At 64.1% G+C, this 55,141-nt stretch carries 57 protein-coding genes and 1 riboswitch (1 of these 58 cut by a window edge); of the genes, 24 read left to right on the top strand and 33 right to left on the bottom strand.

All coding sequences use genetic code 11. The annotated features are described in order from the left end of the window. Together Q0799_RS05700 and Q0799_RS05695 are read left to right on the top strand one after the other, a co-directional pair. Positions 1-177, top strand: partial view of a Ni/Fe hydrogenase subunit alpha gene (locus Q0799_RS05700; protein WP_298395541.1) — the 3' end only. It extends 1,287 nt beyond the left edge of the window; the window shows 177 of its 1,464 coding nt (coding positions 1,288-1,464); its start codon lies off the left edge, out of view; its stop codon occupies positions 175-177. After that, positions 174-665, top strand: coding sequence for a hydrogenase maturation protease (locus Q0799_RS05695; protein ID WP_298395538.1), 492 nt, complete (start codon positions 174-176; stop codon positions 663-665). The genes Q0799_RS05700 and Q0799_RS05695 overlap by 4 nt, the downstream gene beginning before the upstream one ends. On the opposite strand, the gene Q0799_RS05690 is transcribed toward Q0799_RS05695, so the two are convergent. Beyond that, positions 666-2,825, bottom strand: coding sequence for an ATP-binding protein (locus tag Q0799_RS05690; protein ID WP_298395535.1), 2,160 nt, complete (start codon positions 2,823-2,825; stop codon positions 666-668). A 57-nt stretch (positions 2,826-2,882) separates the two neighbouring features. Then, positions 2,883-3,326, bottom strand: coding sequence for a universal stress protein (locus Q0799_RS05685; RefSeq protein ID WP_028994703.1), 444 nt, complete (start codon positions 3,324-3,326; stop codon positions 2,883-2,885). A gap of 83 nt (positions 3,327-3,409) precedes the next feature. Here Q0799_RS05685 and Q0799_RS05680 point away from each other — a divergent pair, with 83 nt between their 5' ends. The 8 genes from Q0799_RS05680 (at position 3,410) to Q0799_RS05645 (ending at position 10,363) form a co-directional block, all read left to right on the top strand. Continuing rightward, the gene (locus tag Q0799_RS05680) at positions 3,410-4,822 is read left to right on the top strand and encodes an MBL fold metallo-hydrolase (RefSeq protein WP_298395529.1); all 1,413 of its coding nucleotides are present in this window, start codon (positions 3,410-3,412) and stop codon (positions 4,820-4,822) included. Between the two features lie 35 nt (positions 4,823-4,857). Then, positions 4,858-6,606 (top strand): alpha/beta fold hydrolase, encoded by a 1,749-nt coding sequence (locus Q0799_RS05675; protein ID WP_298395526.1) that lies wholly within the window; start codon positions 4,858-4,860, stop codon positions 6,604-6,606. Further along, on the top strand, positions 6,603-7,178 hold the full coding sequence (locus tag Q0799_RS05670; RefSeq protein WP_298395523.1) for a chemotaxis protein: 576 nt from the start codon (positions 6,603-6,605) through the stop codon (positions 7,176-7,178). Before Q0799_RS05675 ends, Q0799_RS05670 begins: the two co-directional genes overlap by 4 nt. A gap of 19 nt (positions 7,179-7,197) precedes the next feature. Then, positions 7,198-7,938, top strand: a complete 741-nt coding sequence (locus Q0799_RS05665; protein ID WP_298395520.1) for an MBL fold metallo-hydrolase — start codon at positions 7,198-7,200, stop codon at positions 7,936-7,938. 87 nt (positions 7,939-8,025) lie between these two features. Next, positions 8,026-8,469: a hemerythrin domain-containing protein gene (locus Q0799_RS05660; RefSeq protein WP_298395518.1), complete on the top strand. Its 444-nt coding sequence runs from the start codon at positions 8,026-8,028 to the stop codon at positions 8,467-8,469. Beyond that, complete coding sequence (locus Q0799_RS05655; protein WP_298395515.1) at positions 8,469-8,693, top strand: DUF2249 domain-containing protein; 225 nt, start codon at positions 8,469-8,471, stop codon at positions 8,691-8,693. The genes Q0799_RS05660 and Q0799_RS05655 overlap by 1 nt, the downstream gene beginning before the upstream one ends. 6 nt (positions 8,694-8,699) lie before the next feature. Then, positions 8,700-9,986 (top strand): hypothetical protein, encoded by a 1,287-nt coding sequence (locus Q0799_RS05650; RefSeq protein WP_298395512.1) that lies wholly within the window; start codon positions 8,700-8,702, stop codon positions 9,984-9,986. Continuing rightward, positions 9,983-10,363: a SirB2 family protein gene (locus Q0799_RS05645; protein WP_298395509.1), complete on the top strand. Its 381-nt coding sequence runs from the start codon at positions 9,983-9,985 to the stop codon at positions 10,361-10,363. The genes Q0799_RS05650 and Q0799_RS05645 overlap by 4 nt, the downstream gene beginning before the upstream one ends. On the opposite strand, the gene gdhA is transcribed toward Q0799_RS05645, so the two are convergent. Continuing rightward, positions 10,360-11,703, bottom strand: a complete 1,344-nt coding sequence (gene gdhA, locus Q0799_RS05640) for an NADP-specific glutamate dehydrogenase (RefSeq protein ID WP_298395504.1) — start codon at positions 11,701-11,703, stop codon at positions 10,360-10,362. The genes Q0799_RS05645 and gdhA overlap by 4 nt on opposite strands. A 22-nt stretch (positions 11,704-11,725) precedes the next feature. Next, positions 11,726-12,100, bottom strand: coding sequence for a nucleoside diphosphate kinase regulator (gene rnk / locus Q0799_RS05635; protein ID WP_298395501.1), 375 nt, complete (start codon positions 12,098-12,100; stop codon positions 11,726-11,728). Between the two features lie 139 nt (positions 12,101-12,239). On the opposite strand from rnk, the gene Q0799_RS05630 reads away from it, so the two are divergent. Both Q0799_RS05630 and Q0799_RS05625 read left to right on the top strand, forming a co-directional pair. After that, positions 12,240-13,175: a LysR family transcriptional regulator gene (locus tag Q0799_RS05630; RefSeq protein WP_028994713.1), complete on the top strand. Its 936-nt coding sequence runs from the start codon at positions 12,240-12,242 to the stop codon at positions 13,173-13,175. 13 nt (positions 13,176-13,188) lie between these two features. After that, a complete protein-coding gene (locus Q0799_RS05625) occupies positions 13,189-14,319 on the top strand; it encodes a PQQ-dependent sugar dehydrogenase (protein WP_366940768.1) in 1,131 nt (376 codons plus the stop codon). A gap of 3 nt (positions 14,320-14,322) precedes the next feature. Here Q0799_RS05625 and fnr read toward each other — a convergent pair whose 3' ends face one another. After that, complete coding sequence (gene fnr, locus Q0799_RS05620; RefSeq protein WP_298395494.1) at positions 14,323-15,066, bottom strand: fumarate/nitrate reduction transcriptional regulator Fnr; 744 nt, start codon at positions 15,064-15,066, stop codon at positions 14,323-14,325. 85 nt (positions 15,067-15,151) lie between these two features. On the opposite strand from fnr, the gene hemN reads away from it, so the two are divergent. The 6 genes from hemN to Q0799_RS05590 all read left to right on the top strand — a co-directional run bounded on the left by hemN (position 15,152) and on the right by Q0799_RS05590 (position 21,720). Further along, the gene (gene hemN / locus Q0799_RS05615) at positions 15,152-16,555 is read left to right on the top strand and encodes an oxygen-independent coproporphyrinogen III oxidase (RefSeq protein ID WP_298395491.1); all 1,404 of its coding nucleotides are present in this window, start codon (positions 15,152-15,154) and stop codon (positions 16,553-16,555) included. Positions 16,556-16,617: 62 nt separating this feature from the next. After that, positions 16,618-17,289, top strand: a complete 672-nt coding sequence (locus Q0799_RS05610; protein WP_298395488.1) for a sulfite exporter TauE/SafE family protein — start codon at positions 16,618-16,620, stop codon at positions 17,287-17,289. Position 17,290: 1 nt separating this feature from the next. Next, complete coding sequence (locus tag Q0799_RS05605) at positions 17,291-19,489, top strand: cation-translocating P-type ATPase (protein ID WP_298395485.1); 2,199 nt, start codon at positions 17,291-17,293, stop codon at positions 19,487-19,489. A 49-nt stretch (positions 19,490-19,538) separates the two neighbouring features. Further along, positions 19,539-21,200 carry an EAL domain-containing protein gene (locus tag Q0799_RS05600; RefSeq protein WP_298395482.1) on the top strand — a complete coding sequence of 554 codons (1,662 nt, stop codon included), beginning with the start codon at positions 19,539-19,541 and terminating at the stop codon, positions 21,198-21,200. A gap of 3 nt (positions 21,201-21,203) precedes the next feature. Continuing rightward, entirely contained in the window at positions 21,204-21,410 is a 207-nt protein-coding gene (locus Q0799_RS05595; RefSeq protein WP_298395479.1) for a heavy metal-associated domain-containing protein, read from the top strand. After that, entirely contained in the window at positions 21,400-21,720 is a 321-nt protein-coding gene (locus tag Q0799_RS05590; protein ID WP_298395475.1) for a hypothetical protein, read from the top strand. Before Q0799_RS05595 ends, Q0799_RS05590 begins: the two co-directional genes overlap by 11 nt. A gap of 42 nt (positions 21,721-21,762) precedes the next feature. On the opposite strand, the gene Q0799_RS05585 is transcribed toward Q0799_RS05590, so the two are convergent. The 19 genes from Q0799_RS05585 to Q0799_RS05495 all read right to left on the bottom strand — a co-directional run bounded on the left by Q0799_RS05585 (position 21,763) and on the right by Q0799_RS05495 (position 35,281). Further along, positions 21,763-22,566: a DUF4198 domain-containing protein gene (locus Q0799_RS05585; protein ID WP_298395473.1), complete on the bottom strand. Its 804-nt coding sequence runs from the start codon at positions 22,564-22,566 to the stop codon at positions 21,763-21,765. Positions 22,567-22,584: 18 nt separating this feature from the next. Beyond that, a complete protein-coding gene (locus tag Q0799_RS05580) occupies positions 22,585-23,106 on the bottom strand; it encodes a DUF2271 domain-containing protein (protein ID WP_298395470.1) in 522 nt (173 codons plus the stop codon). Positions 23,107-23,113: 7 nt separating this feature from the next. After that, positions 23,114-23,764, bottom strand: a complete 651-nt coding sequence (locus Q0799_RS05575; protein ID WP_298395467.1) for a PepSY-associated TM helix domain-containing protein — start codon at positions 23,762-23,764, stop codon at positions 23,114-23,116. Positions 23,765-23,767: 3 nt separating this feature from the next. After that, positions 23,768-25,927 (bottom strand): TonB-dependent receptor, encoded by a 2,160-nt coding sequence (locus Q0799_RS05570; RefSeq protein WP_298395463.1) that lies wholly within the window; start codon positions 25,925-25,927, stop codon positions 23,768-23,770. A 92-nt stretch (positions 25,928-26,019) separates the two neighbouring features. After that, entirely contained in the window at positions 26,020-26,223 is a 204-nt protein-coding gene (locus tag Q0799_RS05565; RefSeq protein ID WP_298395460.1) for a (2Fe-2S)-binding protein, read from the bottom strand. 199 nt (positions 26,224-26,422) lie between these two features. Next, positions 26,423-26,905: a bacterioferritin gene (bfr, locus tag Q0799_RS05560; RefSeq protein WP_028994726.1), complete on the bottom strand. Its 483-nt coding sequence runs from the start codon at positions 26,903-26,905 to the stop codon at positions 26,423-26,425. Positions 26,906-26,915: 10 nt separating this feature from the next. Then, positions 26,916-27,401, bottom strand: a complete 486-nt coding sequence (gene bfr, locus Q0799_RS05555; RefSeq protein WP_028994727.1) for a bacterioferritin — start codon at positions 27,399-27,401, stop codon at positions 26,916-26,918. Positions 27,402-27,581: 180 nt separating this feature from the next. Further along, positions 27,582-27,824: a ferrous iron transport protein A gene (locus tag Q0799_RS05550; protein ID WP_298395454.1), complete on the bottom strand. Its 243-nt coding sequence runs from the start codon at positions 27,822-27,824 to the stop codon at positions 27,582-27,584. A gap of 7 nt (positions 27,825-27,831) precedes the next feature. Beyond that, positions 27,832-29,763 (bottom strand): ferrous iron transport protein B, encoded by a 1,932-nt coding sequence (gene feoB / locus Q0799_RS05545; protein WP_298395451.1) that lies wholly within the window; start codon positions 29,761-29,763, stop codon positions 27,832-27,834. Beyond that, positions 29,760-30,185: a biopolymer transporter ExbD gene (locus Q0799_RS05540; protein ID WP_298395448.1), complete on the bottom strand. Its 426-nt coding sequence runs from the start codon at positions 30,183-30,185 to the stop codon at positions 29,760-29,762. The genes feoB and Q0799_RS05540 overlap by 4 nt, the downstream gene beginning before the upstream one ends. A gap of 1 nt (position 30,186) precedes the next feature. Then, a complete protein-coding gene (locus Q0799_RS05535) occupies positions 30,187-30,933 on the bottom strand; it encodes a MotA/TolQ/ExbB proton channel family protein (protein WP_298395445.1) in 747 nt (248 codons plus the stop codon). A gap of 2 nt (positions 30,934-30,935) precedes the next feature. Continuing rightward, positions 30,936-31,583, bottom strand: coding sequence for an energy transducer TonB (locus Q0799_RS05530; RefSeq protein ID WP_298395443.1), 648 nt, complete (start codon positions 31,581-31,583; stop codon positions 30,936-30,938). Positions 31,584-31,685: 102 nt separating this feature from the next. Continuing rightward, entirely contained in the window at positions 31,686-31,865 is a 180-nt protein-coding gene (locus Q0799_RS05525; RefSeq protein WP_298395440.1) for a hemin uptake protein HemP, read from the bottom strand. 78 nt (positions 31,866-31,943) lie between these two features. After that, a complete protein-coding gene (locus Q0799_RS05520; RefSeq protein WP_298395437.1) occupies positions 31,944-33,212 on the bottom strand; it encodes a DUF2325 domain-containing protein in 1,269 nt (422 codons plus the stop codon). A gap of 27 nt (positions 33,213-33,239) precedes the next feature. Continuing rightward, on the bottom strand, positions 33,240-33,665 hold the full coding sequence (locus tag Q0799_RS05515; protein ID WP_298395433.1) for a hypothetical protein: 426 nt from the start codon (positions 33,663-33,665) through the stop codon (positions 33,240-33,242). Continuing rightward, positions 33,649-33,855: a hypothetical protein gene (locus Q0799_RS05510; protein ID WP_028994744.1), complete on the bottom strand. Its 207-nt coding sequence runs from the start codon at positions 33,853-33,855 to the stop codon at positions 33,649-33,651. The genes Q0799_RS05515 and Q0799_RS05510 overlap by 17 nt, the downstream gene beginning before the upstream one ends. A gap of 263 nt (positions 33,856-34,118) precedes the next feature. Next, positions 34,119-34,349, bottom strand: a complete 231-nt coding sequence (locus tag Q0799_RS05505; protein ID WP_281984505.1) for a hemin uptake protein HemP — start codon at positions 34,347-34,349, stop codon at positions 34,119-34,121. Between the two features lie 18 nt (positions 34,350-34,367). Further along, positions 34,368-34,985 carry a 30S ribosomal protein S4 gene (gene rpsD, locus Q0799_RS05500; RefSeq protein ID WP_298395425.1) on the bottom strand — a complete coding sequence of 206 codons (618 nt, stop codon included), beginning with the start codon at positions 34,983-34,985 and terminating at the stop codon, positions 34,368-34,370. Between the two features lie 29 nt (positions 34,986-35,014). Continuing rightward, the gene (locus Q0799_RS05495) at positions 35,015-35,281 is read right to left on the bottom strand and encodes a hypothetical protein (RefSeq protein WP_298395422.1); all 267 of its coding nucleotides are present in this window, start codon (positions 35,279-35,281) and stop codon (positions 35,015-35,017) included. Between the two features lie 121 nt (positions 35,282-35,402). Beyond that, positions 35,403-35,634, top strand: a riboswitch (cobalamin riboswitch). Between the two features lie 67 nt (positions 35,635-35,701). On the opposite strand from Q0799_RS05495, the gene Q0799_RS05490 reads away from it, so the two are divergent. Genes Q0799_RS05490 through cobN (Q0799_RS05475) form a run of 4 tightly spaced genes read left to right on the top strand, consistent with a single transcriptional unit; the run spans position 35,702 to position 40,978 of the window. Beyond that, positions 35,702-36,226, top strand: a complete 525-nt coding sequence (locus Q0799_RS05490; protein ID WP_298395419.1) for a DUF2796 domain-containing protein — start codon at positions 35,702-35,704, stop codon at positions 36,224-36,226. After that, the gene (locus Q0799_RS05485) at positions 36,226-36,687 is read left to right on the top strand and encodes a hypothetical protein (protein WP_245580519.1); all 462 of its coding nucleotides are present in this window, start codon (positions 36,226-36,228) and stop codon (positions 36,685-36,687) included. Before Q0799_RS05490 ends, Q0799_RS05485 begins: the two co-directional genes overlap by 1 nt. Beyond that, positions 36,684-36,986 carry a DUF2149 domain-containing protein gene (locus Q0799_RS05480; RefSeq protein WP_298395413.1) on the top strand — a complete coding sequence of 101 codons (303 nt, stop codon included), beginning with the start codon at positions 36,684-36,686 and terminating at the stop codon, positions 36,984-36,986. The genes Q0799_RS05485 and Q0799_RS05480 overlap by 4 nt, the downstream gene beginning before the upstream one ends. Then, complete coding sequence (cobN, locus tag Q0799_RS05475; protein ID WP_298395410.1) at positions 36,983-40,978, top strand: cobaltochelatase subunit CobN; 3,996 nt, start codon at positions 36,983-36,985, stop codon at positions 40,976-40,978. The genes Q0799_RS05480 and cobN (Q0799_RS05475) overlap by 4 nt, the downstream gene beginning before the upstream one ends. Here the strand turns inward: cobN (Q0799_RS05475) and Q0799_RS05470 are convergent. From Q0799_RS05470 to Q0799_RS05430, 9 genes are all read right to left on the bottom strand, one after another. Continuing rightward, the gene (locus tag Q0799_RS05470; RefSeq protein WP_298395407.1) at positions 40,956-41,315 is read right to left on the bottom strand and encodes a DUF2149 domain-containing protein; all 360 of its coding nucleotides are present in this window, start codon (positions 41,313-41,315) and stop codon (positions 40,956-40,958) included. The genes cobN (Q0799_RS05475) and Q0799_RS05470 overlap by 23 nt on opposite strands. Continuing rightward, positions 41,312-41,794, bottom strand: coding sequence for a MotA/TolQ/ExbB proton channel family protein (locus Q0799_RS05465; RefSeq protein WP_028994750.1), 483 nt, complete (start codon positions 41,792-41,794; stop codon positions 41,312-41,314). Before Q0799_RS05465 ends, Q0799_RS05470 begins: the two co-directional genes overlap by 4 nt. A gap of 34 nt (positions 41,795-41,828) precedes the next feature. Beyond that, on the bottom strand, positions 41,829-43,952 hold the full coding sequence (locus Q0799_RS05460; protein ID WP_298395404.1) for a TonB-dependent receptor: 2,124 nt from the start codon (positions 43,950-43,952) through the stop codon (positions 41,829-41,831). Beyond that, a complete protein-coding gene (gene cobN / locus Q0799_RS05455) occupies positions 43,949-47,875 on the bottom strand; it encodes a cobaltochelatase subunit CobN (RefSeq protein ID WP_298395401.1) in 3,927 nt (1,308 codons plus the stop codon). Before cobN (Q0799_RS05455) ends, Q0799_RS05460 begins: the two co-directional genes overlap by 4 nt. 57 nt (positions 47,876-47,932) lie before the next feature. Further along, the gene (locus Q0799_RS05450) at positions 47,933-50,173 is read right to left on the bottom strand and encodes a TonB-dependent hemoglobin/transferrin/lactoferrin family receptor (protein ID WP_298395399.1); all 2,241 of its coding nucleotides are present in this window, start codon (positions 50,171-50,173) and stop codon (positions 47,933-47,935) included. A gap of 177 nt (positions 50,174-50,350) precedes the next feature. Further along, complete coding sequence (locus tag Q0799_RS05445) at positions 50,351-52,177, bottom strand: DEAD/DEAH box helicase (RefSeq protein WP_298395396.1); 1,827 nt, start codon at positions 52,175-52,177, stop codon at positions 50,351-50,353. A gap of 254 nt (positions 52,178-52,431) precedes the next feature. After that, positions 52,432-53,478: an aldo/keto reductase gene (locus tag Q0799_RS05440; protein WP_298395393.1), complete on the bottom strand. Its 1,047-nt coding sequence runs from the start codon at positions 53,476-53,478 to the stop codon at positions 52,432-52,434. A gap of 27 nt (positions 53,479-53,505) precedes the next feature. Next, positions 53,506-53,829 (bottom strand): hypothetical protein, encoded by a 324-nt coding sequence (locus tag Q0799_RS05435; RefSeq protein ID WP_298395390.1) that lies wholly within the window; start codon positions 53,827-53,829, stop codon positions 53,506-53,508. A gap of 15 nt (positions 53,830-53,844) precedes the next feature. After that, positions 53,845-54,066, bottom strand: a complete 222-nt coding sequence (locus Q0799_RS05430) for a DUF465 domain-containing protein (protein WP_298395387.1) — start codon at positions 54,064-54,066, stop codon at positions 53,845-53,847. Between the two features lie 66 nt (positions 54,067-54,132). Between Q0799_RS05430 and Q0799_RS05425 the strand changes: the two genes are divergently transcribed. Next, the gene (locus tag Q0799_RS05425) at positions 54,133-54,441 is read left to right on the top strand and encodes a hypothetical protein (RefSeq protein ID WP_298395384.1); all 309 of its coding nucleotides are present in this window, start codon (positions 54,133-54,135) and stop codon (positions 54,439-54,441) included. Then, positions 54,441-54,998 carry a transcription elongation factor GreB gene (greB, locus tag Q0799_RS05420; RefSeq protein ID WP_298395381.1) on the top strand — a complete coding sequence of 186 codons (558 nt, stop codon included), beginning with the start codon at positions 54,441-54,443 and terminating at the stop codon, positions 54,996-54,998. The genes Q0799_RS05425 and greB overlap by 1 nt, the downstream gene beginning before the upstream one ends. The last annotated feature ends 143 nt before the right edge of the window (positions 54,999-55,141 follow it).

Raw genomic sequence — 55,141 nt, 5'->3', positions numbered from 1 at the left:
CGCCGCTACCTGCACGGGCGCGAGGTCACCGAGGGGCTGCTCAACCACATCGAGGTGGCGATCCGCGCCTACGATCCCTGCCTGTCCTGTGCCACGCATGCGCTCGGCAAGATGCCGCTGACCGTCGAGGTGGTCGAGGCCGACGGGCGCATTGCTTCCTCCTTGAGCAAGGCATGACGGCACCGGTCGTCATCCTCGCCGTCGGCAATCCCAGTCGCGGCGACGATGCGATCGGGCCGCTGCTGTGCGAGCGGCTGGCGGAGTGGCTGCAGGCCGAAGGACTGGCCGACTGTTTCGAGCTGATTGAGGATTTCCAGCTGAACATCGAGCATGCGCTCGATCTGGTCGGGCGCGAACTGGTGCTGTTCATCGATGCCGGCGAGGGGACGCGGGCCCCGTTCTGTTTCCAGCGGATCTTCCCGGTAGCCGGGATGGCGCATTGCAGCCACGAACTGGCGCCGGAGGCCGTGCTCGAAGTGTTTCGCCGCACCCTGCATCAGGAGCCGCCGGCTGCCTTCGTGCTGTGCGTGCGCGGCGAGGCTTTCGAGCTGGGCGAGCCGCTGAGCCAGGCGGCCCGGGAGAATGTTGAAGGCGCCTGGGCCTGCCTGCAGCAGTTGTTCTGGCACCCGGACCGGGAAAGCTGGGAGGGGCAGGCGACGCCCTGATCAGTCGGCCGGCCGGCGCGGCAGCGTGAACCAGAAGGTGGAACCCTGGCCGGGCGCGCTGGTGACGCCGATTTCGCCACCCATCAGTTCAACCAGACGTTTGGCAATCGACAGGCCGAGACCGGTGCCGCCGAAGCGCCGGGTCATCGAACCGTCGGCCTGGGAGAAGGGCTGGAACAGGCGTTCCATCTGCGCCGGCGTCATGCCGATGCCGGTGTCGCGGACGGTGAAACGGAGCCAAGCCTCGCCGTCGGGCGCGACTTCGAACTCGACGCTGCCGTTTTCGGTGAACTTGATGGCATTGCCGATCAGGTTGTCGAGCACCTGGCGCAGTCGGCCGGGGTCGCCGCACAGGATTTCCGGCAGGTCGGGCGAAAGCGCGCACCGGCAGGCCAGTTGCTTGCCCCGGGCGAGCGCACCGAGCTGTTCGCAGGTGGCATTGAGGACGTCGCCGAGCGTGAAGTCGGTCGTTTCGACCGCCTGCTTGCCGGATTCGATTTTCGAGAAATCGAGGATGTCGTTGATCACCCCGAGCAGGCCATAGGCACTGTCCCTGACAGTCTTCGCATATTCCCGCTGTTCATCGGACAAGGGCGTGTCGAGCAGCAGGTCGCACATGCCGATCACGCCGTTCATCGGGGTGCGCAGTTCGTGGCTCATGTTGGCCAGGAACTCGCTCTTTGCCCGGTTGGCCGCCGCGGCTTCCTCCAGGGCCAGGTGTTCGGCGGCCAGGGCGCGTTCCCGGGCCACGGTCTGCTCGTGTTGCAGGCTGACATTCGAGGCCGCACCGCGGTAGCCCTGGAATTGTCCTTTGGAGTCGAATACCGGGACGCCGCTGACCGACAGCCAGACCCGCTTGTCGCCGGCCAGCCTGGCCTCGTACTCGAAGCGGTGGAAGGGGCGATGGGCGGCCAGGTCGGCAAAATGGGCCGCTATCCTGGCCTGCATTTCCGGGGCGTCGGTGACCATGATGTCCCGGCGCGACTTGCCGATGAGTTGCTGAACCTCGATGCCGAGCAGGGTGTGCAGATTGTCGGTCATGAAAGTGAAGCGGTGATCGGCGTCGGTTTCCCAGAACCACCAGTCGGAACTGGTCGAAAAGATGTCCCGGAAGCGTTGTTCGTTGGCAGCCAGGGACTGGTGTGCCGACAGCAGTCTTTGCTCGATCCGGCGGGTGCGCGTGGCCAGCGCCAGCAACAGCAGCACCGCTAGGCCGCCGGCCAGCAGCAATCCGGAGAGCAGCTTGCGCCGGGCTTCGGTGCGTTCGCTGCCGACATCGCGCAGGATGGCCATGGAGGCGACGGCTTCTCCTTCGACATCGGGCAGCGGCAGCAGGCTGGCCGACCAGTCTCTGCGTTCGCCATGCGATGTCAGCACCTCACCGGCCTGGCCGCCGGGGTGGGTGTTCCAGTAATCGGCCAGTTTTTCCGGCAGGCGCCGGCTGCCTTGCTGCTGGATGGCGATGCGTGGGTGCTCGTTCCAGAAACCGCTGAATCCCAACTCCAGTTTGCCGGCGGCAAACGCGGCTTCGCTGGTCGCCTGTTTGTCGACGGCCGTGATGACCTCGACTTCCAGCATCTCGCCGATGGCGCTGGCGAAATACTCTACCTCCTGCGCCAGTTCGATGTAACCGATCAGGGTGTCGCCGTCATGCCAGGGCAGGACATAACGCAGCGCATAGGTGCCGAGCGGACCGAGTTCCAGTCCGCCGCCCGGCTGGCCGCTGCGCATGGCGGCGTTCAGCGTCTTGCGGTCGATCGGGTCGCCGCTGCGTTGCGGTGCATGGACGCGGAGCAGGATGCGACCGTCCGGGCGGATGAAATACCAGTGGCTGATGCCGAACTGCTTGCGCAATTCGGCGAAGCGCTGGCGGCTGGCGTCGAGCAGGGCGGCATGATTGCCTTGCTGCATGGCCTGGCGCAGCTCTTCGTTGCCGGCGGCTTCGCGGGCGAACCAGCCCAGGTGCTGCAGGTTTTCGTGAAGCAGGCGTTGCCAGGCTGCCCCGGCCTGGCCGGCAACGCGCAAAGTGCGTTCGCTTTCCTGCCGGTCCTGATGCCATTGAAATACAGCCGCGAACACGACGACCAGTGCCAGCAGCACGCAGCCGACCGGAAGCAGAATCTGTCGCTGGAAACGCAGTGTCTGGGACGAAAGTGGCATCAACCGGCCGCGCGCCGGGCGCGGAGAGTGGAGGGCAGGGTGGGGCGGGGTGAGCGCTCAGCGATAGACGAGAACGGGAACCTTGGAATGGGTCAGTACCTTGTTCGTCTCGCTGCCCAGCAGGAAACCGCTGATGCCTTTACGGCCGTGCGAGGCCATGAAGATCAGGTCGCAACCGGATTGCTCGGCGGCATTGATGATCGCTTCGTAGGGGATGTCGCTGGTGGTCGACAGCGTGCTGCATTCGACGCCGGCTTCCTGGCACCAGGCGGTGACTTCGGCGAGATACTGGCTGGCTTGCTGTTCGGCCATTTCGGTGAATTTTTCCGGGGTGGTCGGATCGATCAGGGCACCTTCGCCGAAATAGGCGATCGGGTATTCCGGTTTGGCATAAAACGCCGTGACCCGGGCACCGGCCTCGCTGGCGAAGGATATGGCACGCTTGGCCGCGGCGCGTGACAGTTCGGATCCATCGGTCGGAACGAGAATGTGCTTGAACATGCTTTACCTCCTGAAATGAAGTGCTGGCGTTGCTTTCCGCCTTATTGAGGTTCATGCTACGCCAAGTCCGGAGGATTGCAAACATGCGACTTGGCTTTTACGGTGCGGTCGGTGAAGTGACCGGTTCCTGCACGCTGGTGGATACCGGCGAGTGCCGCTTTCTGGTCGATTGCGGCATGTTCCAGGGGGGCGCGGAAGCGCGTTCCAAGAACGAAAAGGCGCTCGACTTCGGTTTCGACGTGCGTCGTCTCGATTTCGTGCTGCTGACGCATGCCCACATCGACCATTCCGGTTTGCTGCCACGCCTGGCCATGCTCGGCTATCGCGGGCCGGTCTATGCGACCCGGGCCACCGCGGCCCTGCTCGAAGTCTTGCTGCCGGACAGCGCCCATATCCAGGAAAAGGAAGCCGAGTGGCAGATCCGCAATCGGCGGCGGCGCGGGCGCAGCGAGCGCGGCATCCAGCCGCCCCTGTATTCGGTCCTGCAGGCCCAGACCGTGCTCAAGCAGGTGCGGCCGGTCGACTACGGCCAGCGCGTCCGACCGAATGAGGGTATCGAAGTCTGTTTCCACAATGCCGGGCACATCCTCGGTTCGGCGTCGCTGGAAGTGCTCGTCCATGTCGGCGGGCGGGCCCGGCGGCTGGTTTTTTCCGGCGACCTGGGCATGCCCGGCCGGCCGGTGCTCAACGACCCGTCGGCGCCGCCGGCCAGTGCCGATGCCGTGCTCATCGAATCGACCTACGGCAACCGCCTGCACCGGCCGTTCGCCGAGACCGAAGAGGAAATCGTCGCCGCCTTCAAACGCACCCGGGCAGCCGGCGGCAATATCGTGATCCCGGCATTCGCCGTCGGCCGCACCCAGGAAATCCTCTACCTGCTGACCGACCTGGTCCGGCGCCAGCGGCTCGATCCGCTGAAAATCTATGTCGATTCCCCGATGGCCAACGCCGCCACCCGGATCACGCTCGAACATCGCGACCTGCTCGACGACCATACCTGCGAACTGATCGACTGGCAGCAGGCCCATCCCGACAAGGTGAACATCGAATTCGTCGCCGATGTCGAGCGCTCGCGGCAGTTGAACGACATCCGCCACGGGGCGGTGATCATTTCGGCCAGCGGCATGTGCGACGCCGGACGGATCAAGTACCACCTGCGCGAGAACCTTCGGCGCAGCGAATGCACGGTGATGATCGCCGGTTTCCAGGCGGCCGGGACGCTCGGCCGGCGCCTGGTCGACGGGGCCAGGCTGGTGCGCATCTTCGGCGAGACGGTGCCGGTGCGCGCGAAAATCTGCACCGTCGGCGGCCTGTCGGCGCATGCCGACCAGGCGGCCCTGCTCGACTGGCTGGCCGGCTTTCACAAGCCGCCGGGCAAACTTTTCGTGGTCCACGGCGAGGCAACTGCCTCGGCCGATTTCCGTGCTGCCGTACAGGCGCGTTTTGGCTGGGAGGAAGTGCATTTGCCCCTCCCGGGGAGCATGGTCACGCTGTAAGATGGTGATGAATTCGCCTCAGGGAGAACAACGCAATGTCCACTAAATCCGCAGCCCAGCATGACACCCTCGAACTTGACGGCCTGAGTCCGCTCGAGTCCCTGGGGAAATCGGTCAGCAAGGCCATCGACCCCTTCGGTGTGACGACCTCGCTGCTCAGCGCGCAGATGGCCTGGCTGATGCACCCGCAGGAACTGGTCCGCGCCGTCAATGCGCTGTCCGGCGACCTGCTCGCCCTGCAGGCCCACGTGACTCGACGTGCGCTCGGCATTCCGTCCGATGACGTGATCCAGCCCAATGCCGACGATGCGCGTTTCGCCAATCCGATCTGGACCGATTCGGCGTCCTGGGACATTGCCAAGGAGTGGTACCTGGCCTTCACCCACCGCCTGCAGGACATGTATTTCGAAACCCCCGGCCTGTCGGACAAGGAACGCCGGCGGGCCGCCTTCTGGCTGCGCAAGTGGCTGAACATGGTGGCACCGACCAATTTCTTCTGGACCAATCCGGTCGCCCTCGAACGTGCCGTCGCCACCCAGGGCGAAAGCCTGCGCCGCGGCTGGGAGAATTTCCAGCGCGACGTGAAGGCGAAGAACATCCAGATGGTCGAGCCCGACGCCTTCACCGTCGGCAAGGATCTGGCGACGACACCGGGCAAGGTGGTGTTCCGCAACCGCCTGGTCGAACTGATCCATTACACGCCGACCACCGACAAGGTGCGGGCCATGCCCATCGTCATCGTCACGCCGTGGATCAACAAGTTCTACATCCTTGACCTGACCGCCAAGAAGAGCCTGGTCAAATACCTGACCGACCAGGGTTTCTCGGTCTTCATCACCAGCTGGAAGAACCCGGATGCGGACATGCGCGACGTCCGTTTCGACGACTACCTGCTCGAAGGCGTCAACGAAGTCGTCCGCGTTGCCGGTGAATTCTGCAAGCAACCCAAGGTGCATCTGGTCGGTTACTGCATCGGTGGAACGCTGGTGTCGACCTACATGGCCTGGGCCAACAAGCGCTTTGGCGAAGACCAGGTGCCGGTTGCGCACTGGACGCTGTTCACCACCCTGACCGATTTCTCGAACCCCGGCGACATCGACGTCTTCATCGACGATGCCTGCATCAGTGCGCTCGAAGAGTCGATGGCCAAGAAAGGCTATCTCGACGGCAACGAGATGGCGACCTCGTTCCGCCTGCTGCGCTCGAACAGCCTGGTGTGGAGCTACTGGGTCAACAGCTACCTGCTCGGCGAACCCTTGCCGCCGTTCGACGTGCTGTTCTGGAACGTCGATTCGACGCGCATGCCGCAAGCCATGCACGCCTGGTACCTGCGCGAGCTCTACCTGAACAACAAGCTGATCAAGCGCGACTCGCTGACCGTTGCCGGCGAACCGATCGACCTCGACCGCATCGTCCAGCCGCTTTACGCGGTGACTGCCGAGGACGATCACATCGCGCCGTGGAAGCAGTGCTACCGCATTCGCAAGTACGTCAACGTCAAGGCGCCGGTGCGCTTCGTGCTGTCGACTTCCGGGCACATCCTGGGCATCGTCAACCCGCCGGTCAATCCGCCCAAGCGGGCTTACTGGATCGCCGAACCCGAACGCAACGAGCACTGGGAGCAGTGGCAGGAACGTGCCGAGAAGAAGCCCGGCACCTGGTGGGAGGACTGGACGGCCTGGCTGGGCCAACGCACCGGCGAGCTGGTCGAGGCCTACCCGGCGACCAACCGCAAGTTCCCCGGGCTGGCCGATGCCCCGGGTACCTACGTGCTGGAAAAATGAGCACCGACCTGCTGCGCATCGTGCGCATCAACGAGGAGATCAAGGCGGTCGTCGGGGTCGCCTTCAAGATCAACATCATGGCGCTCAACGCCATCTTCCTCGCCAAACGCGCCGGTACGGCGGCACTGGGTTTCGGTGTGCTGTCCAACGAGTTGCGGGTTTTCTCCCAGGATTTGCGCACCTGCATGGGCGGCTTGAGCGGACTGATCCATCGCTGCGTCAACGAGGTCTCGGTCGTCCTCCAGGACGTTCGCCATATCCGCTTGCTGCGTGAGGCGGTGGCCGGAACGTCGCGGCCCGAACTGGGACTGGCGCTGAAACGGCGCGAACTGGCCAACGGCGAGCACCAGGCCCGTCTGGCCAGCCTGCGCCGGCAGTTGCAGCGGGCGCTCGACGATGCCTTCCAGCTGGTCGAACTGGGCGGTGTGCTGGCCAAGTCGGCGAAGATCGAAGCGGCTTACGGACAGGGCTTCGCCGGGGCGCTGGCCCAGGTGTCGGGGGAATTCGACGGGATCGTCGAGGAAATCCGCAACTCGCTGCAGGCCTTGCAGCGTTCGGAATTTTTCAAATAAAACGGATGGCGGGGGCAGGGTGAAGAAAACCAGCACGATTTACCAGGACGGCGATCACAAGTGGGTCGCCATCGTCAGGGACAACGAACGCCCCGGACACCTGATCGATACCAACGAATACCTGGTCATGCACGGCGGCAAGGCCATCCTGCTCGACCCGGGCGGTGCCGAGGTCTTTCCGGCCGTGTTCTCGGCCCTGGCCGGGGAATTCGATCCGTCCGCCCTGAGCGGCATCTTCGCCTCGCATCAGGACCCGGACATCTGCTCCTCGCTGGCCCTGTGGCTGGAATTCAATCCGGGCATGAAATGCTACGTCAGCTGGCTGTGGTCCAGCTTCATCCCGCATTTCGGCGGCACGGCCGATACTTTCGTCTCGATTCCCGACGAGGGCATGGACATTGCGCTCGACGGGCTGACCCTGCAGGCGGTGCCGGCGCATTACCTGCACTCCTCGGGCAATTTCCACCTCTACGACCGGCAGGCCAAGATCCTGTTCTCCGGCGACGTTGGCGCCGCCCTGCTGCCGGCCGGCCAGGATGGGCTGTTCGTCGAGAATTTCGATAGCCACATCCGCCATGCCGAAGCCTTCCACAAACGCTGGATGGGGTCGAACGAAGCCAAGCGCCGCTGGTGCGAGCGGGTGGCGGCAATGGACATCGACATGCTCTGCCCGCAACACGGGGCCATTTACCGCGGTGCTGATGTCAGACGTTTCATCGACTGGTTCGACGGGCTGACCGTCGGCGTCCTGCACGGTTGAGGCATTTCCCGGTTTTGATGCGGATCAAGGCCGTCGGGGGCGGGCGGGGCGGACAATCGTCCTGAACCAACCCCCAAGGAAAACATCATGACGATCCGGGAATTCATGAGCGACGATCACCGCCACTGCGATGATCTTTTTGCCCTGGCCGAGCAGGCCGCCGCCGACGGCAGCCTGACCCGCGCGCGTAGTGCCTTCGGCGATTTCCAGATGGCCATGCTGCGCCATTTCATCGGCGAGGAACAGACCCTGTTCCCGGCCTTCGAGGAACGTACCGGCATGCGCATGGGGCCGACCCAGGTGATGCGCATGGAGCACGAACAGATGCGCGAACTGATGGTCGCTACCGTCGATGCGCTGGCGCAGGACGACGCCGAATCCTTCCTCGGTCAGCTGGAAACCCTGCTGATCATGATGCAGCAGCACAACATGAAGGAAGAGAACGTGCTCTACCCGATGTGTGACCAGCATCTGGCCGCCGAGCAGGACGGCTTGATCGAACGCCTGCAGGGCGATCTGCAGACCGCCTGATGACGCTCCAGGCTGAACGCGTCGTTGACGGGCGGTTCATGGAACCGCCCCAGCCCTTCGTGGCGACCATGGAAATGCTCGACACCCTGCAGCCCGGCGAGGAAATGCAGTTGCTGCTCTACCGCGAGCCGCACCCGCTATATCGCGTTCTGCAGCAGAACGGACATGGCTGGCGGACCGAATTGCAGGACGATGGCACCTTCGTGGTCACCATCCGCTGCTGAGCTTCCATGCAAGCCCTGCTGTCCTACGATCAAAGTCCGCCGCTGTCGGCGCCGCTGCGTTTCTTCCTGACTGCACCCTTATTCCTGGTTCTGGCTGGCGCCCTGGCCGTGCTTGAAGGCGAGGCGTTGTTTGCCTCGCGGTGGACGCCGGCAGCGCTGGCGGCAACCCACCTGGTCACCGCCGGTTTCATGCTGCAGATCATGGTCGGGGCGCTGATCCAGATCCTGCCGGTGCTGGCCGGCGCCAACCTGGCCCGGCCGCGCCTGATCGCCGGCATCGTCCATCCGGGGCTGGCGCTCGGTGCGCTGGCACTGGCGTTTGGCTTCCTGCAATCGGCGCCGGGCTGGCTGCACGCCGCCGGGGTGCTGCTCGGCGCCAGCCTGGCGGTTTTCATCGGGGCGGCGGGGCTGGCCATCTTCCGGGTGCCGTCGACCAGTCCGAGCATCCGCGGACTCAAGCTGTCGGTGATCGCCCTGGCGGTGACCGCGGCGAGCGGTCTGTTAATGCTGCTGGCGCTGGCCGGCGGCTGGGCCGTGGCGCTGATGCCGCTGGCCGACCTGCACGCAGCCTGGGGGCTGGGTGGTTGGGCCGGCATCCTGCTGGCGGCGGTGGCTTACGTGGTGGTGCCGATGTTCCAGCTGACGCCGGGCTACCCGGCGAAACCCGCGTGGCGTTTCCCGCTGCTGCTGATGGCGGCGCTGCTGTTGTGGAGCCTGGCCTGGGCCGTCTCTGCCGAAGTGCTGCAACGCCTGGCGCAGGCGGCGCTGGCGGCCGGCGGCCTGCTCTTCGTCGGGCAGACGATGAAACTGCAGGCGGCGCGCCGCCGGGCCCGCCCGGATTCGACCTTTCGCTACTGGCAGGGAGCCTTGTCCGCCTCGCTGCTGGCCTTGCTCATGCTGCTGGCTTCGGCCGTGCATCCGCCGCTGGCCGGGGTGCCGGCGTGGATGGGCGTGTTCGGCGTCCTGATCCTGCTCGCCGGCCTGTCCGCCTTCATCATCGGCATGCTCTACAAGATCGTTCCCTTCCTGCTGTGGCTGCACCTGCAGCCCTTGGCCCGGCCGGGCAAGCCGGTGCCGCCGATGAACAAGTTGCTGGCCGACAAGGATGGACTGGGGCAATGGCGCCTCTATCTGGCCACGCTGCTGCTGGCCGTCGCTGCGGCGATCCGGCCGGACTGGCTGGCCGTGCCGGCCGGACTGTGCCTGATGGCTGCGGCCGGCTGGCTGTGGTGGAACCTGGCGGTCGGCGCGCGCAACTATCGACGGGCCCGGCTGGCGGCGGTCAGCGCATGAGCTACGTTCTGCTCAAGCATCTGCACGTCACCTGCGTCGTGCTCAGTGGCACGGGATTCCTGTTGCGCTTGTTCTGGATGTGGCGGCAGTCGCCCTGGCTGCAGCGGCGGATCAGCCGGGTGCTGCCGCACGTTGTCGACAGCCTGTTGTTGCTGAGCGCGCTGAGCCTGGCCTGGATCAGCGGCCAGTATCCGTTTGCTATGGACTGGCTGACCGCCAAGCTGATCGGCCTGCTGCTCTACATCGGCTGCGGCATGATGGCGCTGAAACGCGGCCGGACGATGGCCATCCGCCTGCGTTTCGGCGGGCTGGCGGTGCTTGCCTACGGCTACATCGTCGCCGTGGCGCTGACCCGCCAGCCGCTGCCCTTCGTTTAGACCACGCCCTGCGCCAGCATTGCGTCGGCGACCTTGACGAAGCCGGCGATGTTGGCGCCATCGACATAGCTGACCTTGCCGTCGGCGGCACGGCCGTAGCGCAGGCAGGTTTCGTGGATGTCGACCATGATCTGGTGCAGGCGGGCATCGACTTCCTCGCGCGGCCACGACAGGCGCATCGCGTTCTGGCTCATTTCCAGGCCAGAGGTGGCGACGCCGCCGGCGTTGCTGGCCTTGCCCGGGGCGTAGAGCACCTGGCTGGCTTCGAACAGCCGGACCGCGTCAGCGGTCGACGGCATGTTGGCGCCTTCGGCAACGCAGATCACGCCGTTGTCGATCAGCGTGCGCGCATCGCCGGCGTCGAGTTCGTTCTGCGTCGCGCAGGGCAGGGCGACATCGACCGGGATGTGCCAGGGACGGACGCCGGGCAGGAAGGTGGCGCCGACGCGGCCGGCGTAATCGCTGACGCGGCCGTAAAGGTGGTTCTTGACCTCCATCAGTTCGGCCAGCTTTTCGGCGGTGAAGCCTTCCTCGTCGAGAATGGTGCCGCTGGAGTCGGATACGGTGACCACCTTGGCGCCCAGCGCCATGGCCTTTTCAACGGCGTACTGAGCGACGTTGCCGGCGCCGGAAACGCTGACGCGCAGGCCTTCGAAGCTGCGACCTTGCTGCTTGAGCATTTCCTCGGCGAAATAGACGGTGCCGTAGCCGGTCGCTTCCGGGCGGATCAGCGAACCGCCGAAACTCAGGCCCTTGCCGGTGAATACGCAATCGGCGCGGTTCGACAGCTTCTTCATCATGCCGGCCATGAAGCCGACCTCGCGGCCGCCGACGCCGATGTCGCCGGCCGGCACGTCGGTGTCGCTGCCGATGTGGCGGAACAGTTCGCTGACGAAGGCCTGACAGAAGCGCATCACCTCACCCGGGCTGCGGCCCTTCGGATCGAAGTCGGAACCGCCCTTGCCGCCGCCCATCGGCAACGTGGTCAGGGCGTTCTTGAAGGTCTGCTCGAAAGCCAGGAACTTGAGGATCGACAGGTTGACCGACGGGTGGAAGCGGATGCCGCCCTTGTACGGACCGATGGCCGACGAGTGCTGGATGCGGTAGCCGCGATTGACCTGGACGTCGCCGTGGTCGTCGACCCAGGAAATACGGAACATGACCACCCGCTCCGGCTCGACCAGGCGGTCGAGCAGGCCCTGTTCGGCGTATTTCGGATGCTGCTGGATGAAGGGCCAGAGGCTTTCGATGACTTCATCCACCGCCTGGTGGAACTCGGGTTGCCCGGGGTTTCGTGCGGCAACATGTTGGGTGAAGTCATGGAATGAGGTGTAGCGCACGATCGGGTCTCCCTTGATGTGATTAGTGTCCTGCTTGTTTTTCTGGCTGGATGACCTCAACCACGGTCAGCCGGCGGGTGCTGCCGCCCGGAAAGTCCCACTCGATCTCCTGGCCAACGCCGAGGCCGATCAAGGCGGCGCCGACCGGCGCAAAAACCGAGACCTTGCCGGCAGCGGCTTCAGCTTCTTCCGGGAAGACAATCTCGATTTCGCGGCTGTTGCCGGTCTCGTGTTCGGTGTAGCGCACGCGCGAGCCCATGGTGACGATGTTAGTTTTCATTGAGTCGTCTGGGATAACAATGGCGCGCTCAAGCTCCGCGCGCAGATCCGGAGGCGGCTGGATAGCCATCAGGCGGACGAAATCCATCTCGCTGATGATCAGGTTAGTCTGTTGCATTTAATGTGTTTTTTCTGTTTCGTGTGTTTGGCTCAGCCAAGCAAATTAATGGACCAAGGATGTTAGTTGCACAGGCTGGTCTTGATAAGTCGGCAAGTTTGAATAAGACTGTTTCCATTACGGAAACAATGGATGTGCCATGCACGACATCAACGACATGCTGCTGTTCGCCCAGGTGGTCAAGGCCCGCAGTTTTTCCGGGGCGGCCTTGCGCCTGGGAATTTCCAAATCCCGGGTGAGCAAGTCGGTGGCCCGGCTGGAAGCGGCGCTCGGCGTCCGCCTGCTGCAGCGCAGTACGCGCCGGCTGAGCCTGACCGAAGTGGGCGAGGCCTATTTCGAGCATTGCGACCGCATCCTCGACGAACTGGCGCGCGCCGACAGCACCATCGGCAGCCTGCACCAGACGCCGCGCGGCAAGCTGCGCTTCAGTGCGCCGGTGGCTTTCAGCACGCTGCACGTGGCGCCGGCACTGGCCGATTTCATGCTGCAGTACCCGGAGCTGTCGGTGGACATGACGATCAGTGACCGCCTGGTCAATCTGGTCGACGAAGGCTACGACCTGGCCTTGCGTATCGCTCCGGAGCCCGGCGGCAACCTGGTCGCCCGGCGCCTGGCGCCGATCCGGCGGAAGATCTGCGCCAGCCCGGCCTACCTGTCGCGCTGGGGCGTGCCGCAGGTGCCTGCCGATCTGGCTCGGCATAACTGTCTCGACTACACCTATCTGACGACGCAGGGTTTCTGGCACCTGCAGGGGCCGGACGGCGACATTTCGGTGCCGGTGTCAGGTTCGCTGCGCATCAACGACGACGAGGCACTGTCGCAGGCCGTCCTCGGCGGTCTCGGCCTGGCGCTGCTGCCGACCTTCATCATCGGCAGCGAACTGCAGGCCGGAAGGTTGGTCGAAGTGTTGCCGGGCTATGTGCCGATCGAACGCTTCATCTACGCCGTGCATCTGCCGAATCGCCATCTGCCGCTGAAGGTACGCGCCTTCATCGATTTCCTGCAGCAGCGCTTCGGCGAACAGCCTTACTGGGATCAGCCCGGCGAACGCCTGTGGCTGGGCCTGAGTCGATGACGAGGAAATGCCGATGAAACGTCTGTTGATGGTCGCCGGTCTGGTGGCTGGTCTGGGATTGCCGGCGCAGGCCGAGGTGCTGCGCAGCGAACGCGAGGATTTCCGGGTGCGCGTGCTCAGCGAGGGGCTGGTGCATCCTTGGGCGCTGGCTTTTTTGCCCGACGGTCGCATGCTGGTTAGCGAGCGGCCGGGGCGCCTGCGCTTGCTGGCGGCCGACGGTCGTGTCGATCCGCGCCCGGTGGCGGGCGTGCCGGCGGTTGCGGCGAGCGGACAGGGCGGTTTGCTCGACGTCGTGCTGCATCCGGACTTTGCCGCCAACGGCTGGATTTACCTGAGCTACGCCGCGGCCGGCGAGGGCGGGGTTGGTACCGAGGTGGCGCGCGGACGCTGGGTGTCCGATGCCGCCGGTCACCGGCTGGAAGACCTGCGGGTGATTTACCGGCAAAGGCCGAAATCGTCCGGTGGGCAGCATTTCGGCTCGCGCCTGGTGTTCGACCGGGACGGCTTCCTGCACATCAGCCAGGGCGATCGCGGCACGATGGCACGGGCGCAGCAGCTCGACGATCTGGCCGGCAAGCAGGTCCGGCTGCACGACGATGGTCGGGTGCCAGCGGACAATCCCTGGCGGGGAGTGGCCGGTGCGCATCCGGAAATTTTCAGCGTCGGCCATCGCAACGTCCAGGGGGCGGCGCTGCACCCGGTCAGCGGCGCTTTGTGGACCCATGAGCACGGCCCCCAGGGCGGCGACGAGATCAATATCGTGCGCAAAGGACGCAACTACGGCTGGCCGGTGATCACTCACGGGGTGAATTACGTGATTGGCACGAAAATCGGCGTCGGCACGCATCGCGAGGGGTTGGAGCAGCCCCTGTACCAATGGACGCCGTCGATTGCTCCGTCGGGCATGGCCTTCTATGTCGGCGAGCGTTTTCCCGCGTGGCGCGGCAACCTGTTCGTCGGCGCGCTGAAATACCAGATGCTGGTCCGCCTGGAACTCGACGGCGAGCGGGTGGTGCATGAAGAGCGCCTGCTGAGCGGGCGCGAAGGTCGGATTCGCGATGTCCGTCAGGGGCCGGACGGCTTGATCTACCTGCTTACCGACGCGCCTGACGGCAAGCTGCTGCGTCTTGAACCGGCGCGCTGAAACTCAGGCGCGGTGGTTCATCAGCGCCTTGAGGCCGTTTACGTTGAGAATGCGGATATGCTTCTGCTGCACCGCGATATAGCCTTCTTCCTGGAATTTCGAGAAGGCGCGCGAGACGGTTTCCAGCTTGAGGCCGAGGTAGCTGCCGATTTCCTCGCGCGTCATGCGCAGGTAGAACTCGGCGTGCGAGAAGCCACGTGCGGTAAAGCGCTGTGACAGGTTGAGCAGGAAGGCGGCCAGGCGCTCTTCGGCGCGCATCGTGCCGAGCAGCATCATCACGCCGTGATCGCGGACGATCTCGCGGCTCATCACCTTGTGGAAGTGGTGCTGCAGGTTGTGGATCTCGCGCGACAGGCTTTCCAGCCGGTTGAACGGGATCGCGCAGATCTCGCTGTCCTCGAGGGCGATGGCGTTGCAGGTATGGTGTTCGGTGCTGATGCCGTCGAGGCCGAGCAGTTCGCCGGCCATCTGGAAGCCGGTCACCTGGTCGCGGCCGTCTTCGAGCAGCACGTCGGTCTTGAAGAAGCCGCTGCGGATCGCGTAGATCGAGTCGAAAGCCTCGCCGGCACGGTACAGGTGATCGCCGCGTTTGATCCGGCGGCGGGTCGAAATGAGGTCGTCGAGACGCTCGAGTTCCTCAAGGCTGAGACCGAAGGGCAGGCACAGTTCGCGCAGGTTGCAGTTGGAGCAGGCCGTCTTGATGACGGTCAGCGTAATTTCCTGATTCAACGGGATTGTGTTGGGCATTGGCAACCTGCGTTGGCTTGATCCATGTCAACCGGAACTGCGATCCATCCCCACATAATCGAGCCTAAACTTGGCGCTATGTTAAATGAATTTCGCAACTGAAAACCTCGTCTTCGATCCACAGATCATTCGCCGTTTTGACGTTAACGGCCCGCGTTATACGTCGTATCCCACCGCAGACCGCTTTGTCGAAGCATTCGACTCGGAGGCTGCAGCGCTCTGGCTCGGCAAGCGCAACATCGGCGGTATCAGCCGGCCGCTGTCATTATACTTCCACATCCCCTTCTGCAACACCATCTGTTATTACTGTGCCTGTAACAAGATCATCACCAAGGATCACGGGCGCAGTGCCAAGTACCTGAAGTACCTGGGCAAGGAACTCGCCCTGCAGAGCGCTTCGCTCGAAGGCCGCGACGGTGAGCACGAGGTCATCCAGCTGCACTGGGGCGGAGGTACGCCGACCTTCCTGTCGCACGACGAGATGCGCCAGCTGATGGCCGAGACGCGCAAGCACTTCAAGCTGCTCGACGGCGGTGAGTACTCGATCGAGGTCGATCCGCGCAAGGTCGATGCGGCCACCGTGGCCCTGCTCGGCGAGCTCGGTTTCAACCGGATGAGCGTCGGCGTCCAGGATTTCGACGAAAAGGTCCAGGTCGCCGTCAATCGCGTGCAGAGCGAAGAGGAAACCTTCAACGTGATCAAGGCGGCGCGCGCCAGCGGCTTCAAGTCGGTGTCGATCGACCTGATCTACGGCCTGCCGCACCAGAGCGTGATGGGCTTCAACCGGACCCTGGAGCGGGTGCTGGCGATGGACCCGGATCGTCTGTCGATCTACAACTACGCGCACCTGCCGGGCCTGTTCAAGCCGCAGCGGCGGATTGCCGATGCCGACCTGCCGACGCCGGATGCGCGCCTGCAGATCCTGGCGCTGGCGATCAAGAAACTGACCGACGCCGGTTATGTGTTCATCGGCATGGACCACTTCGCCAAGCCCGACGACGAGCTGGCCGTGGCCCAGCGTCAGGGCCGCCTGCACCGCAATTTCCAGGGCTACTCGACCTATGCCGATTGCGACATGCTGTCCTTCGGCATTTCGTCGATCAGCAAGGTCGGGCCGACCTACTACCAGAACGTCAAGACTCTGGACGAATACTACGACCGGCTCGACGCGCCGATGCTGCCGGTGATTCGCGGCATCGAACTGACCGCCGACGACATCCTGCGCCGCTCGATCATCCAGGCGCTGATGTGTCATTTCGAGCTGTCGATCGAGAGCATCGAGAGTGCGCACCTGATCGACTTCCACAAGTACTTTGCCGCCGAGATCGAGGATTTGCGCGAGCTGGAGCGCGGTGGTCTGCTCAAGATCGAACGCGAATGGATCACCGTGCTGCCGCCGGGGCGCATGCTGGTGCGCGTCATCGCCATGGCCTTCGACCGCTACCTGCGCGCCGACCGGCAGCGTACGCGTTACTCGAAGGTGATCTGACGGTGCCGGCGGAGGGGCGGGCGGGTTAAACTTCCCGTCTGTTTCCTGTCCAGCCCTGTTTCATGCCCGATACCGGTTTTCTTGCCCTGTTCCTTGTCGGTTTGCTCGGCGGCGCACATTGTGTCGGCATGTGCGGCGGTATTGTCGGCGCCCTGGCCATGGGCGGTGCGTCGCGCTGGTCGATGCACCTGGCCTACAACGGCGGTCGCATCCTCTCCTATGCCGCTGCCGGCGCCCTGGCCGGTGCCCTCGGTGCGGCCAGCCTGGGGCTGGAAGGGCAGGTGCCGGCGCGGCTGATCCTCTACTTGTTTGCCAACCTGATGCTGATCGCGCTGGGTTTTTACCTGCTCGGTGCGACCCGGGCGCTGGCGTTCACCGAGCGCGCCGGCCAGGCGCTATGGCGCCGCATCCAGCCGCTGACCCGGCGCTTCCTGCCGGCCACCACCGTCCGTCAGGCCTTTCCGCTGGGCCTGTTGTGGGGCTGGCTGCCTTGCGGACTGGTATACAGCGCGCTGGCCAGTGCCTTGTCGGCCGGTTCGGCCGGGCGTGGCGCCGCCCTGATGCTGGCTTTCGGGCTGGGAACCCTGCCCAATCTGCTGCTCGCCGGCATCCTTTTTTCGCGGCTCAACGAATTTGTCCGCCGGCCCGTGGTCCGTATCTTGTCCGGCCTGCTGATTCTCGGCTTCGGGATTTACGGCCTGTACGCTTTGCCCTACCTGATGGAGAACGTCTGAGGTGACTGACAAGACCCCGCCTGACAGTGCGGAACAGGTGATCGAATTCGCCATTGGCGGCATGACCTGTGCCGCCTGTTCCACGCGCCTGGAAAAGGTGCTCAACCGCCAGGCCGGCATGCAGGCCAACGTCAATCTGGCCGCCGAGCGGGCGCGTGTACGCCTGAGCGGGGTCGGGCCGGATGCGGTGATCGCGGCGGTGGCCAAGGCTGGCTTTTCTGCGACCCTGGTCGATGCCGGAACCCGCGAGCGGGAAAAGCAGGAGAAGGAACGGGTCTATCGGCAGGAGGTCCGCCGTTTCTGGATCGCCGTCGCGCTGACCTTGCCGCTGGTTGGTCAGATGATCTTCATGTTCGGCGAGGGCGGGCACGAGAACGAGTTGCCGCGCTGGCTGCAACTGCTGCTGGCGACGCCGGTCCAGTTCTGGATCGGCTGGCGTTTCTACGACGGCGCGGCCAAGGCCTTGCGCGGCGGCGGTGCCAACATGGATGTGCTGGTTGCGCTCGGCACCAGCATGGCCTGGGGCTTCTCGGCCGTGGTCACGGTGTTCGGCCTGCACGATCAGCATGTGTATTTCGAGGCCGGGGCGGCGGTGATCACCCTGGTCCTGCTCGGCAAATTGCTTGAGGCCAGGGCCAAGGCGCGCACCTCGGAAGCGATCGAGTCGCTGATCCGCCTGCGCCCGAAAACCGCCCGCGTCGAGCGCGACGGGCAGTGGCTGGAACTGCCCGTCGATGCGCTGATGCCGGGCGACATCTTCCTGGTACGTCCGGGCGAGAGCGTGCCGGTGGACGGCGAGGTCATCGACGGCGAGTCCAGCGTCGATGAGGCGATGCTGACCGGCGAGAGCATGCCGGTGGGCAAAGCTGCCGGCGACCGCGTGTTTGCGGCGACGGCCAACGGCCAGGGGGCCTTGCGCTGCCGGGCCACCGGCGTCGGCGAACAGACCCTGCTGGCCGGCATCATCCGCCTGGTCGGCGAGGCGCAGGGTTCGAAGGCGCCGGTGCAGCGCCTGGCCGACCGCATTTCCGGGATATTCGTGCCGGTGGTCTGCTTGATCGCGCTGGCGACCTTTGTTGCCTGGTGGTGGATCGGTGGTGAATTTGCCGAAGCGCTGGTCAATGCGGTTGCCGTGCTGGTCATTGCCTGCCCGTGCGCGCTCGGCCTGGCGACGCCGACGGCGATCATGGTCGGCACCGGCCAGGGCGCCCGCGTTGGCATTCTGGTGCGCAATGCCGAGGCGCTCGAACGCGCCCAGAAGATCGGTGTCCTGGCGCTCGACAAGACCGGGACGCTGACCTGCGGTCAGCCGCAGGTCACCGATGTGGTGCCCATGGCCTGCAATCGCGAGGAAGCGTTGCGCCTGGCTGCGGCGCTCGAACACCAATCCGAGCATCCGCTGGCGCGTGCCGTGGTGGCGGCGCATGGCGACGGAGAACTGCCGCCAGTCAGCAATTTCCGGGCGCTGGCCGGACACGGCGTGAGCGGCGAAGTCGATTCCCGCGTCTTGCGACTTGGTTCGCCGGCCTGGTTCGGGCTGCACGACGATGCGGCGATTGCCGAACTGCAGTCGGCCGGCAAGACGGTCGTGGTGCTGGCGGAAATGAATGGTGAGGAGCCAACTGCAGTGCTGGCGCTGCTCGCCATCGCCGACGCGTTGCGGCCGACGTCGCGGCAGGCCGTGGCGCAGTTGCGGGCGCAAGGCATCCGCGTGGTGATGCTGACCGGTGACAATGTGGCGACTGCCGCGGCGATTGCCGCCCAGGCCGGCATCGACGAATTCCGCGCCGGCATCCTGCCCGGCGACAAGGCGGCGGCGATCAATGCCCTGAAATCCGGAGATGCCCTGGTAGCCATGGTCGGCGACGGTGTCAACGATGCGCCGGCGCTGGCTGCGGCCGATGTCAGCTTCGCCATCGGCGCCGGTTCGGATGCGGCCATCGAGGCCGCCGACCTGACCCTGATCCGCAACGACCTGCGCGGTGTGGCCGACGCCATCGCCTTGTCCAGGGCGACTTTGGGCAAGATCCGGCAGAATCTGTTCTTTGCTTTCGTTTACAATGTTTCGGGTTTGCCGCTTGCGGCAATGGGCTTGTTGAATCCGGTCATTGCCGGTGCGGCGATGGCAATGAGTTCGGTCTCGGTGGTGACCAACTCCTTGCTGCTCAAGCGCTGGCGGCCGCAGGACCTGAAACGATAGAAGGGAAAGTGGCGTAGCGATGACCGGGGTGGCCAGCGAAGGGACCAACTTGTTTCAGGCCACCATGGAGGCGGCCCAGGTCGGCATCTTCGTTCTCGGCGGCGGGCGTTTCATTTACGTCAATCCCTTCATGTGCGAGCTGTTCGGCTATAGCGCCGAGGATTTCCAAAGCCGTATCGGCCCGCTCGATCTGGTCGTTCCCGAACAGCATGACTTGGTGCGCGAACAACTCGCCCTGCGTGCCGCCGGGGTGCCGGGGCAGGCGTACGAACTGACCGCCCGGCGCCGGGACGGCTCGCTGTTCACCATGTCGGTGCTCGGCATGCCGGCGACCTTCGGCGATCTGCCAGTGTCGGTGGGCACGGTGCTCGACGTCACCGAGCGCAAGAACGCCGAACGGCGCATCCGCGAGCTGGCCGATTTCGACGCCCTGACCGGCTTGCCGAACCGGCGCCTGCTGCACGATCGCATGGCGCAGATGATTGCTTCGGCCGAACGCGATGGCGGTACCGCCGCCCTGATGTTCCTCGACATCGACCACTTCAAGCGGGTCAACGATTCACTGGGCCACAGCGTCGGCGACGACCTGCTGTGCGCCTTGGCGCAGCGCTACACCGGCGTGGTGCGCCGGGTCGATACGCTGGCGCGCCTGGGCGGCGACGAGTTCATCATCTTGCTTCCCGATGTCAGCGCCGCCAGCGCGGCGGATGTCGCCCGTCGGGTGCTGGAAATTGCCGGCTCGTCGTTTTCGGTCGGCGGGCATGAACTGACGGTGACTTCGTCGATCGGCATCAGCCTGTATCCGCAGGACGGCCGGGATATCGACACCCTGCTCAAGAACGCCGATACGGCGATGTACAAGGCCAAGGAGCTCGGGCGCAACACCTTCCAGTTCTATTCCCGGGAGATGAACACGGCGACGCTGGAACGGCTGATGATGGAGAGCAGCCTGCGTCATGCGCTGACCGGGGAGGAGTTCGAACTGCACTACCAGCCGCTGGTCTGCCTGCGTAGCGGCGAGATCGTCGGCGTCGAGGCGCTGATCCGCTGGTGCCACCGCGATCTCGGGATGATCATGCCGGATCGGTTCATCCAGGTGGCGGAGGATACCGGCATGATCAACCCGATCGGCGACTGGGTCCTGTTCGAAGCCTGCCGCCAGGCGCAGGCCTGGATCGACGCCGGCCTGTCGCTACGGACCATGGCCGTGAACGTGGCGCCGGTGCAGTTCCGCCAGGCCGGATTCGTCGAGATGGTCGCCGGTGCCCTGGGGACAACGGGGTTGGCGGCTGAGCGCCTGGAACTCGAATTGACCGAGCGGACGGTGATGCACGACGCTGAATTCACCCTCGGCACGCTGTCGGCACTCAACCGCATGGGCGTGTGCCTGTCGCTCGACGATTTCGGCACCGGCTATTCCTCGCTGGCTTACCTGAAGCGTTTTCCGGTCGGCAAGCTGAAGATCGACCGTTCCTTCATCATGGACCTGGAAACCGATCACGATGACCGGGCGATTGCGTCGACCATCGTCAACATGGGCAGCAGCCTGCGCCTGACCGTGCTCGCCGAGGGCGTGGAGACCGCCGAGCAGCTCACCCTGCTGCGCCAGATGGGGTGCGGCATGGTTCAGGGGTATCATTTCAGCCGTCCCGTGACGGCAGCCCGGATGACCGAACTGCTGCGCGATCAACCCTTTCGTTACGAGAAATGAGCCATGGAAAATACCGAGATCAGCATCGGCGGCATGAGCTGCCAGGGGTGCGTGAAGAACATTACCGGCGTCCTGACCGCGCTGGCCGGCGTCGCGACGGCCGACGTGTCGCTGGAAAAGGCATCGGCGACGGTGGTTTTCGACCCGCAGGCGATTTCCCGGGCTGAATTGCTGGCGGCGATCGAGGATGCGGGGTTCGATGCCGAGTGAGCCTGCCGGTGCGGCATGTCTGCTGGTGGCGAAACCGCCCGCAGATATGCCGGAGGCTTTGCGCGTTGATTTACTGGTGGCGCTTGATGGCGTATGCCGGGTGGAGCGGGGGACAATAGAGAGGCTGAGGCAGGTATTTGCCGGAGAGACGACGGCGCTGGTCCTGTTGGACAGTTATGCCGAGGTGGCCGGCGAAGATGAGTTGCTGCTGGTCGCCTTTGCCCCCGCGCGCCGTATCGATGTTCTTTCGTTCATGCTCGAAGCGGGGTGTGAGCAATTCCATCAGTACCCGAACGGCCGAAGCGAATGAACCGGGGAGGCGAAAACGCTCCCCGGACTGCTTCTCCCCAGCTTATTCCGGGGTGACCTCAAGGGTTGCCGCATAGGACAGTCGCCGCTGTGTTGCTTGCGGAATGCTGGTGTTTTTGTCCGTAAGCTCAGCCTCCAGCCAGTACATGCCGGCCTCGGGCCAGGTGACGGTAAATTTTCCGTCAGCGCCGGTTTTCATCGAAATATTGTCCAGGCGATTGCGGTGCCGGGTGCCGCCACGAATGATGTTGACTTCGATATCGGGTGCCGGCTTGCCGTCGGCAATCAGTTGAAAGCTCGCCGATTGTCCCTGGACCAGATCGTTGGGATGGCTTACGGCCAGTAACTCCAGCCCGCTGTTCCGTGCGGGGACGGCGCCCGGATTGCCCAGGCTGACGAAGGTTTCAACCCGGCCGAAATTTTCTGTCACCACCAGATCGGTGGCTTCCTTGGGTATCGCAGTCGCCAGCGCCTCGGGAGCGCCACGCCAGCGCTTGTTTTCACCATTCAGGCGGTAGGTGGCGAAGGCACCCCGATTGGTTATGGTCAACTGATATGTGCCCGTCTGTTGCAGTTTCAGATCGAATACGCTGCGCAGTTTGCCGCGATGGGGGTTATCGATCGTGACCGAGCTTCCATCTGGTGCGCGCACGCTCAGGTTTTCCAGAGCCAGAGGCAGGTAGTTGAAGACAAACAGGTCATTTGAGACTGCCGCATCGACAGTGATGGTTTCAGCTTTCGACAGGACAGTGGATGAAGGTAAGAGCCAGACGTTGTGGGCGAGGGAAATGGCGGGCAACATCGAGCAGATGCCAGCTAGTGCAAGACGAATGGTCGAGTTTTTCATGATGGTTCCTGGGGAGATTTAAGGCGTGAGTTTCAGGATGACTTCACCGAGTTCTTCGCTACCTTTGGCGCGCTCTGTCGTCGGTTGTCGGGGAGGCCAGGTGACGGGCAGGTTAACGATTTCCCGCCCCCCCACTTCGCGCACGGCTTCGATGTGCAGGCGGTAGTTTCCGGCGGCTAACTTGTCCAGCGGCGACTTGTCATTGCGCAGCATGATCCGGTGCTTGCCCGGGGCGCGCGTGGCACTGGTGATGCCGTCCACCGGGAAAGTGAGTTCGCGCCCGCCTTTGCGCCACCATTGGCGAAGGTCTTTGAGCCATTTGCTGCCTTCGTCGTCCTTCATCTTGAAGTCGTACCACAGCGCCAGATGGGTGATCCGGCGCTCATCGTTCTCCAGCCAGACGGCAACATAGGGTTTGTGATACTCCGCGACATTGAGTCGCGGTATCTCAATCTGCAACTCAAGTTCGGCGGCATTTGCATTCAGACTGAGCAGCGCTGCAGCGACGAGAAATGTACTGCGAAGGAGGGGGAGTTTCATGACGGGTTCAGTGCACAAAGAAGACAATCAGTAGGAGAGGCAGGACGAAACCACCGGCTACCAGGGGCCAGGTCATGCCGCGATTGGCTGCGTGCATTTTCAGCAGCAATAGACCACTCAGCGAAAAAATCAGGCAGGCCAGCGAAAACAGATCGATGAACAAGGACCATGCGGGACCGGTGTGACGACCCTTGTGCAGGTCGTTAAGCCAGGATATCCAGCCACGGTCGATGTTCTCGTATTCCACGAAACCGCTCTGGCGGTCGATGCGTAGCCAGGCGTCGCCGCCTGGTCTGGGGCGGGAAAGGTAGACCTCGTCGTCGCTCCACTCGCTGCTGAACTGTCGATCCAGGCGGATGGAAAGTTCGCTCCGAAGCCAGGCGGTGAGGGCGCCCGGCAACTGTTGGCCGGTTGCGTCCTCAAGAGTGCGTAGCAAATGATCGGGCAGAATTCCGTTGGCCTTCACGGTAACCGGCTTTGCCTCGATCTTTCCCGCGTGGTTCAAGGTGATACCGGTGAACGAGAAGATCAGCATTCCGACCAGGCAGATGGCAGAACTTGTCCAGTGCCAGCTATGCAGCAGCTTGACCAGGCGAGCGCGGCGCTGGGCCGGCGTCTTGCCGGCCCGCGCTGTAGATTGCACAGACGGGTGATGCATCACTTAGAACGAGAGGTTTGCCGACATCCAGAGACGACGCCCTTCAAGATTCTGGTGGTACCGGTTGCGGTACACACCGGCTCGGGCCAGTTCGTAATCAACGAAATCCTTGTCGAACAGATTGTTGATCGTGGCATTTAGTGTCAGGTTCTTGTTGACCCGATAGGATGCGCCAAGATCGACAATGCTGTAGGCACGGTAGTCGCCGAGATTAGCCTTTTCGATTCTCTCGTTGTTGTTGCTTGCAGCCCGGAAACGCTCGCTCCGATATTCGCCGCGCAGCCAGGTTTCCAGTTTGTCAGTGGCTTGCCAGCGCAGGGTGGCGTTGATCATGTGATCGGGCGTGTTGGCCAGCGGTGTGCCTTTGGTGAACTGGTCACCCGACTTATATTCGCTTTGCGTATAGGTGTAGTTGCCCTGCAGGGTCCATTGCTGGTTGATTGCCCAGCGGGATTCGAGTTCGATCCCCTGCATTTCGGCATCCTCGATATTCATCCACTTTTTCTGATCCTGACCGCCCACGTTAATCGTTGGGCCGAGCGTGATCTTGTTCTCGAAATCGGTCTTGAAGTAGGTGATCGACGAGCGGAAGTTTCTTTGGTTGTCGTAAGTCGCCGAGATTTCGTGCGAGGTGCTGATTTCTGGATCGAGATTGCCGTTGCCGATGAATTGCAGGGCTCCCTGGGCTCCGAAACCGGTAACCTGTCCGTCGGAAATCTGGTCAAGCGATGGCGCGCGGAATCCCCTGGCGATACCGCCCTTGATGGTCCATTGCGGGGTGGTATTCCAGACAAGATAGGCGCGCGGGCTGATGTTGTTGCCAAAGATGCTGTGATCGTTGTGGCGGGCGCCGACCGTCAATGCCATGCTGTCCACGAAACGCCATTCATCCTCGATGAAAAGACCGGATTGGGTGTATTCCAGGGTCTTGGTCGCTACTCCGTCGATCATCTTTGCGTCGATCCATTGACCGCCGAGAGATAGCGTGTGGGCACCCAGTTGCTTGACCAGCTTGGTATCAAAGACCAAGCTCTCGGTTTCAAGCTGTCGTGGCGTTCCGGCTACCTTGCCCGGGACCGCGCTTACGAACAAACCGCCGCCAGCCGGGCGGGTTGGGATCAGTCGGCCGATTGTTTCCGTGGTGTTCTGCATCAGGCTGCTCTCGAGAAAACCTGAGGCAAAGCGCCAGGTATGCATGAGTGCATATTGATCACGGTTGAATTTCAGTTCGGGGGCGTAACCTGCGACGGAGCCGTTGGCAGCGTTCAGTGTTCCGATCTCCCCTTTCGAGTTGTCGTATTTCTGGCGTGTCTGGTCTATCGTCAGTGCGATGTCGTGATCACGGTTGGGGGTCAGCAGAAGTTTGACACCATGCGTCTGAACGTGGGCTTTGACCGGGTTTTGTCCCATGCTCAGGATGTTGCCGGGATTCGTACCCTGGCCCGGCCACTCCAGCGAGGAAGCGTCGCGATCATGGGTCTTGCTGTAAAACTGCAGGCCAAGCAGGTCCTGGGCGATCGGTCCGCTGAGGAAGATGCTGCCGGCGCGGGAGTCACCAAAATCCCGGTTTTCCTGGAAAGTCGATTCCAGGGTCAATTCCCCGGTCCATTGCTTGCCGGGTTTGCGCGTGATGATGTTCACTACGCCGCCCATTGCGTCCGAACCATAAAGGGTGGACATCGGTCCCCGGATGACTTCAATTCTGTCGATTGCGGCAACGGGTGGAATGAACATGCTGCCCGAGTCGCTGAAGGCATTGGGGGTCACGTCTCCCGCTACATTCTGGCGGCGGCCATCGATCAAAACCAGGGTGTAGCTGGCGGGGAGACCGCGCATGCTGATACTGCGATTGCCTGTCTTGTTACCGCTCGGATTGCGGTCCTCGATATCTACGCCGGCAACGTCGGCGACATAGTCGGCGAGGCTGGTAACGCCCTTTTCTTCAAGTTGTTGGCGGGTGATGACACTGATGCTGGCCGGGGCATTGGTGATTTCCTGCTCGAAACCTGACGCACTTCTGACGACCACAGCCCCCAGCTGTGTATCCTGGGCCTGGGCAAAGGCGATGCTGCCGGAAAAGGCGATTGGCACCAGAAGTGCCAGCGGTTTCAGATTAATTAAGCATCCACGCGATTTGTGGTCCGGACGAAGGCAGGCAGCCATGAAACACTCCAAAAAATATTGAATTTATTGGCTGGCTGGTCCGCATGGCTTGCTTGCTACTGGATTGGCTGGCTACGGGAATTGTGCTGCCGTCAGGCAGCCAGGGAAAAACCTGTGCTTTGCTTATTTGGATAAGCGCGTGCTTCCTTGAGACATTCGTGCGCGCACGAAGCGCAGCGGCCGCAGTCGCGGGTGACGCCGAGGTCACGGCGCAGGTCCTTGAGCGTGCGTGCGCCGCTTTCCGCGGCCTCGCGGATTTGGCGATCAGTGACTGCCTGGCAAACGCAAACGTACATGACACGTCTCCGTGGAGATTCAAATAAGAACAATTTGCATTCTATATAAATGCGAATGAATGTCAATAAGTTTTGAGCGATTTGTTGTCTTGACGACAATTCCCGCCCCGTGGCCTCGTTGTCGCAAAAAGAATGCCCGGACGGCAGGCAATAAAAAACCGCGGACTAGCCGCGGTTTTTACCTGGGTGAAAGGTGGGTTCAGCCTTCGCCCGGCTCCATGTGCGCCTGCAGGTAGTTCGGCAGGGTGACGTCCTTGATCAGCGATTGCTGCGTTTCCAGCCAGTCGATGGCTTCCTCGCAGTGTTCGAGCAGGTCTTCGAGCAGTTCGCGGCTGACGTAGTCCTGGAGTTCCTCGCACAGGGCGATGGCCTCGATCAGCAGCGGGCGCTGGATGGTCTGCTCGTACTTCAGGTCGCCCTGCAGGCATTCGACGACGTTCTCGCCGATCATCAGCTTGCCGAGGTTCTGCAGATTGGGCAGGCCTTCGAGGAAGAGGATGCGCTCGATCAGCTCGTCGGCTTCCTTCATCACCCGGATCGACTGCTTGTACTGGTAGTCGTTGAGCTTTTCCAGGCCCCAGTTGCGGAACATGCGGGCGTGCAGGAAATACTGGTTGATCGAGGTCAGCTCGTTCTTGAGGACCTTGTTGAGGATGTCGATGATCTTCTTGTCGCCTTTCATGTCGTCCTCCTCAGGCCGGGCTGCCCGAGCCCATCTGGCTCTGCAGGTAGTTTTGCAGACCGACCAGTTCGATCAGGCGCAATTGTTTTTCCAGGAAGTAGGCATGGTCGACTTCGGTGTCTTCCAGTTGCACTGCCAGCATGTCGCGGGAGACGTAGTCCTGGGCTTTTTCGCAGGCGGCGATGGCTTTTTTCAGGTGACCATCGACCTCGTATTCGAGCGCCAGATCCGCCTTGAGCATGTCCGGGACAGCCTTGCCGACCTTCATCGGGTTACGCTTGGACAGGTCGGGTTTGCCTTCCAGGAAGAGGATGCGCTGGATCAGGGCGCGGGCGTGCTGGCGCTCGTGGTCGGATTCGTGGATCGATTTCTCGGCCAGCTCGTTGAGACCCATGTCGGCGTACATCTCGCCGTGGATCAGGTACTGGTCAACGGCAGTCAGTTCGCCGGTCAGCAATTCATTGAGGATGTCGATGATCTTCTTGTCGCCCTTCATGGCATTTCTCCTGAGAATGAGGGGTGGCTGGCTGGCGTGACGCGGCTGGCTTGCCGTGGCCGGATTGTAAGAGCTAAGACGATCGAATAGAAGCAATGTTCCGCGGAAATTGCTTTATTTACAACGAACTACGAACTGTTCTCATTTGTATCACAGTCCGTTTTGTCGTATTGCCGGGGCTCAGCTGACGACCCATATGTGGCGGGCGACCGCGTGTTCGAGCGCGAGTTCGACCTGGTCGGCGAGGATCACCGTCATCGGTTTTTGCTGGAGCACCTTGAGCGACTGCGTTTCGGCCAGACCGTAGGCGGTCAGCTGCTCGCGCTGGAGCGGGTCGATCTCGTCGCCCAGCCCGGCGAGGCGGACTTCGCTGCCGGGGGCGATGAAAGCGAGGGGAAGGCGGGCTTCGTCGTGTTGGCTCATGGTCGTCTTACCAGAGGGCGCGCAGGGCGAGGTTGAACAGGCCGCCGATGAAGAAGGCGAAGGGAACGATGATCGCGACCATGGCGACGGCGGTCTTCATGCCGCGTTCCTTGACCATCATCAGCAGGCTGGCGAAGCAGGGGATGAACAGCGTGATCGTGATCATGCCGACGATGGCCTGGATCGGGTCGAGGGCATCGGCCATGGCGAACAGGCCGGTGGCGCCGAAGTCGCGGCGCAGGAAACCCATGACGAAGGCAGCCGAGGCTTCCTTGGGCAGGCCGAGCCAGCCGCTGACCAGCGGTTCGCCGGCTTCGATGATGGCAGGCAGGATGCCGACCTTGTCGAGTGCGAACATCAGGAAGGTGCCGATCAGGAAGAGCGGGATGACTTCGATCAGGTACCACTTGAGGCGGCCGGCGGTCTTCTTGACGACGTTGCCGGCGATCGGCAGGCGCATCGGCGGCAGCTCGGTGACCAGCGGGATGCGCCGGCCGGGGATCAGCTTGGCGGCGAGGAAGCCGGCGAGCAGCAGGACGCCGACCATGGCCAGGGTCCAGATGAGTACGGCCGAGAAGGAGACGCCGCCGAGCATGCCGAGGACGACGCCGAGCTGGGCCGAGCAGGGAATCGCCAGCGCCAGCAGGAAGACGGTGATCAGGCGTTCGCGCGGCGAATGCAGGATGCGTGTGGTCAGCGTCGCCATCGTCACGCAGCCGAGGCCGAGGACCATCGGCAGCACGGCGCGGCCGTTGAGGCCGATTGCCGCGAACAGGCGGTTGGCGATCACCGACAGGCGCGGCAGGTAGCCCGAATCTTCGAGCACGCCGAAGGCGATGAAGAAGGTGGTGACGATCGGCAGGATCAGCGCCAGCGCGTAGGTCATGCCCATCGTCCACAGGCCGTAGTCGCCGACCAGCAGTTCGCTGATCAGGCCTTCGCCGAACCAGCCCTCGATCAGGCCGGTGAAGCCGGGGTTGAGGATGCCTTCGAAGAGGTCCTCCTCGAGCAGGCCGACCAGCGTCGTCGCGCCGAAGACGCCGACGAACTGATACACCGCGTAGAGCACGGCGAGCAGGATGGGAATGCCCCACAGCGGATGGACGACGGCCTGGCCGATGCGCTGCGAGAGCAGCGGGCTGCTGTTCACGGCGCGGCGGGTGACGGTGGCGGCGAGCGCGTCGGCGGCCTCGGTGCGTTCGCGGGCGAGCAGGCCAGGGAGGTCGCTCGGGGCACGGTCGACGGCATTTCTGCGCAGATTTTCGAGTTGGCCGTAAGCGTTGCCGGCGTGCTCGCGCAGCCAGCTTTCGACTTCGCTGTCGTTGCCGAGGAAGAGGATGGCCAGGCCACGTGTGGCCAGGCGCGGGTGCGGCGCGTGTTCGGTGATGGCGGCGGCGACGGCCTCGATGTCGGCCTCGCGCGCCGGGTCGTAGCGTAGTATGCGGTCGGCGACGCCGGCGCGGGCGACGCTGCCGGTGAGTTCGCCGATGCCTTCGCCGCCGGTGGCGACGGTAGCCAGCACCGGGATCGCCAGCTGTTCGGCGAGTGCCGGGATGTCCACGGTGACGCCGCGGGCGGTCGCCTCGTCGTGCATGTTCAGGGCCAGCACCATCGGTACGCCGAGTTCGGCCAGCAGCGCGGTCAAGGTCAGCGTCCGGCGCAGGTTCTTGGCGTCGCCGACCTGGACCAGGCAGCGGCTCGATTCGTTGAGCAGTGCGCGCATGGTCGCCCGCTCGTCGTCGCTGCGCGACGGCAGCGCGAGCACGCCCGGAGTGTCAAGCAGCGCCGCCTGCGGGTCGAAGCGGGCGCTGGCGCGGGTGACCTCGACGGTAGTCCCGGGATAGTTCGAGACATTCACGTAGGCGCCGGTCAGGCGGTGGAAGAGGACGGACTTGCCGACATTGGGGTGGCCGACCAGCAGGATGGCGTTGGCGGTCATCGGCTTTCCATTCCGGGCTGGGTGACGAAGCCGATCTTGCTCAGTCCCGCCCGGCGGGCCGCGCTCATGGTTTCGGCGACGGCTTCGTAGCGGCTGTCGCGGTCGGCCTTGAGGTGTAGTTCGACGTTGGCGTCCTGGCCGACCGCGTCGCGGAAACGGGTTTCCAGCGTTGCCGCATCGACCGGTTCGCTACCGATGAACACCTTGTTGTCGGCGGTGATCGCCACCTGCAGCGTCATCGGTTTTTCCGGGGTGGGCGTGCTTGAAGCGCGCGGCAGGTCGACCTTGACCGAGTGCGTCATCAGCGGCGCGGTGATCATGAAGATGATCAGCAGCACCAGCATCACGTCGATCAGTGGGACCATGTTGATTTCGGCGGTCGGCATCTGGTTGCCGCCGTTGCTGAAGGTGCCGATGCCCATCTCAGACAGCTCCGGCAGCGGCGCGGGCGCGCATCGGGTGGATCTGGGCGCTGTTGGCGACCAGCGGCTTGCCGACGGTAAAGAAGGCATGCAGGTCGTGGGCGAAGGCGTCGAGGTCGGCGTAGAAAACGCGGTTGGCGCGGGTGAAGGTGTTGTAGGCGAATACCGCCGGCAACGCGACACCGAGGCCGGCGGCGGTCATGATCAGGGCTTCGCCGACCGGGCCGGCGATTTTTTCCAGCGCCGCCTGGCCGGTCATGCCGATGGCGATCAGTGCGTGGTAGATGCCCCAGACGGTACCGAACAGGCCGACGAAGGGGGCGGTGGCGCCGGTCGTGGCGAGGAAGGTCAGGCCGTTTTCCATGCCGGCCTGGGTGGTCGACAGTTGCTGGCGCAGTGCCCGTTCCATCTGTTCGGACGGGTCGAATTGCGAGGCCAGGCGACCGTTGACCGCTTCGCAGTCGTGGTTGCAGCAATTGGCCTGGCTGGCGAGCTGGGCGTAGGGGCTGTCCTCGCCGGCGTCACGCAACTTTTCGATGCCTTCGGCAACGCTGCTGGCGGCCCAGAATGCCGGTACGGCCCTGGCCGCCTTGCGCAGGCGCCACCAGTCCCAGGCCTTGGCCAGGATCAGGTACCAGCTGGCGATCGACATGGCGACGATGAGGATGGCGACCGAATGCGAGACGGCGTCACCCTGGACCCACAGATGGGCGAGCCCGAAGACGTTTTGTTGTGCGGTTTCCTGCATGGCTATTGCTCCAGTTTGAAAATGATGGGGACCAGGACGAAACTCTGAACGGCGACATCGCCGCGCTTGGCCGGAATGAATCGCCAGTTGCGGACGGTCCTCAGTGCCGAATCGTCCAGGCGACTGCTGCCGGAGGAGGTGCGTACCTCGACGCTGTCAGCCGTGCCTTGCGGATTGACCGAAACGCGCAGGATGACCCGGCCTTCCTCACCCATGCGCCGGGACAGCGGCGGGTAGGGCGGTGGAGGGTTGCGCAGGTAGTCGGCGTCGAAGCGGGCCTGACTGATTGCCGGTGCCGTTGGCGCCGGGGCCGGCGGCGTGGGTTCGGCGAGCTGCGGCGGGGCGACCGGGGCGTTGTCGGCCGGTGCTGTGCTGGCGGTGGTTTCGAGGACCGGGGCCGGTGTCTTGGGTTGGGGTAGCGGCTTGCGCACCACAGGTTCGGGCTTGGCCATCGGCAGGGGCTTGGCCTCGGGCGGGGCTTCGATTTGCGGTGCCGGCAGCAGGTCGACGATCAGTGGCATCTCCATGATCTGCGGCGCCACGGTCTTGGCGGCCAGGGCCAGCAACAGGGCGCCGGCGTGGAGACCGATGACGATGGTCAGTAGCCCGCTGCGGCGGCTGGTCGATGGTGGGGATAAGGCGTAACTCATGGCGTTTGTTCGGTTGGTTCCGCGCCCGCCAGGAAAAAACCCTTGGCTTGCTGGCCGGGAGGCGCGCTGGCTACGGGAAAGGTCTTACAACGGAGAGAAAAGCTATTTGGTCAGGATCAGCTTGTTTTCGCGGGTGACGCGCAACAGATAACGCTGGCCTGCGTGTTCGATTTCGACAGTGTTGGCACCTTGCAGAATCTGCCCGCTATCCACGCGTGGCAGGGAGGTGTTGCTTGCTGGCGGGGTGCTGGAATCCGGGGCGGGTTTCGGCGGGGTGTTCATGTGTTTTGTATGTAACTTGAATGTCTCCAATTGTAACTAAACGAGAACGATTGTCAATAATATTCGCATTGGTGTTCGTTAGGCGGTGGTGGCCTGGCTGATCACTCGGCCAAAGCTGGAAATGCCGCTGCTACGGACGAACAGGCAGGGCTTGCCGGTGCGTCGGCATTGTTCCTTGACCCGCCAGTAGGCGTTGTGGCTGATGCAGCCTGCCTGACAGATCACCAGATCGGCAGCGGACAGCACGCTGTCGATGCGGTGCAGGCTCTCTTCGAGGCCGCCGTCGTGGTGCATGAAACGCCCGCCGGATTGCTCGACGACCTGCCGGTAGGCGTCGATGGCGCCGGTGCGGCCGCCAACGCACAACACACACTTGCCGGAGAGCTTGTCCGGCGTGCTGGTGGCGGCGAGATTCAATGCCTCATCGTCTTCGCTGAGCAACTGGTTGATCGTTTCCTCGGCATGACGCAGCCGCTGACGCAGGTGCCAGACCTCGGTTTCGCGCGCCTCGGCCTCGGCGGTCAGGGCGGTGCATCGGGCTTCGGCATCGCTGGCCCGGCGCAGCAGGCTCTGCCGGTCCTTGAGGTCGGGCAGGCTGCCGCGCAGCTGATCGAGTTGTCCGGCCTGGTTGGCGATCAGTGCTTCACGCCCGGCCAGTTCGGCGCGCAGGTCGATGACGCGCTGGCCCATTGCCTGGGTCTCGATCGATTTTTCCTGGCGCAGCGATTCGTTTTCCTGGCGGGCTTTTTCCAGTTGCTGCTTGAGTTGCCGGTTTTCGGCCTGCAGCGACTTCAAGGTCTTCAGATCGGCCCGGGTGCCGGTGCCGACCTGATGCTGGATCATGTGGATGTCGCCATAGACCTCGTGCTCCAGCGTCGAGTCGCAGGCCGGGTGAGTCCAGGTGGCCCACAGGGCGGCCGGAATTTCGCTGCCGATGGCGGTGGCTTCGCGCCACAGCTTGCGCAGCGCGTCGCTGTCCTTGGCGCCGGCAAAGCGACGAATGGTGGCGTGATAGCGCTTTTCCAGTTGCTTGTGCAGCACTTCGGCGAGTTTGCTGCGGATCTCGCAATTGCCAACGGCCGTGGTGTGCAGGACGAAATCGGTGGTATCCGCGGGGAAATGCATCACCTTTTTCATCAGGCTGCGCAATTCGGCGACATCGAAACAGGTGCCGATCACCGGGCAGTGAAACTTGTGGGCGATTTCCCAGAGCTTGCGGCGTCGGGAGCTGGTCGGGGCGTCTTGCGGCAACTGCGGTGCAGCGTTGATCATTGACTCGAACAAGGCCAGCGGGCGGCGGCTCGGTGTAAAGCTGCCGCCGGCGACATGATGGGGAAAATCAGGCATGCGCGAATTCCTTGGCAAGTAGCGGGTTCAGGCGTGATGGCTGGCGCGCTGGCACAAGCGGAAGGCGAGGTCGTCGCGCTCGCGGGCCAGGCGCTCGCACTCGCGGTGCGCGGCGCAGATGGTCTTGTCCATGTGCCAGACGCGCTGGGCGGCGACGATCAATTGTTCGTTGGCTTCCCGCAGTTCCATCAGTTGTTGGCCCAGTTCGATGATGGCCTGGCCGGATTCGAGCTGGGCGATGCGCGCGCGCAGATTGCTGGATTGTGCTTCCAGCAAGGCGATGCGATTGGCTTGTTCGATGCTGCGGGCAGCATTGAGCGTGATCATCCGCTTCTGGCTGCTGCGGGCTTTCTGCAAGGCGCGGCGCAGGGCGGCGTTTTCTCTTTCCAGGGCACTCTGCGGCTCGCCAGGTTCCTTTTCGAGGATGGCGCGGTTTTCAAGCGGGGCAAGCATGGTGTAACTCCTGGCGCTGACCCAGGCGTTGGCTGGCGCGTTCGCACAATTCACGGGTTTCATGATCGATGTCCTGGTCGCACAGGTGCTCAAGCAGTCGTGCCGCGTGCAGCGCGGATTGACGACACCCAGTCTCTTCGTGGATCAGGACCAGGCTGAGGGTGGCGGCCCAGATGTCGCTTTTCGGCATGGCTTTCTCCTCAGAAACCGGCGCCGGCCAGCATCAGCCAGAGCAGGGTGGCGGCGATACCGGTATGGATCAACAGACTGTTCATGTGGCACCTCGCATGAGTGAGAATGGTTCTTAATATACGTGAATGGCAAATTAAGTCAAACAAGAATTATTTCGTTTTGTGACAATGTTATTTCCGGGTGGAGGGCGCCGGCGTGTGATCGGCGCCCTCCGGAGGAGCAGGCGGGGTCAGCGACCTGCTCCGGCTTGCTCGGTGGGGCTTACTTGGTCAGGATCAGCTTGCCTTGGCGGGTGATGCGCAGGCGGTACTCGCTGCCACTGTGGCGGATGCAGATTTCGTTGCATTCGCCAAACAGGGCTTTGCTGGCGATGCACTGGATCGCGCAGCTTGCGGTCCGGGCGGCGGCTTGTTCGGGCTTGAGACGCAAGGTCGGGCGCGGACCGTTGGCATGCAGGAACGGAATGCGCAGAGTCTGTTTGCTCGGTTCCATGATGGGCTCCTCGAGGGATTACATCCGGGTGGCGTAGTACTCGACCACACGCTGCAGGTCGAGTGGGAAGGGCGCCGCGTCGCCATCGGGCAGGTGGGTCAGGCGGGCGCAGGTCGTCGCGTCATCGAAGGCGATCCATTGCGGACGCTCCAGCGCCGGCTCTTCGAGCGTGGCGCGCACCAGATCGATCTTGCGTCCGGCCTCGGTCGGGCCGAAGGCGTCGCCGATGCGCAGGCGGATCGAGGGAATGGTCACGCGCTTGCCGTTGAGCTGGAAATGACCGTGGCTGACCAGTTGGCGGGCGGCCGGAATGGTCGGCGCGAAACCTGCGCGGAAGACCATGTTGTCGAGGCGGCGTTCGAGCAGTTCGACCAGCTTGTTGCCGGTGGCGCCGCGATCCTTCTTGGCATCGGCGACGGCGCGGCGTAGCTGGCGTTCGCTCAGACCGTAGTTGTAGCGCAGCTTCTGTTTTTCCATCAGTTGCAGGCCGAATTCGGACTTGCGCGAGGTGACTTTGCGGGCGCCGTGCTGGCCGGGCGGCTGGTTGCGTTCCTGCATCGACTTGCGCGACAGCCCCGGCAGATCGACGCCGAGGGCGCGCAGGACTTTGAGGCGGGGGCCGGTATAACGGGACATGATTACTCTCTCTCGTACTGTGATTGATGTCAGTGGGTCTGGCAGCCGGGGTGGGCCAGCGGGTAGCAATCGACCGGAACCGAAGCGGGGTGGCAGTGCACCGCCTCCCAGCCACCGAGGACTTCCTGCAGCGTGCTCTTCAGGTAGGGATTGAGTTCGGCGCTGTCAGCCACGCTGCGCAGATGAGTGCGCAAGGCTTCGGTCTTGTGGAAGGTGGCGCCGCGCAGGGCTGACGAGGACAACAGGTGGATGACGGCAGCCAGCCTGAGTTCGAGGGGCATGTCGGCGTGTTCCATGAGGGGCGCTCCAGTCGGTTCGGGGAAACTGGCTGGCTGGCCGGAAACGCGGCTTGCTGGCTAATGAATGAGAATTATTGTTAATAATTCATTTGGCGTCAAGCGTCTTTTTCGCAGGCTGTGCTAACATCCACTCGTTGGTGCTCGCGCTTGCCTCGGCCGGCGCGGTTAAACGGGAAGCTGGGAGATTGGCCGTCAGGCAGCTCCAACCAGCGCTGCCCCCGCAACGGTAAGTGGATGGACGTCCGCGTCCAGTTTTCACCCTGCAGCCACTGGCGATGCAACGCATCCCGGGAAGGCGGTGAAGGCAAGATCCACCAGCCCGGATACCGGCCAACAGGGTGGTCCGCGCATGCGCCGGGCCGTAATGCCTGATGTCGACGGGGAGGTCGGCAGGGCGTCATTTTGGAACTTCTTCCCATGTCAAAAATCCCCACGCGTGTGGCGGCGTGCGCCGTGTTCACGGCGGCTGCCTGTTTTTCCCCGCTTTCCCTGGCCCACGGCAACCACACCCACGGTCACGGCAATGTCCAGGTCAGTATTGATGGTGCGGCGCTGACGGTGCGCCTCGATGTGCCGCTCGAAGCCTATCTTGGCTACGACTACCCGCCCCGCAACGAAAAACAGCAGCAGGTCTGGCAGGCCTTCGTCGAACGTGTTGCCGACCCGTTGCGCTTCGTCGAGCCGCCGGCAGAAGCCCAGTGCAAGCTGAGTGGCAGTCGCACCGAACCGGCGCTGGGCGAGGTCGTCGATCCCAAGGTCGATATTGCCAACCTGGTGCACGAAATCCGCTTCGAGTGCGCGCAGCCCGAAGCGCTCAAGTCGCTGAGCTTCAGCGCCTTCCGTGACCACCCGGGGCTCAAGCAGTTGCGGGTCCGCCTGGAGCGGGCCGGCGCGAAAAAGACCCAGACCATCCGTCCGCGTTTCCCGGCGCTGGTGTTCTGATGCTGGAGGCCGGCTTTACCCAACTCACCCAGTTGCTGCTGACGCCGATTCTCTGGCTGCTGGCGGCGGCGCTGGTCTACGCCTTGTGGATGAGCGGCGCCGTGCTGGTCGAGGCCTGGCAACGGCGTTCGCCGGCCTTCCGCAGTCTGCCCGACGCACCGGAACTGGCGTTCGACGAGATCGAGTTGATCGTCCTGCGCCGGCTTGAGCCGCTGCGCCTGCTCAGCCGGGTGACGCCGATGCTCGGTCTGATCGCCACCATGATCCCGCTCGGCCCGGCGCTGCATGGGGTTGCCAGCGGCAACGGCAGTGCTGCGCTGGCGGTGTTCAGCGACGCCTTTGCCGGCGTCGTGCTGGCGCTGACGGCGGCGGCCATCGGCCTGGTCCTGTATTCCCTACGCCGTCGCTGGCTGCTCGGCGAACTGCTGGCCATCCGCAAGCGCCGGGAGGGCCTGGCGTGAGCCTCAAGCATTTCAACATCCTGGAAGAGGATGACGACGACCCGATGCTCTCGTCGATCAACCTGGTCGATGTCTTTCTCGTTCTGGTCGTCGCCCTGCTGGCGGCGGTCAACCTGTCGTCGGCTGGCGATCCGGGGGCGCCGGTGGAACTGGCGATTCCGGAAAACGGCCAGGAAATCCGCTACCAGGGCACCGGCGACAGCGGCGAAGGAGAGGGCGTGCGGGCCGGCGTTGCCTACCGCTTGCGCGACGGCAGCATCATCTACGTTCCGGAAGACGGCCCGGCCACCAAGCCATGATGCGCTGGCTGGGATGGCTGCTGCTCGCCTGCCTGGCGGGTGCTGCGCAGGCGCGCGAACTGTTGTGGGTGACCGCCGACATCACGCCCAAGGCCCGCACCGCCCTGGTCGAACGCCTGGCGCAGGCGAATGGCTGGCGTTTCCGGCATTTCGATACGCCGCTGACCCTGCCGGAGAGCGAACGCCCGGCGCAGCGCCGGCGCCTGCTGGCGGCGGCCACCAGTGCCGACATGCTGTGGGTCGATGCGCCGCATGCGATGCCGCAGGCACTGCTGGCCGACATGCTGCCGGCTGGCGCGGTCAAAGTGCCGGTGATCTGGATCGGCCCCGAGTCGGTTGCGGCGTCTGATCGGCTGGCTGATTACCTGCGCCACGGTGGCGAAGGCAATGTCCGGGCCGCGCTGACCCTGGCCGCCCGCCGTCTCGCCGGCATGAGCGAGGCGCAAGCTGTAGCTGATCTGCCGACGCCGCGCCCCTGGCCGCGCCAGGGGCTCTACCATCCGGACGCTCCGGACTTCCTGGCCGACGTCGACGCCCTGAAGGCCTGGCGCCGCGATCCACGACCGGCAGTGGCGGTGCTCGTCCATCGCCATCATTTCGTCAATGGCGAAACGGCCTGGCTCGACGCCTGGCTGCGCCGCTTTGATGCCTACGGGCTGGCAGCCTATGCGGTCTTCGGTCAGCAACTCGATGCCGGCGGCCTGCGCCAGTTGCTGGTGGCGCGTGCGGACCGCCGCGACAGCGGCCCGGAAACGGCGCACCCGGCGGTACTGGTGCTGCACCAGCTGGTGTCGAAAGGCGCCGAGCTGCAGACCCTGCTGGCGCGCTGGCAAGTGCCGCTGCTGTCGGCCTTGCCCTATCGCCATGGCGACACCGCCGCCTGGCAGAACGATGCGACCGGCCTGCGTCTGGCCGACACGCCCTTTTACCTGTTCCAGCCGGAAGCGGCGGGCGCCATTGATCCGCTGATCGTCGCCGCCCATCCCGACGATAAGCGGCCGGTCGAACTGATCGAGCGCCAGGCCGATGCACTGATCGCCCGCGCCGCGCGGCAGGTTGCGCTGCAGCGCAAGCCGCCGGCGGAAAAGAAGCTGGCGCTGATGGTGTACAACTATCCGGCCGGCGGCAGCAATTTCGGCGCCTCCTTCCTCAACGTGCCGCGCAGCCTGGAAAACGTCACTGCCGCGCTGGTGCATGCCGGCTACCGCACGCAATCCTTGCCCGAAGCAGCCTGGGTGGCGAACCTGCAACCCTTGCTGAGTGCCTATTATCCCGACGCCGACCTGCGCGCCCTGCTTGCCGCTGACCAGGCCGAGGCCCTGCCGCTGCGCGCCTACCGTGCCTGGTGGAACAGCCTGCCGGCCAACACGCGCCAGCGCATCGCCGGCCACTGGGGCGAGCCGGAGAAAAGCCGTTATCTGGTCGACTGGCAGGGCGAGAAGGTTTTCGTCATTCCCCGCTTGCGGCTCGGTAACGTCTCGGTGCTGCCGCAGCCGCCGCGCGAGGAAACCCTGCATCGCGGCCAGAATCCGTTTTCGCACAAGAGTGGCACGCCGCTGTCGCACCATTATCTGGCGGTCTACCTGTGGGCACGCCAGGGCGATGCCCTGGTCCACTTCGGCACCCACGGCACCCAGGAATGGGCCGGTGGCAAGCCGCGCGGGCTCGACGTCCTCGACGACGCGCTGCTGCCGCTGGGCGACTTGCCGGTGATCTATCCCTACATCGTCGACAACCTCGGCGAGGCGCTGACCGCCAAGCGGCGCGGGCGTGCCGTGCTGCTCAGTCACCGCACGCCGGTGCTGGCGACCAGTGGCCTGGGCCCCGGCATGGCGCAACTGCACGAACTGATGCACGAGTGGGCGATTGCCGACGAAGGGCCGACCAAAATTGCGGTCGGCCAGCGCTTGACCGCGCTGATCGCCGAAAACCGCCTGCACCATGATCTCGGCTGGCCAATCGAACGGGTGCAGCGCGAACTCGATGCCTTCCTCGATGCCCTGCATCCCTGGCTCGACCAGCTTGCCCACGGCAGCCAGCCGCGCGGGCTGGCAGTGTTTGGTGGCGTGCCCGACCCGGCCTTGCGCCGCCTGCAGATATTGCAGGCGCTTCAGCGTCCCTTGCTCGATGCGCTGGGCGAGGACGTCGACGAAACCTTCCTGATGGATTACCGGCACATCGAGAGCTCGCGGCCGATGCGCTGGCTCGAGATTGCATTGAACGACGCCGAGGCCGCCAGTCGCCTCGATCTGCGCCGTGCCGGCGACGATACCGCCGTGCCCAACCGGGCCGGCGAACGGGCCATCGACCCCGAGGCCTTACGCGAACTCGCCGGTCGGGCGCAGGCGCTCGACCGTTTGCTCAGCGTCGAGAACGAGATGCCGGCCCTGCTCGACGCGCTGGCCGGGCGTTTCATCCCGGCCGCTTACGGCGGCGATCCGATCCGCAATCCGGACAGCCTGCCGACCGGGCGCAACCTGATCGGCCTCGACCCCAGCCGCCTGCCGACCCGTCAGGCCTACACCGTGGCGCAACTGCTTTTCGATCAGTGGCTGGCCGGCTGGCTGGACCGCCACGCCGGTGTCCATCCGCAACGTCTGGCCCTGTCGCTGTGGGCCGGCGAAACCCTGCGCCACCAGGGAGTGATGGAGGCGCAGGCGCTGGTCGCCCTGGGCGTAAGGCCTGTTTGGGACGACGCTGGTCGGCCGCGCGGCGTCGAAGTGATCCCCGCCGACGAACTCGGCCGACCGCGCGTCGATGTCCTGCTCAGTGTGACCGGTTCCTACCGCGACCAGTTTCCGGCCTTGATGGCGCTGGTCGATGCGGCGGTCGCTGCCGTCGCCACGGCCGAACCTGGCGGCAGTGTCGCCCGCCACAGTCGGGCGGTGGCCGATGAACTACGCCAGCGCGGCACGCCGCGTGCGCTTGCCGACCGCCTCGGCCAGGCGCGGGTATTCGGCAACGCCGTCGGCGACTACGGCACCGGCATCGCCGAAGCGGTGCTCGACGATCGACTGCAGGAAAAGGATGCACGCCTCGGTCAGATGTTTCTGCAACGCATGAGTCAGCCCTATGTCGACGGCCAGCCGGTCGCTGGGTTGGCGGCCGGCGTGGCCGCGCAGGCGCTCGCTGCGCAACTGCGGCGTACCGACGCGGCGCTGCTGTCGCGAACCTCCAATCTGTTCGGGATGATGACCTCGGACGACCCCTTCCAGTACCTCGGCGGCCTGGCCGCTGCAGCCCGTGCGGCCGGTCGCGACAAGCCGCTGGAACTGCACGTCAGCCAGTTGCAGCAGGCCGACGAACCCTTTGCGCAGACGGCCGGGCAGAGCATTGCCCTGGAAATGCAGGCGCGTTATCTGCACCCCGGCTGGGTCGAGGCCCTGCAGAAGGAAGGCTACGCCGGCACCTTGCAGGTCCTCAAGGCCGCCCAGTTCGCCTGGGGCTGGGCCAGCGTCGTGGACGGCGCGGTCCGCGACGATCACTGGCAAGGGATGCACGACGTTTTCGTGCGTGACAAGCACGGGCTCGGCGTTCGGGAATGGCTGCGCAGCCATCCCCAGGCCTACGCGCAAACCCTGGAACGCCTGATTCAGGCCGTCCGCCACCAACACTGGAAAGCGGATGCCGCCACCCGTCAGGAACTGGCGACGCTGTACCGCGAACTCACCGCCGAAGCCCCGCTGAGCAAGCCGTCGCAGGCGGTCGAAGCGTGGGTGAGGACCGCACTTCCTGAAAACCCGGTCACCGCCTTGCGCGGCGTCAGCCGCCTGCCGGCGGGCGTGACGCCTGTTGCAGTCAGCGAACTGACTGCCGCAACGGCGACGGCCGAGGTCGCCGACGGCTACCAACCCGTCCGCGGTGAGCGCCTGGTGGCACGGCCCGTACCGGATGTGCCGTCGCCGTCATGGTTGTTGGCGTTGTTACTTGTGCCGCTGATTGGTGGTGCCGTGGTTCAGCGTGCCAGATTCAATCGACAGGCTCGCCAGTGACGGCACTGGCTGCAGCTTCGCTACCTTCGGGAACATAGACCATCGAGCCGTCCTTCATCTTGTAGGCAACGCCGGCCTTCTCGCCGTCGCCGCCGCCGATTTCGCCGCTGGCCTTGTATTTCTCGATCTTCTCGCCCTTCTTGACCAGCACTTCCATGGTCGGTTTGCCGGCGTCGGTGATCACCGTCACGTCCTGCTTGGTGAACGGATTGATCAGCGGGTTCTGGGCGACGGTGATGAGCAGCGCGGCGATGATGACCAGGAAGATGTCGATCAGGTTGACCACCGACAGGATCGGGTCTTCGGTTTCCGGTTCGTGCAACAGCTTGAGGCTCATGCGTGGGCTCCGCGCAGCGCCTGGATTTCCAGGATTTCTTCGGCCAGCCAGCGGCGGCGGACGTTGACCACCCAATAGGTGATCGAGGCGGCGATCAGGGCCAGGATGACGGCGGCGAAGGCAATCGTCAGGTTGTGCGAAACCTCGGCCAGGTTGCCGTCGGACAGCGATTTGAGCGCCGGTCCCATGGGGATCATGGTGGCAACGAGGCCGAGCATGGGCGTGACCCGGCTGGCGATGCGCGGGTTCTCCAGCGCCTTGTGCGCGAGCAGGTCGAGCTGGTCGTCGGAAAGCGTCGGCTGGCTGCGGAAGTGGTTGAGAAGAAAGCGGCCATTCCCGCTACGGCGCCGCCAGGCGAGCACGGCGAATTCACCGAGTACCCAGAAGGCGTAGAGGAAGAGGGCGGTGATCAGGGCCAGCGTCGGCAGCAGGAAGAGCTGCGAGATCTGGTACATGGTCAGTTCGACGAGTTGGGACATGGATACTCCTTGGGGTTGTGTTGAGGTTGTCTGGTTACCACTTGCCTTCGAGCGACAGCAGCAGCGTGCGCTGGCCGCGTTCGCTGCTCTCCAGCCGCCAGTCGTTCGCGCCGGCGCTGTAGCCGGCGAGGCGGCGGGTGTCGGCGCGCAGCAGGTTCTGGGCGTCGAGGCGCAGGTTCAGTTGCGGCGTCAGGCGGCGGTTCAGGTAGAGGTCGAGCAGGGTTTTCGGCCGCTGTTTGGCGTCGCTTTCACCGGGAATGTCGGTGCGTGTTTCGCCATGCCGCGTCAGATGGAAGCCGGCGCTCATCTGCCAGGCGGGCAGGGCCTGGTCGACGCCGAGTGTGAACTGGTAGCGCGGCAGGTCGCGGGCATCGCGGGTCAGACCGAGGCGTTCGTCTTCCACGCGGGCTTTCGGCAGGCTCAGGTGGCTGCGGACGGCAGCACCTTTCCAGCCCAGTGCGTCGGTCTTCAGCTTGGCGTCGAGCTCCAGGCCCCAGTGACGGGCCTTGCCCTCGTTGTACGGACGCTCGACCCAGCGTGTGCCTTCGCGCTGGATGCGGCGCTCGATGAAATCCCGGGTCTGTCGCAGGTAGAAGTTGGCGCCGACGATGCCGAGGTCGCCGGGCAGGCGTTTCTCCAGCGAGGCTTCCCAGTTGATGTTGCGCTCGGCTTTGAGCGCGCCATTGCCGGCCCGGTCGGCTTCGAGCGGGCTGTTGGTGCCGGTGGCGCGCACGGTCAGGCCGGAAATCTCGTCGAGCTTGGGCGCTTTGATACCGGCGCCGATCGATGAGCGAAAGATCAGGTCAGAGACAATTTCGTAGCGTCCGGCCAGTGACGGCGCGATCTGGCTGGCACTTTGCGAGTGCCCGTCGGCCTTGAGCGCGAAGTGTTCGCCGCGTAGACCGCCGGTCAGGGTCAGCTTGTCGCTGAGTGGTGCTTCATGCTGCAGCCAGGCTGTCCATTGCCGGGCGCTCGCTTCATGGTCGCTGCGCAGGGCGCCGACGCCGCTGATGCGTTGCCGCTCCTCGCGTCGGTGCCAGCTCTGTTCGAGGCCGGTGGATAGCAGTCCTTTGCCGACGCCCCGGTCGAGGCGGACGGCCGAGGAGAACTCGTTCTCGTCGCGACGGATCGATTCGTCGGCCTGTGTGATGACGCCGGCGGCGCTGCGCCACAGGCGCTGGGTGTCGGCCCGGCGCTGGCCGTCCATGATTGCGGCGCGGCCGGACAGCTTGCCGTCGGCCAGTTTGCGTTCGCCCTCGGCACGCAGGCGGAGCAGGGTCATCTCGCTATCCTCGCGGTCGCGCCTTCCGCCGTCGTCGGCCAGGCCGGTGCCGGCGACCGGGTCGGCGTAGGCCTGGCGGTCGACGTGGGTGCTGCGCTCGCCGCGGTTGTGATAAACGCTGGGCCACAGGGTCAGGCTGCCGTTGTCGGCGCGCCAGGTCAGGCGCGGCGAGAGGACGAATTCATTGAGCGTGTAGGCGCCACGCTCCTGTTCGATCTCCCAGTTCGTGCGCGTGCCGGCGGTGGCGGCCTGGCGGATGCTTTTACGTTCGGTCGGCAGGCCGTGGTGGTTGATCGAGATCGGCATGACCCAGGAGAACGCCTTGTCGCCACCGCCCAGGCTGGCGCTGAACTGGCCGTTGGCCTCGTCGCCGCGCATGCCGCCGGTCAGGCGCAGCGAGGTCGAGGCCTGATTCGGGCGCGCCTTCTTCATGATCAGGTTGACGGTGATCGCGGAGGCACCGCCGTGCTCGGCCGAGGCACCGCGCAGGATCTCGATGCGCTCCAGTTCGCCGGCAGACATCCGGCCAACCGTGGTCAGCGCGTAACGGGCGTTGGCGCTCGGGCGCTCGCCGTCGACCAGGAACTGCACTGCGTCGCGGCCCATGCCGCGGGCGTTGGCCGACGGGCCGCCGTCGTTGCCCTGGCCACCGGCATCGATACCGGGCAGCTTGCGGATGACTTCATTGACGGTCAGGCCGCCGAGGGCTTCGATTTCGCTGCGGCTGATGATGGTTTTCTGGGTCACCGCCGCCTGCTGTTCGTCGAGCGCGTCCTGTGTTGCGGTGACGGTGACTTCCGGCAGGCTGCGGGTTTCCTCGGCGCTGGCCGGTAGCGCGGCCAGAGCCAGGGCGATCAGGCTGAGGCGGGTTTTCATGGTGCCCTCCGCCAGGCCGAGAGGCCGCCGCCGAGACTGGTCAGAAGCAACAGGCCGGCGCCGAACAGGGCGAGCGGCGGTGCTGGCGGTTCCTTGATCTCGACCTTCTTCAGCAGCATGCCCTGAATCGGCGGCGGGGCCACCGGTTCGGGCGGCGGCATCAGATCGGCGGCGCTTTGCGGGCGGGTCGGGCTGGGCGCGGCGGGCAGCATGGCGGCCAGGCCGAAACCGGGGGCGACGAATTTCTCGAAGGCGGCGTTATCGCTCTTGACGTCGAAGCGGCGGGCCAGGTCGTTGTAGCGCTCCTTGAGTTCCGCAACCGTTTTCGCGTCAGCCTGCCAGTAGCCGTGGCGGGCCATCTCCAGCATCTTCTCCATGGTCTGCGCCAGCGCGTGCGGGTTGTTCTTCTCGAACCAGTCCTTGAGGCCGAGCTGGTGCTTGTCGCGGACATAGACGTCGACGAATTCCTGCCACTGGTCGTCGCGGACGATTTCGCGGGCGACCGTGGTCCAGCCGGTAAAGTTGTTCATCGAGTCGAGCACTTGCAGGGTGCCGGAATAGCCTTCGGCCATCAGCCCCTTGATGTAGCCGGGGTGAAAATTGCGGGTGGCGAGTTCCTTGGCCAGGAATTTATCGGCGCCTTCGATCTTGCCAGCCCCGCTGCCGCGCAGGTTGGAGATGTACAGCTCCGGCGCCTTGCCGTCGAGATAACGGACAGCGCTGCCGATACCGCCGAGGTACTGGAAGGGGTCGTCGGTGGTCAGCATGCCGTAGAGGTTGGAGGTGCGCGACAGTACGGCGCCCTCGGTGCCCTTGAGGTGCTCGGCGTAGAGGTTGATGTCTTCGCCGCCGGTGGTGCCCTTGCTGCCCCAGGTCGATTCGTCGCTGCCGAAGGCGTAGTGCATGTTGCGCAGGTAGAGTTGGGCCAGCTTGCGGTCGCCTTCGGCCTTGCTTTTCCAGGTGTCGGTGGCCAGCGCCGCGTCGTCGAGCCCGGTGCCGTAGCGGCCGGAGGCGTTGGAGAAAATGCGTGTTTCCGCCGCTCGTTGTGCGGCCGCTTCCGGCACGCCACGCTGCCTGAGGCTGGCAGCGATGCGCTGGCTGTTGGCGTACACCGGGTTGTCGGCTTCGTTGGCTCGGGCGGCGAGTTCGGCTGCCTTGGCCAGTTGTTTCATCACATTCGGGAAGTGGTCGCGGTAGAGTCCGGTGGCCGACAGCACGATGTCGACGCGGGCGCGGCCGAGCTGTTCGCGCGGGATCAGCTTGACGTCGATGACCCGGCCGCCGGCATCCCATACCGGCTCGACGCCCATTGCCGCCAGCGCCTGCGCTTCGAGCAGGCCCAGGTGGCGCATGGTTTCGACCGACCACAGCGTGAATGTCAGCTTCTTCGGGGCTTGCCCGGTTTTGGCGCGATGCGCGCTAATCAGCGCTTCGGCGGCCTCCTTGCCGGCGGCCCAGGCCTGTTGGGTCGGTACCCGGGACGGGTCGAAGCCGTAGAGATTGCGCCCGGTCGGCAGTGCGTCCGGGTTCTTCATCGGGTCGCCGCCGTAGGAGGTCGGGCGATATTGCCCGGCCAGCGCCGACAGCAGACCGTCCATTTCGGCTGCGGCGCCGAGGTCGGCGTACCACTTGCGGCCCTGTTCGAGCTGGGCTTTCAATTTGGCGTCGGCGACCACCGGCCGGCCGTCGAGGAAATCGCGCAGCAGGCGGAAGGGCGGTGTTTCGGCCATTTTCTCGTAATCGCCGACGAAGGCTTCGTCGAGGTCTTCGTCGGGCACGCCGGCTGCCTTGGCAGCAGCTTCCCAGTAAGGTTTGCCAAGCATCAGCAGCACCGTGCCCAGGCGGAATTTCTCCGCCGGTGCCGTGCCCAGCGTGTGCAGGCCGAGCGGCTGCGCGGTCTGGGCCAGTTCGTGCAGGTGGTCGTGCAGTTCGTTGACGAAGCTGCGGAAGTCGGCGGCAACCCGCTTGTCGTCCCAGCCCATGTCTTTGTCCATGCGTTCTTTTTTGACCTTTTTCATCAGGTCAGCGGCGATTTTTTCCTTCACCGAACCTTCGTCCTGCTGCTGCCAGGCGTGCAGCAGGTCGTGGATTTCGTTGAGCGAGGCGTGCAGCCCGGCTGGCGCGAACGGCGGTGTCTGGTGGGTGACGTTGACAGCGCGGCCACGGCGCTTGGTCTGCAGGGCCTCGCCGATGTTGTCGACGATGTAGGGGTAGATCACGGGCACATCGCCGATGGCGGCCATCGGATAATCGCTCATCGACAGCCCGCGTTCCTTGCCCGGCAACCATTCCTGCGAGCCGTGCGTGCCGTAGTGCACGATGGCGTCGGCCTTGAAAGCTTTGCGCACCCATAGGTAATGCGCCATGTAATAGTGAGATGGTGCCGCCACTGACGAGTGGTAGAGTGCCTTTTCCTTGTCTTCCCAGCGTTCGCCGCGCGGCGCCTGGGGGCTGAGCAGGAGCTTGCCGATCCGGTAGCGCGGCATCACGAAGTAGGCCTCGCCACGGTCGTACACCACCATCGACGATTTTTCCGGCTTGCCCCAGCGCGCTTCCATGTCGGCGCGAGCTTGCGCCGGCTGGCGTTCGAACCAGGCGCGGTAAGCCTTGACCGGCAGGCGTTCGGCCAGCCCGTCGCGGAGCAGGGCATCCAGCTGGCCGTCGCGGTAGAAGGGACTGAGCAGTCGCTGCAGGGTGTTGATCAACTGGATTTCTTCGTTCTCCTGGACGTCGTAGCCGGCGCCTTTCATGACCTTGAGCATGGCTTCGAGGCTGCGCGGGACGTTGAGGTAGGAGGCGGAGAAGTTCTTTTCGCCGGGCGGGTAGTTCCAGAACAGCACGGCGACCTTTTTCTCGGCGTTGGGCAGGCGCTGCAGGCGGGTCAGCTTGATCGCCTTGGCCGCCAGCGCGGCGCTTTGTTCGGGGATCACCATGATTTCGCCATCGGCCTTGCGGGTCGTGAAGGCAACCACGGCGTCAAACATCCCGGCGTATTCGGCCTGGGCCAGGTAGAAGGGGACGTCCATCAGCGGAATGCCCTGCGGGTCGGCGCGCCATTCGGCCTCCTCGCCTTTACGGTAGGAAAGGGCTTGGATCACGGGAATGCCCAGTGCCTCGAATTCCTTGCGCTTGCCCTCGGGATTGAGCGTGATGTGGCTGTTGATCAGCACGTCGGCAACCGGCTTGCCGTTCAGGCGCAGCATGTCATCGTGCGCTTCCATGACCGGGCCGTAGTAGGCCAGCGGCAGTGCGCCGGCGGCTTCGATGCGGCGGATCATGTCGTCGATGAAGCCGGTCTGGCGGGCGCCGATGTGAATCTGAAAGAAGTTGATGGCCACCGTCGCCGGCCGTCTGGCCGGATCGACGCCCTTCCAGCGGAAGTAGTCGGCCGGCGTGGTGAAGATCTGCCCGGGGGCGTCCGGATGGTAAATGGCCGATTTGGGAAAAACGAAGGGCGGGGCGACGTTCTTGACCGTGGTGCTGCGCAGATGGGCGGCGAGGGTGGCGAGGAAGCCATCAAAATTGGCCATGCCGCCGTTGGTGTAGTAGGCATGCAGTTTCTCGGCCAGGGCCTTGCTCAGGCCGCTGGCTTGCGGGCCGTTGTCCTGCATCCAGATGTGCGGGGTTTTCAGTTGCGCCAGCGGTTTTTCCAGCCGGCGCTTGATCGCTTCCTGCATGTGGGCACGCGCGGCGTCGAAGATCACGAAATCGTGGCCGGCGAAGATGTCGCCTTGGCGCTCGGTGGGAATCCGTTCGGCAAAGTGCGCCTCGATCTTCAGGCCATGCTTGTCAGCCAACTCGGCGATGGCCTTGAACTTGCCCGGCGGTACCGGGGAAGTGGCGATGAACAGGATGGATTGGGCGAAGGCGGCGCCTGAGAATAGCAGCAGGGCGGCGAGCAGGATTTTGCGGAGCTGGGTCATGTCTGGCCTGGCGATGAAACGTTGGGCCGGCGCCCGGATGGGCGCCGGCGGGCAGGGTTAGAAATCGGCCTGCAGCGAGAGGCGGAAGCTGCGACCCGGTTGCGAGTAGAAGTCGGCGCCGAGCGGGTTTCTGGCGTCGGCCTGACGGATGTCGCTCCACAACCAGTATTTCTTGTCAAACAGGTTGTTGACCGTGGCCACGATGCGCGTGTCCTTGGTCGGCCGGTACCAGACCGAGATATCGGTCACGCCGTAACCGGCAGGCTGGAACCAGGTGCCACCGGTCTCATCCGTGCGCTTCTTGCGTTGGGCGGCACGCAGGCGGGTTTCGGCACCCCAGTTGCCCGTGTCGTAGCTGATGCCGGACGACAGGCGCATTGGCTCGATGCTGTTCAGCGGCTGCCCGGTTTGCTCGTTGGTGCCGTGTGCGTAGGCCAGGCCGGCATCGACTCGCCAGCCCGGGGCGAAGTCCCAGCTACCCTTGAATTCCGCACCGTAAATCCGGACCTTGTTCAGGTTGACCGAGCTATAGGTGGTGATGCCGGGAATGCACAGCGGATCGCCCGGGCAACTCAGGCGGACGTTCTCGATGAAGTCCTTGTAGCGGTTGTCGTAGACGGTGAATTGGCCGCGCATCCCTTCATGCCGGAAGCGGGCGCCGATTTCGACGCCAACGCTGGTTTCCGGTTTCAGATCGGGGTTGGGGCTTGAACCGTACATCTGGGTTGTATTGCGGAAAGCGCCGTTCAATTCGCTGTAGTTCGGTGCGCGGAAGCCGGAAGCGATCTGCCCGAACAGAGTCACCTGCTCGGTGATTGCCCAGCGTGCGCCGAGTTTGGGCGAAACCGCCTCGTTCGACTGCTTGACGGCTTGCCGGCCAATGGCGGTCAAGGCGTGCTGGGCGAGTTCGTCGACCTCAGGGGTGATCTCGGTGCGGTCATAGCGCAGGCCGGGGACAAGCGTCCAGCGGCTGTTGGCCAGCGAAATCTCGTCCTGGATGAAGAGGCCGATCGTATCGGTGCGTCCGTCAGCGAAGTCGCGCAACGGGTAGGTTTCTCCGGCCAGCGTCTTGGTGACCGTGCCGGCGGTCAGGTTGCGGATGGTCGCGTCGCGCTTGGTCGAGACCTCCTGGCGGCTCAGGTCGAGGCCGTAGGTCAGCAGATGATCGTGTCCGCCGAGACTGAAGGCCGATTCGAACTGGGCCCCCAGGCCCATACTGGTCTGGGAGAAATGAAAATCCTGCTCGATGGCGCAGTTGTTGACGCCGGCGGTGACTCCGGAGCAGCCGGCCGTGGTGTTGCTGCGAATCTGCCGGTTGTTGTTGTGGGTGTTCGATTCCTGATGATGTGCGCGCAGGATCATGCGGTCGTAAAAAAGGTTGCTCGGGCGATGTTCGTATTCGATGCTGGTGCGCAGCCGATCGGAGCTGTCGTCGCCTAGCATCTGGCTGACGCGCGAGAGCGACGAAGGAATCCTCAGGATGTCGGTCTTGCTGTCCTGCTCACGGCTTTCCAGGGTCGCCGTGAGCTTGTGCCCGGCGAGGGGGCGCCAGATCAGTTTGGCGATGCCGCCCTGGTCACTGGTTTTGGTCGGGTTTGCCTTGCTGCGAGCCGGGCCGGTGATGTCGAGCTTGCCGAAATTTTCCGTTTCCTCGCCTTTACCCTGGCTGATCCCGAGCAGCAGTTCGGCGGTTTCTCCTCTGAGAGCGCCGAGGATGGTGCCATTCAGGGTATCGCTGGCGCTTGACCAGGTGCCGCGAAGACGCAGGCCGGCTTTCTTGTCGCCCGGTGCGATATCGCTGGGGTCCAGGGTGACGAAGCCGACCACACCGCCCAGCGCATCCGAACCATAGAGACTGGAGGCTGGGCCGCGAACGACTTCGGCCTGGCGCAGGAAGTCGGGCATGACCCCGGGCGTGGCGCTCATCGTGAAGTTGGTGGCGCCGCCGCCGTTGTAGAAATCGGGCTGGCGATAGCCGTCAACCAGTTGAATGACGCGATTGTCCTCAATGCCGCGGATGTTGACGCGGGTTGCCCCGAAACGGCGGAGATCGCGCGCCATGGCGACATCGGGTTCGTCGCGGAAGAGGTCTGCGTCATCGGCCGGCAGACGACGATCCATCTGCTCCCGGCTGACTTTGCTTACCGTGACGGTAGCCTCATCAACGCTGGCCTCGCGCCGGTTGGCGGAGACGATGGTTTCGTCGAGAGCGGTTTCGGCAAAGGCAGTCGTTGCCGAAAAGGCGCACAGAAGTGCACAAGGAATGGCGCGTAAGCCGGGCCACTGGATGCGGTGCATGGAAACCTCCAAACATGATTGATTACACGTCTGGCTGGCTACCGGGCGATGCGCCCGAAATGGGCTGGCTGGGTGGCTGGCTGCTACAAATAAGAATCGTTATTGTTTCATGAATTCGCGAAGCAGTAAAGAAAAAGGCCAGGGTTTTGTCCTGGCCTGATCGGTTGTTGGTGAGGATCAGCGATCCGCGAACGGTTTCTTCTTGAACTTCCGCTCGCCGTCGAACTTGCGTTCGCCGCCGAAGCTGCCGCTCGGACGGCCTTCGTCCTGGCGCAGGTTGATCGGCACGCCGCGGATGCGGGTGCGTTTCAGGGCGTTGGCGGCTTCGGCGGGCATGCCGGCCGGCAGTTCGACCGTGCTGGACTCATCGTAGAGACCGATGCGGCCGATGAAGCGGCTTTCGATGCCGGCTTCGTTGGCGATGGCGCCGACGATGTCGCGGACTTCGACGCCGTGGTCACGGCCCACGTCGATGCGATAGCGCACCATGTCGCCGGCCGGTGCCGGACGTGCCGGGCGGTCTTCGCGGCGCGGGCGTTCCGGACGGTCCTCGAAACGCGGGCGTTCGCTGCGTTCGCCACGCTCCTCGAAGCGCGGCTTGCGCTCGCGGTCGCCAAAAGTGGCCGGACGACGTTCGTTACGGTCGTTGCGCTCTTCGCGGAACGGGCGCGGCTGCGGATCTTCGCCGGCGACCTCGAGCGGCTTGCCTTCCTGGGCCATCTTGGCCAGGGCGGCGGCGACTTCCTCGGCGCTGACATCCTTTTCCTCGCACAGTTGCGAGACGATGTTGGCGAAGAAATCGAGGCCTTCGGCATCGAGGACTTCGGCGACCTTGGCCTTGAAGTCGGCGACGCGCTTGTTGGTCACGTCGGCACGGCTGGGCAGGGTCAGCGGCGCGATCGGCTGGCGGGTGGCGCGCTCGATGGTGCGCAGCATGCGGATTTCGCGCGGCGCGACGAAGAGGATGGCGTTGCCGGTGCGGCCGGCGCGGCCGGTGCGGCCGATGCGGTGCACATAGGCTTCGGTGTCGTAGGGGATGTCGTAATTGACGACGTGGCTGATGCGCGGCACGTCGATGCCGCGGGCGGCGACGTCGGTGGCGATGACGATGTCAAGGGCGCCAGACTTCAACTGCTCGATGACGCGTTCACGCATCTGCTGGTTGAGGTCGCCGTTCAGCGCGGCGGCGGCGTAGCCGCGGGCATTGAGCTTGTCGGCGAGTTCGACGGTGGCGGTCTTGGTGCGCACGAAGATGATGGCGGCGTCGAAGTCTTCTTCAACTTCGAGGATGCGGGTCAGCGCGTCGAGCTTGTGCAGGCCGGAAACCTGCCAGTACACCTGGCGGATCGCGGCGACCGTGGTGGTGGCCGACTTGATCTTGATTTCCTTGGGATCGACCAGGTACTTCTGGGCGACGCGGCGAATCTGTTCCGGCATGGTGGCCGAGAACAGCGCAGTCTGGTGCTGCTCGGGCGTGTGTTCGAGAATCCACTCGACGTCGTCGATGAAGCCCATGCGCAGCATTTCGTCGGCTTCGTCGAGGACCAGCGTCTTCAGGTGGTCGAGATTGAGCGTCTTGCGCTCGAGGTGGTCCATGACCCGGCCCGGCGTACCGACGATGACGTGGGCGCCGCGCGACAGCTGCTTGAGCTGGATGGTGTAGCTCTGGCCACCGTAGATCGGCAGCACATGGAAACCGGGCAGGTTCTTGGCGTAGCTCTGCAGCGCTTCGGCAACCTGGATCGCCAGTTCGCGCGTCGGCGTCAGGATCAGTGCCTGCGGCTTGGCGACCTTGATGTCGATGGTTTCCATCAGCGGCAGCGCGAAGGCGGCGGTCTTGCCGGTGCCGGTCTGCGCCATGCCGATCATGTCGCGGCCGTCGAGCAGGATGGGGATGCACTGGGCCTGGATGGGGGAGGGGGTTTCGTAACCGATTTCGCTCAGGGTCTTGAGCAGGGATTCGCTCAAGCCGAGTTCGGCAAAGCTGTCGACGGTAGACGTCATGATGCTGTTCCTTTCCTCGCTGCCGGTTCGCGACGGGCAGCGGTATTCGCCCGTATCGCGGGCGGCCTGGGTGACCCCGACGCAGCCATGCCGGGGAAGAAATCAATGGGGTGAATCCTGCACAAGAACTGAAAAACCGGGGGCTGCTCGGAGTTACTGCGGGCGATGCATCAACGCATTGAACTGATTATTCTACATTTTTTCGTTCGTTGACACCAGCCCGCGCGGCCGGAGACGGCATTCTGCTCGAGGTTTTACGGGGCAGGGTTGGTGTAGCGCAGATGAATTGCGTCGATCGCTTCGATCAACTCGGCATGCATCGGCGTCAGGGTGGCCGGCAGGGTTTCCTTGAGCTGGTTCAGCGAAGAGGCGCCAATGATCGTGCTGGCGACGAACCAGCGCGAGCGGACGAAACCCAGTGCCAGTTGAGTCGGCGTCAGGGCATGGCTGCGCGCCAGGTCGACGTAGGCCTGGACGGCGGCGCTGACGTTGGGCTTGGCGTAGCGTTGGCCGAAGAAGGGCCATTGCGTTAGGCGACCGGGGGCCGCCGGGTCGGCCAGGTATTTGCCGCTGAGATGACCGAAGGCCAGCGGCGAGTAGGCGAGGAGTCCGACTTCCTCGCGGTGGCAGGTCTCGGCCATGCCATATTCGTATACCCGGTTGAGCAGGTTGTAGCTGTTCTGGGTCGAGACGATGCGCGGCAGGCCAAGCTCGTCGGCCAGACGGGTGAACTGGCAGATGCCCCAGGGGTGTTCGTTCGATACTGCAACATGGCGGACCTTGCCCTCGCGGACCAGTTCGCCCAGGGTTTCCAGTTGTTCGCGGATGCTCGTGCATTCACGTTCCTTGGCAGGGTCGTACTGCCACTGGCCGAACATCGGCTGGTTACGCTCCGGCCAGTGCAGCTGATAGATATCGATGTAGTCGGTCTGCAGGCGCTGCAACGAACCTTCGATGGCGGCGCGGATGTTGGCGCGGTCCATGCTCAGCGGGCCGCCGCGTATCCATTCCAGGCTGCGTGCCGGGCCGGCCACCTTGGTGGCCAGGATGATCTTGTCGCGTGCTTGCCGCTTCAGCCAGCGGCCGACGATGGCTTCCGACGCGCCGGCCGTTTCGGCGCGGGTCGGTACGGCATACATTTCGGCCGTGTCGATGAAATTGATGCCGTGTTCCAGCGCGTAATCGAGTTGGCCGTGGGCATCGCCTTCATCGGTCTGCTCGCCGAAGGTCATCGTGCCGAGGCAGACTTCGGGAATGCTCAGTTCGCTGCGGCCCAGGCGCTTGTTTTTGAACAGGCTCATAATTGGTCTCCGGAAATGGGGGAAAGCTCAGGGTTGTTGGCAGAGGACGCCGTAGATCAGCACGTGGCGTTCGAGCACCGGATCAAAGCTGGCGGGAACGATGGCCAGCCGGTGCTCGTCAGCTCGCTGGCAATGCGCCCGGGTCCACGCGGCGGCGGCGGCGTGCGCCGATGCGAAATCCGGGAACAGGGCGTCCAGCGCGTTGGCGCGCACCGGCAGGAACTTGCCGCAATGCCGGTCGAGCAGGGTGTCGGTATCCAGCATCTGGACTGCATAACCCTGTGCCGGGCGGCGCAAGGGTAAAGCGTGCACATCGAAGGGGTCGCCAAAGGCGTCGTCGGGAAAATCCACGGTAAACAAGCAGTGTCAGGCGGGAATGTCGGGGATGAGCATTTGCTCGAGCAACAGGATGCGGTCCTTCAAGGCGAGCTTCCGCTTTTTCAGGCGGCGGATCAGCAATTCGTCCGGCGGCGGGTTCTCGATGAGGTGCAGGATGACCTGGTCGAGATCGCGATGTTCCACCTGCAGTTCATTCAACTGCATGCGGATGTCGCTGATTTCCGTCTCGGTCAACGGACGAAGGGCCATGGCATTGCTCCTGACAGCATTTATGGTTTTGCTTAGAATAACCGAACCAATATAAAGGAGGAGAACATGATGCATCACGTAATCGTTTCGTTCGGCAAAGACACCGAGTTCGAATACAAGCTCGCTGGCGGTGGCGCTGCTGACGAAGCGCGCCAATGGTTTGACCGTGAATTCGTCGCCCTGGAGTGCGATGTGGCGACCCCGACGGGCAAGGTCCTGGCCGTCGACCGGATTCTCAGTGTCGCCAAATATGCCGGCGAAACCCGCTTCCGCGACCAGCCGTCCTGGGCCGAACAATTTGCCCGCAACACCGCAGCAATTCTTGGTCGGGAACTCATCCGCGTCGATGTCGAGCAGTACAGCATCGGTTATTGATGAACAAGGCGTTTGTCCGGGAAAGCGACGGCGAGGATGACGAGGATCTGCAACCGGCCTTGCGCATCCCGCCCGGTTCCCGCAATTACATTACCCCGGCCGGGCATGCCCGGCTGAAGGACGAGCTCGAACACCTGGTCAAGCGCGAGCGTCCGCATATAGTCGAAATCGTCGCCTGGGCGGCGTCCAATGGCGACCGCTCGGAAAACGGTGACTATATATATGGCAAGCGTCGGCTGCGCGAAATCGACCGGCGCATCCGTTTCCTGAGCAAACGCCTGGATATTGCCGAAGTGGTCGATCCCCTGCGTCAGGGCGACAACGATCAAGTCTTCTTCGGGGCCACCGTAACCATCGGTGAAGCCGACGGTAGTGAAAACACCTATCAGATTGTCGGGGTCGATGAGGCTGATGCCTCATCCGGACGCATCAGCTGGATCTCGCCGCTGGCCCGTGCGCTGATCAAGTCCCGCGAGGGCGACAGCATCCGTTTCCAGAGCCCGGTCGGTGTGCGCGAAATCGACATCCTCGAAGTGCGCTACGAGGCAATTCCCTGAAATTTTCAAAAAGGGGTTGACGCCTTTTTTGGTGTGTGTAGAATGCGCACCTTCCTTGCGGTGCCGGGGTTTCCGGCGGTGTGAGGCAGGCAGTGAGGTGAAAGAAATTTTGCTGAGGTGCTTGACGGGAGTGAGGGAGTGTT

Source organism: uncultured Azonexus sp. (assembly GCF_937982035.1).
GTDB lineage: Bacteria > Pseudomonadota > Gammaproteobacteria > Burkholderiales > Rhodocyclaceae > Azonexus.
This window is presented reverse-complemented; position numbering and strand designations above follow the sequence as displayed.

Coding starts and splice junctions, on each gene's coding strand:
- fnr (WP_298395494.1), bottom strand. CDS start 15,066: ATGCCCAACACAATCCCGTTGAATCAGGAAATTACGCTGACCGTCATC.
- hemN (WP_298395491.1), top strand. CDS start 15,152: ATGAATTTCGCAACTGAAAACCTCGTCTTCGATCCACAGATCATTCGC.
- feoB (WP_298395451.1), bottom strand. CDS start 29,763: ATGACCGCCAACGCCATCCTGCTGGTCGGCCACCCCAATGTCGGCAAG.
- Q0799_RS05570 (WP_298395463.1), bottom strand. CDS start 25,927: ATGGCTGCCTGCCTTCGTCCGGACCACAAATCGCGTGGATGCTTAATT.
- Q0799_RS05430 (WP_298395387.1), bottom strand. CDS start 54,066: ATGGCCCTTCGTCCGTTGACCGAGACGGAAATCAGCGACATCCGCATG.
- Q0799_RS05535 (WP_298395445.1), bottom strand. CDS start 30,933: ATGCAGGAAACCGCACAACAAAACGTCTTCGGGCTCGCCCATCTGTGG.
- Q0799_RS05670 (WP_298395523.1), top strand. CDS start 6,603: ATGAGCACCGACCTGCTGCGCATCGTGCGCATCAACGAGGAGATCAAG.
- Q0799_RS05425 (WP_298395384.1), top strand. CDS start 54,133: ATGATGCATCACGTAATCGTTTCGTTCGGCAAAGACACCGAGTTCGAA.
- Q0799_RS05575 (WP_298395467.1), bottom strand. CDS start 23,764: ATGCATCACCCGTCTGTGCAATCTACAGCGCGGGCCGGCAAGACGCCG.
- Q0799_RS05525 (WP_298395440.1), bottom strand. CDS start 31,865: ATGAACACCCCGCCGAAACCCGCCCCGGATTCCAGCACCCCGCCAGCA.
- Q0799_RS05585 (WP_298395473.1), bottom strand. CDS start 22,566: ATGAAAAACTCGACCATTCGTCTTGCACTAGCTGGCATCTGCTCGATG.
- Q0799_RS05610 (WP_298395488.1), top strand. CDS start 16,618: ATGCCCGATACCGGTTTTCTTGCCCTGTTCCTTGTCGGTTTGCTCGGC.
- Q0799_RS05465 (WP_028994750.1), bottom strand. CDS start 41,794: ATGTCCCAACTCGTCGAACTGACCATGTACCAGATCTCGCAGCTCTTC.
- Q0799_RS05625 (WP_366940768.1), top strand. CDS start 13,189: ATGAAACGTCTGTTGATGGTCGCCGGTCTGGTGGCTGGTCTGGGATTG.
- Q0799_RS05590 (WP_298395475.1), top strand. CDS start 21,400: ATGCCGAGTGAGCCTGCCGGTGCGGCATGTCTGCTGGTGGCGAAACCG.
- bfr (WP_028994726.1), bottom strand. CDS start 26,905: ATGAAAGGCGACAAGAAGATCATCGACATCCTCAACAAGGTCCTCAAG.
- Q0799_RS05495 (WP_298395422.1), bottom strand. CDS start 35,281: ATGGAACACGCCGACATGCCCCTCGAACTCAGGCTGGCTGCCGTCATC.
- Q0799_RS05490 (WP_298395419.1), top strand. CDS start 35,702: ATGTCAAAAATCCCCACGCGTGTGGCGGCGTGCGCCGTGTTCACGGCG.
- greB (WP_298395381.1), top strand. CDS start 54,441: ATGAACAAGGCGTTTGTCCGGGAAAGCGACGGCGAGGATGACGAGGAT.
- rnk (WP_298395501.1), bottom strand. CDS start 12,100: ATGCAACAGACTAACCTGATCATCAGCGAGATGGATTTCGTCCGCCTG.
- Q0799_RS05460 (WP_298395404.1), bottom strand. CDS start 43,952: ATGAAAACCCGCCTCAGCCTGATCGCCCTGGCTCTGGCCGCGCTACCG.
- cobN (WP_298395401.1), bottom strand. CDS start 47,875: ATGACCCAGCTCCGCAAAATCCTGCTCGCCGCCCTGCTGCTATTCTCA.
- Q0799_RS05530 (WP_298395443.1), bottom strand. CDS start 31,583: ATGAGTTACGCCTTATCCCCACCATCGACCAGCCGCCGCAGCGGGCTA.
- Q0799_RS05485 (WP_245580519.1), top strand. CDS start 36,226: ATGCTGGAGGCCGGCTTTACCCAACTCACCCAGTTGCTGCTGACGCCG.
- Q0799_RS05675 (WP_298395526.1), top strand. CDS start 4,858: ATGTCCACTAAATCCGCAGCCCAGCATGACACCCTCGAACTTGACGGC.
- Q0799_RS05695 (WP_298395538.1), top strand. CDS start 174: ATGACGGCACCGGTCGTCATCCTCGCCGTCGGCAATCCCAGTCGCGGC.
- Q0799_RS05690 (WP_298395535.1), bottom strand. CDS start 2,825: ATGCCACTTTCGTCCCAGACACTGCGTTTCCAGCGACAGATTCTGCTT.
- Q0799_RS05540 (WP_298395448.1), bottom strand. CDS start 30,185: ATGGGCATCGGCACCTTCAGCAACGGCGGCAACCAGATGCCGACCGCC.
- Q0799_RS05685 (WP_028994703.1), bottom strand. CDS start 3,326: ATGTTCAAGCACATTCTCGTTCCGACCGATGGATCCGAACTGTCACGC.
- Q0799_RS05660 (WP_298395518.1), top strand. CDS start 8,026: ATGACGATCCGGGAATTCATGAGCGACGATCACCGCCACTGCGATGAT.
- Q0799_RS05655 (WP_298395515.1), top strand. CDS start 8,469: ATGACGCTCCAGGCTGAACGCGTCGTTGACGGGCGGTTCATGGAACCG.
- Q0799_RS05630 (WP_028994713.1), top strand. CDS start 12,240: ATGCACGACATCAACGACATGCTGCTGTTCGCCCAGGTGGTCAAGGCC.
- Q0799_RS05450 (WP_298395399.1), bottom strand. CDS start 50,173: ATGCACCGCATCCAGTGGCCCGGCTTACGCGCCATTCCTTGTGCACTT.
- Q0799_RS05440 (WP_298395393.1), bottom strand. CDS start 53,478: ATGAGCCTGTTCAAAAACAAGCGCCTGGGCCGCAGCGAACTGAGCATT.
- Q0799_RS05510 (WP_028994744.1), bottom strand. CDS start 33,855: ATGCCGAAAAGCGACATCTGGGCCGCCACCCTCAGCCTGGTCCTGATC.
- Q0799_RS05520 (WP_298395437.1), bottom strand. CDS start 33,212: ATGCCTGATTTTCCCCATCATGTCGCCGGCGGCAGCTTTACACCGAGC.
- bfr (WP_028994727.1), bottom strand. CDS start 27,401: ATGAAGGGCGACAAGAAGATCATCGACATCCTCAATGAATTGCTGACC.
- Q0799_RS05470 (WP_298395407.1), bottom strand. CDS start 41,315: ATGAGCCTCAAGCTGTTGCACGAACCGGAAACCGAAGACCCGATCCTG.
- Q0799_RS05515 (WP_298395433.1), bottom strand. CDS start 33,665: ATGCTTGCCCCGCTTGAAAACCGCGCCATCCTCGAAAAGGAACCTGGC.
- Q0799_RS05595 (WP_298395479.1), top strand. CDS start 21,204: ATGGAAAATACCGAGATCAGCATCGGCGGCATGAGCTGCCAGGGGTGC.
- Q0799_RS05680 (WP_298395529.1), top strand. CDS start 3,410: ATGCGACTTGGCTTTTACGGTGCGGTCGGTGAAGTGACCGGTTCCTGC.
- Q0799_RS05445 (WP_298395396.1), bottom strand. CDS start 52,177: ATGACGTCTACCGTCGACAGCTTTGCCGAACTCGGCTTGAGCGAATCC.
- rpsD (WP_298395425.1), bottom strand. CDS start 34,985: ATGTCCCGTTATACCGGCCCCCGCCTCAAAGTCCTGCGCGCCCTCGGC.
- Q0799_RS05580 (WP_298395470.1), bottom strand. CDS start 23,106: ATGAAACTCCCCCTCCTTCGCAGTACATTTCTCGTCGCTGCAGCGCTG.
- Q0799_RS05550 (WP_298395454.1), bottom strand. CDS start 27,824: ATGAGCCAACACGACGAAGCCCGCCTTCCCCTCGCTTTCATCGCCCCC.
- Q0799_RS05505 (WP_281984505.1), bottom strand. CDS start 34,349: ATGGAACCGAGCAAACAGACTCTGCGCATTCCGTTCCTGCATGCCAAC.
- Q0799_RS05645 (WP_298395509.1), top strand. CDS start 9,983: ATGAGCTACGTTCTGCTCAAGCATCTGCACGTCACCTGCGTCGTGCTC.
- cobN (WP_298395410.1), top strand. CDS start 36,983: ATGATGCGCTGGCTGGGATGGCTGCTGCTCGCCTGCCTGGCGGGTGCT.
- Q0799_RS05565 (WP_298395460.1), bottom strand. CDS start 26,223: ATGTACGTTTGCGTTTGCCAGGCAGTCACTGATCGCCAAATCCGCGAG.
- Q0799_RS05650 (WP_298395512.1), top strand. CDS start 8,700: ATGCAAGCCCTGCTGTCCTACGATCAAAGTCCGCCGCTGTCGGCGCCG.